This window comes from Streptomyces pseudovenezuelae (assembly GCF_029892565.1).
Classification (GTDB): domain Bacteria; phylum Actinomycetota; class Actinomycetes; order Streptomycetales; family Streptomycetaceae; genus Streptomyces; species Streptomyces pseudovenezuelae_A.
Genome location: NZ_JARXVH010000003.1, coordinates 339,945 through 396,424, shown reverse-complemented (window position 1 = coordinate 396,424; position 56,480 = coordinate 339,945). Strand labels below are relative to the sequence as shown.

Below are 56,480 nucleotides of genomic sequence, written 5' to 3'. Positions count from 1 at the left end.
GGGGCGCTGAGACCAGCGCCGGCCGCACCGCGTGGATGCTGCGCCACACCGCCGACCTCATCACCATGCCGGTCGAGCCGGCGACCCGGGCCGCCGCGTACCGCGTGCTGGCGGAGCTGCCGGGGATCGGTGTCCAGCCCTCCGCCACCGACTCGCTGGGGCGCAAGGGGATGGCCGTCACCCTGCCCGTCGACTCGGCGACCGTGCTGGGCGGGGTCGAGCAGCGCCTGGTGGTGAATCCGTCCACCGGCGCTCTGCTGTCCGAGGAGACCGTGCTGACCGCCCCTTCGGCCATCGCCCGCGAGGCGGGACTGACCGCCGGTACGACGGTGAATTACGAGGCGACCACTCGGATGGGGTGGTCGGAGCAGCAGATCACGGTTCCGAAGAACGCGAAGTACTGAGAGGGATCAGGAGCCGGGGGCGAGGGAGCGGAGTCGGCCGGCCCCGAGGGTCGGGGTCAGCCGGCCCTGCGTCGGGCGGAGCCGTTGCCCCGGCCGTTGTTGCCCCTGCCTGCGCCCGTGCCCCTGCTCGTGACGATCGCGACGGGTACGACAGGTACGTCGAGGTCGTCGTCGAGCAGGGCGGTCTCGTCCTCTCCGAAGTCCGGTGCGAAGTCCGGAGCCTGGAAGGGGTTGGTCGCCGGAGTGGGCGAGCCCGCGACGGCACGGTCGTGCGCCCCTTCAGGGGCGGAGAACAGCGAGGTTTCGATGAGAGTGCTTCCAATCGTTACAGGGAGATGAGCAGGCCGGCCGTGCCCGACCGGGCACGGCGGTCCTACAGCTTGCTCATCTTGGAGTACGGACTGAGGATCCGGTGTTGAACGGATCCGAAGTCCACCAGCGCCGCGATTCCTTCTTCGACGCCGATCACCCGGCCAAGGCCGTACATGTCGTGTGTGACCCGGTCGCCCACGGCGAAATGCTTGGGAGCTGCCGTGACCGGGGCCTTGAAGGGGCTGGTAGGCAAATAGCGCTTCGGTGCAGCTGGCTTTGTCATTGTCACCAGTATGCGCCCGCGGGCACCTCTTCGGTGCGGTCGGCGGACTTCGTTGCGGCGCTGGAATGTATGACGGACCGTGTCCGTGGGAACGCGTGCGCGGTACTCACGGTCATGTCCGTACCGTCCTTCACACCGCTTCCTTACACAGAGTGACGAGAACGTCCAGGGTCGGCTGTGCGGGTTCTGCACTCTTCCTCGCGAACTTCTGTGAACGAGATCACTGCTGTGTGCACGCTGAGTACACTCCGTCACCGTCGGCGGGGCCGCGCAGGGCGGGTGGGGTGGGCGAGGAGTGGGGCAGTGCTGGTGACGCCAGAGGCGGGCGATCGGGTCGCCGGCCGATATCTGTTGCAGGAGTCCGTCGGCAGCGGCGGCATGGGCGTCGTGTGGCGTGCCTGGGACGAGCGGCTGCAGCGCCGGGTCGCGGTCAAGTGCGCCCGCCCGGACGACGACCGGGCCACGCGCCGGCTGATGGGCGAGGCGCGCAACGCCGGCCGCCTGCACCATCCGAACATCGTGGGCGTCTTCGACTTCATAGACGAGGGCGTCACCTGCTGGATCATCATGGAGTACGTCCCCTCCCGCAGCCTCGCCCAGCTCATGGCCGAGCGCGGTCCGCTCACGCCCGAGGAGGCCGGTTCGATCGGCTGCCAGATCGCGGACGCGCTGGTGAAGTCGCACAACGAGGGCGTGGTGCACGGCGATGTCACGCCGGAGAACATCCTCGTCACCGACGAAGGCGTCGCCAGGCTCACGGACTTCGGGATCTCCCGGGCCCTGTGGAGCGACGTCACGCACAGCGGCACGCTCGGCGAGACGGGCAGTGTGCGCGGCAAACCCCGGTATCTGGCACCCGAGTTGGCCAAGGGGCAGCCCGCGGGGGAGAAGGCCGACGTGTTCTCCCTGGGCGCCTCCCTGTTCGCGGCGGTCGAGGGCCGGTCCCCGTACGGGGAGGCCGAGCACCTCATGACGTATCTGGCCCGGGCCGTGGAGGGCCACATCGAACCCGCGCACCGGGCGGGCCCGTTGGCCGAGCCGCTCGCGGCGCTGCTGGAGGTGGACCCCCGCCGCCGCCCCGACGCGGCCACGACCCGCAAGCTCCTGACGCAGGCGGCCCCACCGCCCCCGCACCTCCAGGCACAGCTGCACGCCCACTCCACCCGCACCCTGGACCTCACGTCCCTCACCCTGCGGCTGCCGCGTCTCGTACGCCGTCGGCGGCGCCCCCTGGCGATCAGCGCGGGCGCCCTGGTCACCGCGGGGGCGATCACGGCCGGGCTCGTCCTGTTCGGCCCGTGGGACTCCGACGGCGGGGGCGACCAGGCCGCCGGGGCCGACGCGAAACCCTCGGTATCCTCGGCGACTTCGGCCCCGGGACGCGCGGGCACCCTCGGTGACGACCGTACGGCGGACCCCTGCGCGCTGCTCGACGCGGCCTCGCTGAGCCGGTTCGGCGACACCGAACTCGACCCGGACTACGGCGAGATCGACCGCTGCGACGTCCTGGTGGAGAACAGCAGCGGGGACGACAACGCCGACCTCCAGGTCAACCTCGACACCGACCGCGACGAGTACGACGGTGTCGTGGGCACCCGGGTGATCGACGGCCTCACGATCGTCACCGTCAAGCGGGAAGGGGACGTCTGCGAACGGGCCGTGCAGACGGCCGACGATCAGCAGATCCGGATCATCGGCAAGCGGCTCGCCCCCTCGTCCCCCGACCCGTGCGCCCTCGCCGACGCCGGCACCGACCACGTGGTCGGCATCCTGGCCGACGGCCCGGTGCCCCGCCGCACGTCACCGCCGGCCGCCGACTCCCTGGCCGGGGTGGACGCCTGCTCGCTGCTCGACGCCACCGCGCTCAAGCGTCTCCCCGGCGTCGAGGCGGACAACCAGGACCGCGGCTTCGGCGGTTGGGACTGCGACTGGTCCAGCGACAACGGCGAGCGCGAGGTGCAGATCCAGTACAGCCGCGACAACTCCCTGACGGACGACGGGGATCCGGTGGACGTCGCCGGCACGAAGAGCTACTACGTGGCGGACGAGGCCGAGGACGACAGCTGCACCGTACGGACCCCGCACCGCACGTACCCGAACTCCGTCGGCGACTCCACCATCGAGCTGTTCCAGCTCACCGTGTACGCGCCGGAGCTGAGCGGGCAACTGTGCGACAGGGCCGCGGAGTTCGCTGGCGTGGTCGTGCGGAACCTCGCGAAGCAGCTGTCGGAGCAGTGACCGTAGACGTGACCGGAGACATGCCCGCTCCCGGCGGCCGCCCGCTCCCCGCATCCCACGGCAGCCTCGCCCGGGGCGCGTCCGCGTCGCTGCCGGGTACGGTCTTCGCGCTCGCGCTGACCGGCGGTATGACACTCGGCCCCGGCGATGGACGCGAGGTCCTGTTCGGGCGCAACCGGCCCGAGGTGCACGTCTGTCTCGGGGAGGACGATCCCCAGGTGAGCCGGCACCAGGGCACGCTGACCCATCGGGACGGCCGTTGGTGGGTGAGCAACTCGGGGCGGCTGCCGATCCGGTGTGCCGGGGCCCGGCTGCTGTTCCGGGACGAGGAGCCGCTGCCGCTCGACCTCGGCTACACGCCGCTGTTCGTCGGCGGTTCACGCGGGCGCGAGCATCTGCTGGAGGTCTACGTCACCGGTCCCGAGGGCGAGCGGCCCAAGCCGCGGCACGGCGACGTCACCCGCCCGCCCCGGATCTGGGTGCTCACCGAGCAGGAGAAGCTCGCCCTGGTCGTGCTGGGCCGGCGATATCTCCTGCACGAGCCGCGACCGCAGCCGCTGACGTGGCGTCAGACGGCCGTCGAACTGGCCGAGTTGCAGCCGGGCGCCGGCTGGACGGACAAGCGCGTCGAGCACCTGGTCAACGGCGTACGCACCCGCCTGTCCCGCGACGGGGTGCCCTGGCTGACCCGCGAGGAACTCGGCGAACCCGTCGGCAACGCGCTCAACGACCACCTGATCCGGGCCCTGTTGACGTCGACCACGCTCGTCCCGCTGGACCTGGCACTGATCGACGCGGCCTGACCCCGACCCTTGAACCCGACTCTTGAACCCGGCCCGGGTGTCGATCTTCGGTAACAGATACCGGCGGTTCACCTCGACTGTGCAACAGCGGTGAGCGCCGATGAACCGCCTTGCCACGTACGGCATTTCACAGGGTGAGCTCAACGACGAACCGACGCCGAAAGGGCACCCCGACATGTCTCTCAGCCGCACTCGCACCCGCTCCCGTACCCTCGCCGCCGTCGGCCTGCTGGCCGCCGCCGGTCTGTTCCTCACCGCGTGCGGCACCTCCACCGATGACGCCGGCTCCGGTTCCGCCACCGAGTCCAGTGCCACCTCCGGCTCCTCGTCCACCCCGACCTCGACCTCGACCTCCATCTCCGACCCCACCTCGACCCCTGCCTCCAGCCCCACCTCCGTTCCCACCGACAGCCCCTCCGACGGCCCTTCCCAGGGCACGGACGCCAGTTCCGACAACCGCGCCGACGGCACGGTCACCGGCAGGCTGACCTTCCTGGCGCCGGGGAAGCTGGAGGTGGACGGCCGGCCCTTCTACGTCGCCACGGACACGGAGATCAGGGGCGGCGACATCTGCGGCGACCCCGAGAGCCAGTCGGCGGAGAAGTGCACCGCCGACGAACTGGACGCGGTCGCCAAGGACGGCAACCTGACCGTCGAGGTGTCGATCGAGAAGGGGATCGCCGGGCGGGTCACCCAGGTGTAGCTGACGTACATGCAGGTCAACCGGCTCTCGCCACGCGCCCCAACAGGTCGGCGACGGCCTCCGGTTCGGTGATCATCAGGTCGTGGCCAGTGTCGCCCTCGCCGCCCGCAGCAGCCTGGCCCCGGCCGAGGAGACTCCCCCCGACGGGACTCCGTCCGCCGAGACGCCCCACGACCCGGTCGCCGCCTTCCTCGCGGGCGCCGTCCTGGGCACGGTCATCGACTGGCTGCGGCGGGACTGCCCCGGTACGCCCGAGGAGATCGGCGCCGCGATCTGGGCGTACGCCCTCGCCTGCGCGGAGGTGGGGGAGGGACCGGATCGGCCGTGACCGGTCAGCCGGGGATGTTGGGCTCGTACTCGTTGCGGCCCCATTCGGAGTCACCGAGCGGGTAGTTGTACGCGGGCCGCCCCACGTTTGCGCTCGTGCGGAAGGGGTTGCCCTTGTCGTCGACGCGGACCACGCCGTTCTTGTCGCCGCTGGACCACTCCAGCTCCAGGTACCAGCTCACGTTGTGCGCCTTGGCGTCGGCGAAGACGTAGAAGACCTCGGGGTCCGACTCGCTCACCTTGTACGGGAAGTCGCGCTGCCCGGCCTTGGGCACGACCGAGGGCCGCCCGTTGTCGAGGTCCACCCCGAACGACGCCGTCTGTACGCCGCCACCGCAGCCGACGCCCATCTCGAAGTCGTTCCAGGCGAGCGGGGCGCTCTTGTCCACCACCCGCACATGCAGCGACTCCAGGACGACCGTCGCCTTGCCGGTGCCCTGCACGGTCAGCGCGAGCATCTGCTCCCCGGCGGCGACCCCGCCGAGCGCCTTGACCCACCCGCGCGCGTCCGGTTCGGACGGCGGCGGAGGCACCTCCTCGGGCTTCCGGTCGACCAGGTAGTGCTGGCTGCACGGGTCTTCCCACTTGTACGGATCGACCGCGACGGTCGGCGCGGCGGCCCCGTCCTCGGCACTGTCGCCGCCCACCGCTGCGGCACCCGGAGTTGCGGATGCGGAGGCCGTGGGACCGCCGGTGCGTGAGGCGGACGGCGAGGGCGACTTGCTCTTCGCGCCGGTCGGCTTCGAGGCGGCGGCACTGTCGTTCACGGACTCGGAGGCCGCTGCCCCCACGGACTGCTTCCCGCTCCGGTCGTCCTGCTTGCCGTCGGGCACGAGGTTCACCATGAGCGCGGCCGCGGCGACGGCGGCGACCACGGCGGTACCGGCGAGCACGACGGTACGGCGCCGGCGGGCCGCGGGAGGGGGACCCTCCGGCGATATGCGCTGGACGTCGGGAACGTCTCCGGGACCTTCGTCGGGAACGCCTTCGGTAGGGGCAGAGACGGGGGCAGGGGCAGTGGCCTCGCTCGGTTTCTGCCCGCGCCGGGCATCCGCGAGGATCCACTGCCGGTGCAGCTCCACCAGTTCCTCGGGGGTCGCCCTGCACAGCCGGGCGAGCCGCTCCACGGGTGCGTAGTCGGTCGGTACGGCGTCCCCGTTGACGTACCGATGCAGCGTGGACGCACTCATGTGCAGCCGCTTCCCGAGCACTCCGTAACTGAGCCCGGAACGCTCCTTCAACCGGCCGAGCAGCGCCGAGAAGTCGTCCCCCGTCACCGTTCCTCCCTCTCTTCACGTTCCGGCCCGTCATTCCAGGCGGAGCTTGTTCCCACAGGTCAGAACGTTCCAGGCGTTCCAGCGTTCCGGATGTCCCGGCGGTTGTGGCGGCCGGGACGGAGCACCGCACAAGCTCTGGTCATCCAAGCACGCCGCTCCCGTCACCCGGTCGAGCGGCCGGCACACAGACCCGCACCGCATCAAGGGGATCACATGTCCACTCGTACCAACCGCACCCGCATGATCGCCGCCGCCTCCATCGCGGTCGCCACACTGACACTGACGGCCTGCAACGACGGCACGGGCACCAAGGACGAGGGCGCCGCCAACTCGTCCACGTCCACCTCCTCGCCCAGCGCGACCGACACGTCCGCGGCCAAGAACAGCGGGGGAACGTCCACGGGAACGGGAACGGGGGCGGGCAAGACGGACTCCGCCGGCACGGCCGCGAAGGACTCGACGGGCGGTACGGCGGGTTCGAACGGGAAGCCGGGCGCCTCGGGTTCGTCGGGGACCACCGGCTCCAAGACCTCCTCCGGCGGCTCGAACGACTCGGGCGCCAGGCTCAACCCCTGCTCCCCCTCCGCCACGCGGACGACGGCCACGGCGGTCACCCGCCCGCTGAACCACCTGCTCCTCACCGTCACCAACACCGGTTCGAAGAACTGCGACCTCGTGTACTACCCGGCCGTCCAGTTCCAGGACGCCCAGTCCGTCCCGCCGGTCATCGAGGACTCCCAGCCGCAGGCCGTGGTCACGCTGGCCCCCGGTGAGTCGGGCTACGCGAGCGTCCTGCTGTCGGCGGCGGACGGCAGCGGCTCCAACGGCTACACGGCCAAGTCCCTCGCGGTGTACTTCAACACCGACGCGAGCAGCGCCGCCCACCCGTCGCTGCCCTCGAAGGGCGTGTACCTCGACGACTCGATCAAGGTCACGTACTGGCAGGCGGACATGGCGGACGCGCTGAACTGGTGACGCCGGTGGGCGAAGTCCGCAGGAGGGCCCGGGTCCATGACCCGGGCCCTCCCGGCGTGGGCTTCCCCGGCGCGGCGCGGCTACCAGGTCACCGGCAGTTCGTAGACGCCGTAGACGATGCCGTCGTCCTTGAACGGGACCTTGTCCAGCTCGGTGGCCAGGCGCAGGGTCGGGACGCGGCGGAAGAGCGTGCCGTAGACGATCTGGAGTTCCAGGCGGGCCAGTTGCTGGCCCAGGCACTGGTGGATGCCGAAGCCGAAGGCCATGTGGCGGCGGGCGTCGCGGTGGACGTCGAGGAGTTCGGGGTCGGGGAAGACGTCGGCCTCCCAGTTGCCGGTGGCGCCGGGGATGATGACGCCCTCGCCGGCCCGGACGAGCTGCCCGCCGATCTCCAGGTCCTCCAGGGCGAGGCGGCGCTGCCCGGTGTGGACGACGGTGAGATACCGCAGCATCTCCTCCGCCGCGCTCGCGAGGACCTTCGGGTCGTCGGTGTCGCGGACGACGGCGAGCTGGTCGGGGTGTTCCATGAAGGCGAGGGCGCCCAGGGCGATCATGTTGGCGCTGGTCTCGTGCCCGGCGCCGAGCAGCAGGATGCCGAGCATCGCCGCTTCCATGCGGCTGAGGTCACCGGCCCCCATCCGGGCCGCCAGCTCGGAGAGCATGTCCTCGGCCGGGTCGGCGAGCTTCGCGTCCAACTGCCGGTCCAGGTACTGGAAGAGCGCCCCGAAGGCGGCCCGCACGTCCTCGGCCGGCACGTCCCGGCGCAGTCCCACCCTGCTGTTGCTCTGGAAGAACTCGTGGTCCTCGTACGGCACTCCGAGCAGTTCGCAGATCACCAGCGACGGCAGCGGCAGCGCGAGCGCCTCCACCAGGTCGACCGGCTTCGGACCGGCCAGCATCCGGTCGATCAGGTCGTCGGTCATCCGCTGGATCGCGGGCCGCAGCGCCTCGATGCGCTTGACGGTGAACGGTCCGGTGACCATCCGCCGGATCCGCGCATGATCGGGATCGTCCATGTTGAGAAAGGACGGCGGGGTCTTGGAGGCCGTCTCCCGAAACGCCGCGTTCAGGTAGGGGAAGCCCTCCCGGGTCGTGTCGACGCTGAGCCGCTGGTCACCGTAGAGCGCCCGCTGGTCCTCGTACCGGGTGACGAGCCAGTGCGAACTCCCGTCCCACAACCGGACCTTGGAGACCGGCTTCTCGGCGTGCAGCTTCAGCATCTCCGGCGGCGGCGCGAACGGACATCCGGGCGCCCGCGCCATCGGATAGTCGGGGACGGCCGCGTCCACGGTGCCGCCAAGGACGTCGGTCATGGCACTCCTCATGGTGGGGGGATCGGAGTCCCCGCCATGCAAGCGCACGAACCTGACAAGTCCCGGTCGGGAAGCTGACAGGGGGTGGATTGGCCGGATCGGGGCCTCGAAGGGCGCGCCGGCCTCGTATCGGACTAGGGCCTGTGTGTTGTCGAGATCAGCCGGTTGCCTTCAGCGAGTCGTTGATCGGTCGCCGCCATGTCCTGCGTGCCGATGACGCCGAGCAGCCCGAGCTGGGCGGCGCCCTCGGTGCCGGGCGGGGCCGTGAACCACAGGAGGCGCTGGCGGCCGTCCTCGCTGAACAGGCTGTGGCAGTCCAGCTCGATGACGCCCAGTGTGGGGTGCACGATGCGTTTGTGGTCGGTGCGGCGCAGGCCGACCTTGTGGGTGTCCCACAGGGTGGCGAACTCCGCGCTGCGCCGCCGCAGTGCGGCCGTCATCGCGGCGACCTCGCTGTCGCGGCTGCGGCGGGCGGCGACCGCGTGCAGGTCGGCGACGAAGACCCGTGAGTGGTGCGGATGGTCCTCGGGCGGGTAGACCGCGCGGGCGGCCGGATCGGTGAACCAGCGGTACGCGAACCCGGTGGCGGGGCCGCGCGGCTGCGGGGCCCGGCCGAGCAGTGCCGCGGCCAGCTCGTTCTGGACGAGGGTCTCGTGCAGGTCGGTGATGACCTGGGCCGGGGTGGTGGCCAGCCGGTCCAGCAGCCCGAGCAGGGCGGGCTGGACGAGGCGCGCGCTCACGCCCTGCGCCGACGCGGGCAGGGGCCGGTCGGCGAGATGGAACAGGTGGTCGCGTTGGTCGCCGCCCAGCCGCAGCGCCCGGGCGAGGGCGGCCAGCGTCTGGGACGAGGGCTGGGCGCCGCGTCCGCGCTCCAGCTCGGTGTAGTAGTCGGCGGACAGGCCCGCCAGTTGCGCGACCTCCTCGCGCCGAAGTCCGGGCACCCGGCGCCGGGGCCCGACGGGCAGACCGACGTCGGCCGGCCGGATCAGGTCACGCCGGGACCTGAGGAACGCCGCAAGCTCGGGAAGGTTCACCCCCTCATCGTCGCCTCTCGGGCGGGTCCGAGCCAGGGGCTGATGACCCCTGGGTGGGCTCAGCCCTGGCCGGAGCAGGTGAGGGGGACGGATGGTTGCCCCATCGGGGTCGACCTCCTGCTCGCCGTGAGCAGCTCCGGTGCCCCGCAGGAAGAGAGAGCACCACACCATGCCATTCGCGAACTTCAAGGTCCCCGCCGGCGCCCTCACCGCAGAGCAGAAGGAGCAGATCATCACGCGCACCACCGACCTGTACGCCGAGATCTTCGGCGACGGCGCCCGCGCCACCACCCTCGTCCTGGTCGAAGAGGTCGCCGACGCCGGCTGGGGCATCGGCGGCGGTGTCCTGACGCTCGCCAAGATCCGGCAGACACCGCAGGAGTGACTGCGTCACGCAAGACGGTCTCCCGGTCCGGACCCCACCACGAGGGCGAATCCCGCGGACTGATCACGCCTCGATACGCGGCCTAGGGCCTTACGGGGGCTGGTTCGCCGAGCGGTCGGGTGTCGGTGTGCTCGGCGGCGATGTGCTCCGCGGCCACGCTCTCGGCGGCGATGCGCTCCGCCGTGCGCGCGAAGGCGACGATCTCCGGTCGTGAGGTCCGGGGGAGCCAGCCGAGGGCGAGTGTCGTCGGGGGCAGGTCCGTCACGGGGACGGCGGTCACCTCGCGGGTCAGGCGGTCGGTGGTGCCCGAGCCGGCGACGGTGATGAGGCGGCCGAGTGCGACGCGGTCGAGGATCTCGTCCAGGCCCATCGGCGGGCAGTGCTCCAGATAGGCCGGTTCCTGGCGGAGTTCGGCGGTGGTCACCGTCGTACGGCGCGCGAGAGGGTGGTCGCGTGGCAGGAGCGCGACGGGGCTTTCCTCCGCGACCTCGGTGGTGCGCAGGTCGGTGAGGTCGTCGCTGTCCGTGCACAGGAGGGCGATGTCGGCGGTGCCGTCGCGCAGGGCGGCTGCCCGGTCGTTGGTGAAGACGAGCTCGGGTTCGGGGCCGTCGTGGGAGCGCAGGATCCGCGCGAGCAGGCCGGAGCCGGTGCCGGGGCGGACCGCGAGGACGAGCCGGGAGGGCGTGACCGCCCGCTGAGTGCGCTGCACGGCGGCGTCCAGTGCTCGCAGCAGACGCCGGCATTCGTCGAGGAACACCAGGCCAGCGGCGGTGAGTTCGACGCGGCGGCTGGTGCGTTCCAGGAGACGTACTCCCATGCGGCGCTCCAGCCGTGACACCGCCCGGGACAGCGGTGGCTGTGCGATGCCCAACCGCTCCGCCGCCCGGCTGAAGTGCAGCTCCTCGGCCACGGTGACGAAGTAGACGAGCTCCCGGGTCTCCAGTCGATCCATACCTCCAGGGTATCGCTGTGTACGGAAACGATCATGGCTCCGCGAGCGGTGCCCTGGTCTGCTGGACGCAGCGGCCGATGCGGGGTTCTCGCCCCGCCGCAGGGCGCTACGCCGGGGGTCCGCCGCGGGTCCCGGCTGCGACGAGGAGAGGAAACCGCCTGATGAACGACGAGCGCGAGGTCGCGGAAGTCATGGCCCGCTATGTCCGTGCGACGGACCGGCGCGACGGCAAGGAGCAGGGTGGCCTGTTCACCGACGAGGCGGTCGTGCAGACCTACATCAAGACCGGTCCCGACAGCTACGAGCCGCTCGGTGAGCCCCTGATCGGCGGGGCGGGCGTGGAGTACGGGGTCACGCACCACATGGCCCCGCACCCGGAGGGCGGTTCCAGTCACCACCTCACCACCGACCACCTCATCGACGTCGACGGCGACCACGCCCACCTGAACGCCCACTTCGTCGTCTTCTCGGTGCAGGCCTTCGCGCGTCCCGCCGAGGGCTGGCCGGACGGGGCCTTCGGCGCCCAGGGCACGGTCCGGCCGATCGAGTCCGGGTACTACGACATGGATCTGCGCCGGGTGGACGGCGAGTGGAGGATCGTCAGGCACAGCGTGCTGCTGGACATGCCGTACGCGGTTCCGGGCGCCTGATGAAAGCCATGGTCTACCGCCGCTACGGCGGCCCGGAGGTCCTGGAACCGGCCGAGCTGCCCGAGCCGAAGACCCATGTCGACTCGGTCCTGGTACGGGTCCGCGCCGCCGGGCTGAACCCCGCCGACCTGGCCCTGCAGGCCGGGGCGCTCGACGGCGCCGTCGACACGTACTTCCCGGTCGTCCCCGGCTGGGACATCGCGGGCGTGGTGGAGCGGGCCGGTCCCGCGGCCCCGGAGTTCGCCCCGGGTGACGAGGTCGTCGGGTACCTGCGCGGCGAGGTGCAGCGTGCTCACGGGGGCCTGGCCGAACTGGTCTCCGCCGATGTGCGCACGCTCGTCCGCAAGCCCCGGTCCCTGGGCTTCGCCGAGGCGGCCGCCCTCCCGCTGGCGGGACTGACCGCCTACCAGGCCGTCGTCCACACCCTGGACGTCCAGCCCGGCGAGATCCTGCTCGTGCACGGAGCGGCCGGCGGTGTGGGCTCCCTCGCCGTCCAGATCGCACGATCCCTCGGCGCCCGCGTCATCGGCACCGCCTCCGTGCCCCGTCACGGTTACCTGCGCACGCTGGGCGCCGAACCGGTCTCCTACGGCAGAGGGACCGCCGACCGCGTACGGCAGCTCGTCCCGGACGGCGCGGACGTCGTCCTCGACACCGTCGGGGGTGTGCTCGCCGCGACGGCGGGTGCCGCCCGCCCCGGCGCCCGCGTGGCGTCCGTCGTCGAGACCGGCACACCGGGCGTCACCCCGGTCTTCTGCCGCATGAGCCGCACCGATCTCACCGCGCTGACGGACCTCGCCGGGACCGGGGAACTCACCGTGCGGGTCGGGGCGACCTACTCCCTGGACCACGCGGCCGACGCCCAGCGCGCGTTGGCCGCCGGCGGCATCCCCGGCAAGGTCGTCATCGAGATCACCTGAGCCGACGCACGACCGTGCCCGCCTCCCGTGTGGCTGGAGGCGGGCACGAAGCGGTGTCGGCGGGGTCGGTGGTCTCGTCAGACCTCCGTCGTGTCCTTCACGCCCTTCGTATTCGTCTCGTACGACGTCGTGGTCGGCGCGGGCCCGGCGGCGGGCGCGTGTTCCGGGCCGCCCTCGCTGAGGCCGAAGCGGTTGTGGAACCTGCGGAGGAAGCCGGGGGCGTACCAGGCCGAGCGGCCCAGCAGGCGCATCGCGGCGGGGACGAGGACGCCGCGGACGGCGAGGGCGTCGATGAGGACGGCGAGCCCGCTGCCCAGGCCGAACATCTGCATGAAGCTGATCTTTGCGGTGCCGAAGGCGAAGAAGCTCACCGCGAGGAGGAAGGCCGCCGCGCTGACGATGCGTCCGGTGTGGCCGAGGCCGTCGGCGACGGCGGTCTCGTTGTCGGCGCCCTGGTCGTGGAGTTCCTTGATACGGCTGGTGACGAAGACCTCGTAGTCCATCGAGAGGCCGAAGGCGATGCAGAACATCAGCACCGTCATCGACATCTCCATCGGCTGGGCCGTGAAGCCGAGCAGGGAGGAGAGGCTGCCGTCCTGGAAGATCCAGGTCATGACGCCGAGGGTGGCCGCGAGGCTGACGGCGTTGAGGAGCAGGGCGCGCAGCGGCTGCACGATGCTGCCGGTGAAGAGGAAGAGCAGGACGAAGGTGGTGAGGGCGATCAGGGCGATGGCGATCGGGAGCCGGCCGCCGATGGAGTCCTTGGAGTCGACCAGTACGGCGTCGGTGCCGCCCACCAGGGGGTGGGTGCCGGCGGGCGGGGCGAGGGCCCGCACCTGCTCGACCAGGGTCTGGGCCGCGTCCGACTTCGGGGTGAGGGAGCTGACCACGTTGACGCGCTGCGCGTCGGGCCGGCCGAGCGCGGTGTTGGCGGGACCGGCCGCCGTGTCCGCCCCGTCGGCGTAGGTTCCCGTGCTGGTCTCGACGCGGACGACGCCCTTCAGGCCGGACAGTTCGGTGGCGTACGACTGGAGCGGGGCCTTGCTCACGGGCTGGTCGATGACGATGTTGAGGGCCGAGTCCTCGCTGCCGTCGAAGTTGTCCCGCAGTGCCGTGGAGACTTCGCGGCTGGCGCTGTCCTTGGGCAGGACGCGCTCGTCCGGGGTGCCGAAGGTGATGCCGAGGAGCGGGCTCGCGGCGACCAGCAGGACGGCGAGCACGGGGAGCGCGGTGAGCGCGGGCCGCCGCATGACGGTCCGGGCCAGCCGGCCCCACAGCGGCTCACGGGTGCCGGACCGCCCCGGCTTCGCCCACGGCAGCCGACCGCTGTTGACCCGGTGGCCCAGGACGTAGAGCAGGGCGGGCATCACGAACAGGGTGCTGAGGGCGGCGATGGCGACGACCCCGACCCCGGCGAAGCCGAACGAGCGCAGGAAGTACTGGGGGAAGACCAGCAGCGCTGCCAGCGCCGCGGCCACAGTGGCTGCGGAGAACGCGACGGTACGACCGGCGGTGCTCACCGTGCGCCGTACCGCGTCCTCGACGCTCGCCCCCATCGCGAGCTGCTCGCGGAAGCGGCTGACCATCAGCAGGGCGTAGTCGATACCCAGGCCCAGGCCCAGGGCGGTGGTGAGGTTGGTCGCGGTGTCGGCGACGCTGGTGACGCTGCCGAGCAGGAAGAGCAGGGCGAACGAGCCGACGACGGCGATGACCGCGATGGCCAGCGGCAGCAGCGCGGCGACCACACTGCCGAAGACGAACAGGAGCAGTACGAGGGTCAGCGGGATGGCGATGGACTCGGCCAGGACGAGATCGTCGACCACCTGCTTCGACAGCTCGCTGCCCACGGCGGCGCCGCCTCCGGCCTCGACCGTGAGCGCGCCCCGGTCGGTGTCGCCGGTGTAGGCGTCGAGGATCTCCGTCGCGTTCTCCTTCTGCTCCGTCTCCGTGCCGGTCACATGGGCCAGCACCATGGCCTCGCGGCCGTCCCGGGAGCGGAGGCCGGGGATGTCCGTGTCCCAGTACGAGACGACGTTGGTGAGCGTCTTCTCCTTCTTCAGGTCGGCCACCAGCGCCCGGCCGCTGCGTGCGGCGTCGGGGGCGTCGACGCGGCCGTCGTCGGCCCGGACCAGGAGGACCAGGTTCGTCTCCCCGCCGAACTTGTCGTCGATGACCTTCGCGGCCTTGGTCGACTGCGAGGCGGGATCGTCGAAGCCGCCTCCGAGCAACTTGCCGAACGCGCCGGCTCCCAGCACGCCCATGAGGGCCACGGCCACGACCGCGACGACCAGGACCAGCCGGGACCGACGTATCGCCAGTTCAGCCAAGCGTTCAAACACGGCGTTCTCCCTTAACGATGGTTATCTGCTCTCGGGTTCGTTAGAAGTTGTAACGCATCGAGGAAGGAAGTGTCAATAACCTTAGTGATAGCCTCTAACGAAACGGTGAGGGCGTTGAAGGAGCGAGGGAGGGCAGGTCACATGGCCGGAGCAGGGACGACGACACCGCGCGAGCGCTACCGCGCCCAGGTGCGGGCTGAGGTCAAGGAGCGTGCGTGGGAGCAGATCGCCACGGCGGGCGCCTCCGCGCTCTCCCTCAACGCGATCGCCAAGCACATGGGCATGACCGGACCCGCGCTCTACCGGTACTTCGCCAACCGCGACGAACTGATCACCGAGCTGGTCAGGGACGCGTACCGGAGCCTTGCCGACGGGGTGCGCGAGGCGCGGGCGGCGGGCGCGGACGCGACGGGACTCGCGCATGCGCTGCGGGAGTGGGCGCTGGCCGATCCGCAGCGGTACTTCCTCGTGTACGGGACTCCGGTGCCGGGCTATCACGCGCCGGACGACATCACCGCGATCGCTTCGGAGATCATGGGGTACCTGCTGGATGCGCTCAACGCGCTTGACGTCGGCGGTGATTGGGTCGCCGACTGCCCGACGACCCCGCTCGACGCCCACCTCGCCGACCACCGCGACTGGGCCGGCGACCACCCCGCCCCGCCCGCCGTACTCCACCGGGCCCTGACCTTCTGGACCCGCCTGCACGGCATCCTGTCCCTGGAGCTGGCCGGCCAGTTCCACGGCATGGGCTTCGACCCCGCGCGGTTCTACGAGGCCGAGCTGGCCGACCTGTCGGGGCGGTCCACGTCGACCTGACGCGGTGCTGAAAGGAACCGGCCGCCGCCGGACAGGACGGGTTGTGGAATCCATGACGGAACAGGAAGCGCGCCAACAGCAGCGGGCGCGCTTCGAAAGACTGGCGCACGTGGTGGTGGAACCGCTGCACCGGTATCTGCTGCGCCGGACGAGCGCCGACCTGGTCGAGGACGTCCTCGCGGAGACGATGCTGGTGCTGTGGCGTCGTATCGACGATGTCCCCGGGGTCGTTCCCGGCGTCGGGACGGGTTCGGTGCCCGATCCCGATGACGTGCTGCCGTGGTGCTACGGAGTGGCACGGGGATGTCTGTCGAACGCCCGCCGTGCGGATGGGCGCCGGCTCCGGCTGGTGGAGCGGCTGATCCGGACGCACGAGCAGCGGCCTCCGACCGGGCCGGCCGATCACGGCGACCTGCATGCCGCGCTCGATTCCCTCGGGGCGTTGGACCGCGAGGTGGTGCAACTGTGGGCGTGGGAGGGGCTGGCACCGCGGCAGATCGCGGACGTCACCGGGCTGACCTCGAACGCGGTGAGCATCCGGCTCCACCGGGCGAAGAAGAGACTCGCCGCTCAGCTGGGGCGAAAGGACGCCGAACGGGCCGGACACAAGAGAGATGAAGGAAGGAGCAGTCAGTGAATGACGACGAACTGCTGGCCCGGCTGAAGTCCGCGGACCCGGCGTTGACGCCAGAAGCTCCGCTGCCCGACATCGACCGTCTTGTGGAGGCCACCTTGACCAGCGACACCGCGTTCTCGTCGGCGACGACCCCCGCCGGAGCCACTGCCGGCACCACCCCTCGCCCCGCGAAGACCACCGCGGGACGGGGACGCCGTCAGTTCCTCGGACTCGCGGCCGCCGGCCTGCTCCTGCTCGGCGGCGGCATCGCAGGAGGAATCATGGCGAACAACGGCAGTGGCAACGGCAGCGGCAATGGCAACGGCGTCGGTCACTCGGCCAAGGCCGCCGCCCCTCTGACGCTCACCGCCGAGGCGGGTGGCGCCACCGGCAAGTGCGTGGAACCCACCCCCGATCTGCTGCGCAAGTACCCGACCCTCTTCGGCGGAACGGTCACGTCCGTCAAGGGCTCCGCGGTCACCTTCCGCGTCGACTACTGGTTGAAGGGCGGTGACGCCGGGACGGTCGTACTCGACAGCGGCTCGGACGACGTGGAGCGGCTGACGTTCTCGGTCGGTGAGTCCTACATCGTGGCCGCAAAGGACGGCGTGGTCCCGATGTGCGGCGCGAACTCGGCCTCGCCCGAAACCATCGCCGAGTTCCGCCAGGCGTTCGGGAAGTAGCAGCGGCTCAGGCCGTCGGACGGGGTGTCGGGGGGCCGTCGGTGGCGTCTTCGCCGGCACCCCCGCGGCTGTCCTTGCCGACGAAGAAGCTCACCGCGGCCGTGAGGGTCGAGGTGAGGGCGAGCCGCACGGCCCATTCGCCGACGGTGCTGTGCCCGACGCCGGTGACGAAGGCGGGTGCCTTGAGCAGGGCGGCGCTCGGGAGCCAGGAGCCCACGCAGGTCAGCGCATAGACCCACAGCGGCGGCTCGTTGGCGACGATGAGAACCGAGGCCGTGACGACGACGATCACGCTGAGGACGACGGTGAGCGAGGTGATGTCCATGCCCATCAGCATTCCGTCGGCCGATGAACGAATCATCGACGCGACGGAGGAACGCGGCCTCTACCTCAGGATAGAGACGCCCCACGCCCATGCCCTAGGCGTCGGGCAGTGACGCCGCGAGATGTTCCCACGCCGCGTGCACGTCCTTTCCGACCATCCCGAACTGCGTGATGACCGCGACGCAACGCCCGTCCTCGTCGTCGAGTTCGAGCGCTGAGGTCGGCCCGTGTGCGGCCTGGAACGGACGAGGTGGCACGCCCCTCCGGCTGGGGGCCCCTCCCAGGCCCGTAAGGCACTGGGTGAGGACGGCCAGGCTGCGTCGGTGAAGCGCTCGCCGCGGGCGGACCGGTGGGACGGCCGGGGCCCTGAGTGGTCTGACGGCAGCCGACCTGCGTGTTCAGGTCGGCTGCTGTCAGGACGTGGGAACGCCTGCCTGTGCGGCGAGGCGGTCCGGGTTGGTGGTGAGTCCGTCGTAGCTGATGCCGTTCCAGAACGAACACTGGTGTCGGTTCGCGTACACCGCGGACTTCAGGGCCCGGCTGTCGTCGCCGGGCAGCAGGGACATGTACCTGCCGCTGTTGTAGGACGGCCAGGCAGCCAGTCCCGCGGTCGTCGGGCTCGCGTGCTTCACGAACGAACCCCAGTAGCGCACCATCGCCGTGGAGAGCCGCTGTTGCCCGGGAGTCAGCGACTTCGAGGTGTCCAGGGGCCGCAAGTAGCCGAGTTCGTCGGCATGCGGGGCGCCGGAGTCGAAGCCGGCCGGGGTCGTCGCGAGGGTCGGCGGGTGCGGGTCGTCGAACTCGTAGAAGTACGTGCGCGGTTGACGGGCCGCGAACCGGGCCGTGAGGTTCTGGTACTGGCAGCCGCCCAGTCCGTAGAAGACGCTGCTGTCCCACAACGCGCTGATGGCGTACGCCGCCGCGTACGGACTGTCGTAGGCGCTGTAGGGGTAGTGCGCGAGGACGGCGTCGGCCTGTGCGCCGAACTCCAGCCCCACCGCCCGTTCGTACTGTTCCTTCGTCGCGTTCGCGAACGGAAGTGCCCATTGGCGCACCTCGTCGCGGGTGCTGCCGATGAGGAGGGGGACGTGGTGGATCCGGCCGGTGCGTACGGCGACGCCCGGCGCGAGGGGCAGTTCGGGAACGCCGGACACGGGAAGGGGTCCGGACCGGATGCCGCCGGTGAAACCGCCGCCGGCTGCCATCAGTTGGTCCGTCGGCTCGGCCCGCAGACAGGACACGCTGGTCGCCGGGACGGAACAGCCGGCGGCCGCGGCGTAGTCCTCGCCCTTGGCGGTGGCCTGCGCGACCGTGAGGCTCGGGCACCCGCCGCTCTGGATGATCGCACCGGCGAACAGGCCGCGCGCCGGCGGTGAGGACAGCAGGGCGCAGACGGAGTGGCCGCCCGCCGACTCACCCGCGATGGTCACCCGGCCCGAGTCCCCGCCGAAGGCGCCTATGTTGCGCTGGGTCCAGCGCAGCGCGGCCTCCTGGTCGAGCAGGTCGTAGTTGCCCGCGCCCTGCCTGCTCAGCCCGGGCACGTCGAGGAAACCGAACACGCCCAGCCGGTAGTTGACCGTGACGACCACGACGTTGTCGGTCTTCGCGATCCGCGAGCCGTCGTAGAGGTCACCCGCACCGCCGGAGAAGCCCCCGCCGTGGATCCAGAACAGCACCGGCAGCGGGCGGTCCGTTCGCCGTTCGGACGTGTAGACGTTGAGATACAGGCAGTCCTCGCTCATGCCCGGTCCGGTGCCGGTGGACGCCTGCGGGCAGCGCGAACCGTAGGAGGTCGCCGACCGCGCGCCCGACCAGGCCGAGGCGGGCGGCTGCCAGCGTCCGGCACCGACCGGTGGCGCCGCGTACGGCATGCCGAGGAACCGATCGACCCCGCCCGCCGTGGCTCCGGCGACCGCGCCCTTGTCGGTGGCGACGGTCAAGGAGCGAGGGGCCGCGGACGAAGGGACGGCCGACACAAGGGTCAGCAGGGCGAGCAGACTCACCAGAGCCGCGAGTTCTCGTCGGACGACGGAGCGCACTGAACCTCCCGAGGGGCGGGAACGACCGGGAAGACCACATGCTCCGGTCCGGCGAACGGCCGCACAACGCCGTCAGTCCGCTCAGCGGACCCGCCGCCCTGTGCGTCCGCGGATGTGCCCCGCAAACCCCCGGCGTAGTGTGTTCGAGGTACATCCGGACCGCGCCTCAAGGCGTGAATTCGTCGGTCACGCGTGCCCCGCGCACCCCCGAGCAGCCCGGGGCACGCCCGGGCGAGCGGAGGATCAGCGATGGGTACAGTCACCACCGACGACGGCACCACCATCTTCTACAAGGACTGGGGTCCACGGGATGGCCGGCCCGTCGTCTTTCATCACGGATGGCCACTGAGCGCCGACGACTGGGACAACCAGATGTTGTTCTTCTCGGCGCACGGTTACCGGGTGATCGCGCACGACCGCCGGGGACACGGCCGCTCCACCCAGACCGCCGCCGGCCACGACATGGACACCTACGCCGCCGACGTGATCGCCCTCGCGGCCGCGCTCGACCTGCGGGGCGCGTGTCACATCGGCCACTCCACCGGCGGCGGCGAGGTCGCGCGCTACGTGGCCCGTGCCGAGCCCGGCCGGGTCGGGAAGGCGGTGCTGGTGGGCGCCGTACCGCCCGTCATGCTCAAGTCGCCCGCCAATCCCGGCGGCCTGCCCATCGAGGTCTTCGACGGCTTCCGCGAGGGGGTCGCCGGCAATCGCGCGCAGTTCTTCGTCGACGTACCCTCGGGGCCGTTCTACGGCTTCAACCGGCCCGGCGCGAACGTGTCGCAGGGGCTGATCGACAACTGGTGGCGGCAGGGCATGATGGGCGCCGCCAACGCCCACTACGAATGCGTCAAGGCGTTCTCCGAGACCGACTTCACCGAGGACCTCCGGCAGATCGACGTCCCGGTCCTCGTCGCCCACGGAACCGACGACCAGGTCGTCCCGTACGAGGACTCGGCACCGCTGACGGTCGCGCTCCTGAAGAACGGCACGCTCAAGAGTTACGAGGGGTACCCGCACGGGATGCTGTCGACCCACCCGGAGGTACTGAACCCCGACATCCTCGCGTTCATCGAGTCCTGACCGAGTCTCCGTGGTTCCGACGGCGCCCCCTCCGTGGGGTGGAGGGGGCGCCGTCGGTGCTCCTGGTGCTCGCGCCGCTTCCGCCGATGCCGGGCTTCCGCTCGGTCCTCTTGCCCCTCAAGGCCGTTCTCGGCTTTCCTGCGGGCCGGGGAGGATACGGCTGCCCGAGGAACGCAGAGGGAACGCACGAGGAGCGCCTCATCGAGCCACAGGACGACACCACCGAGCACGAACACGCCGACGCGCGGGTTCCGTTGAGGATGCGCCGGCGTCCGCCGCACCCCCGAGCCACCGTCCTCGTACTGCACGGCGGCCAGGAGACGAGCGAACGCCCCGCCCGGCCCTGGCAGTTGGCCGCGCTGCGCATGAACCCCGTCGTGCGCGCGGTGATCGCCGAACTGCCCCACCAGGACGTCCTGGTCGCCCAGGTCCGTTACCGCCTCCGCGGCTGGAACGGCGACCGGGCCGACCCGGTCCGTGACACCCTGCGCGCGCTGGACGCCCTGGCCGAACTCACCGGCCCCGTACCGACCGTGCTGCTCGGCCACTCCATGGGCGGCCGTGCGGCCCTGCGCGCAGCCGGTCACCCGCTGGTGACGGGCGTGGTCGCCCTCGCGCCGTGGTGGCCGCCGGCCGAACCGGTCGAGCAGACGGCGGGCCGCCGCCTCGTCGCCCTGCACGGCGAACGCGACCACGTCACCTCACCCACGGAGACGGCGGACTGCGTGCGCCGGGCCCGGGACGAAGGGGCAACTCGGGCCGGCCTGGCGGTCATCGCCGACGGCGACCACGGGATGCTGCGCCGCCACCGCTTCTGGCACGACACGGCCGCGGCCCTCGTCGCCCACGTACTCGCCCCGACCACCGCCCCCGACCCGCTGCCCGAGGAGTGCTACGGGGCCGGCGCCTCCCCGGTGCTGCTCTGACCGGCGTCGCCCGCGCGGACATCCGCACCCTTCGCGAGCTCCGCCGCGAACTGCGCCCCGCTCAGCAGCGCGAGGTTGGACAGCCACAGCCAGATGAGGAAGACGACGCTGCCGGAGAGCGAGCCGTACAGCCTGCTGTAGGCGCCGAGTGTCGAGGCGTACGTCGAGAAGCCCGCGGAGACGGTCAGCCACAGCGCGGCGGCCAGCGCGCCGCCGGGCAGGGTGTGCCCGCGTCGGCGTGCCCCGATCGGGCCGGTGTGGAAGACGACCACGACCAGGAGGGCGACCAGGCACAGCAGGACCGGCCAGCGCAGCAGGTCCCACGCCCAGGCGGCGGTCTCGTCCACGCCGGCCATCCGGCCCACCGCCTTGGCGAGCGGGCCGGTCAGCAGCAGGGTGAGCGAGCCGACGAGGAGCAGACCGAGCAGCGCGAGCGCGGTCAGCACGATGCGCGGCGCCTTGCGCCAGGGCGAACGCCGGTCGTGGGTGCGGTGCATGCGGTGCAGGGCCCGGCGGAACACGGCGAGATAACTGGTCGCCGACCACAGCGCGCTGACCCCACCGGCCACCAGCAGGGGCCACGCCGTCCGGTCGGTGCGCAGCACATGGGTCAGGGCGGTGTGCAGTTCCGTACCGGAGTCGGCCGGGGCGTACGCGGTGACCTGGGTGACGAACTCCTCGGCCGTCTCCGGGCTGATCATGCCGAACGCGATGACGGTGGCCAGCATCGCCGGCAGCACCGCGAGGATCGCGTAGTACGTCAGCGCCGCCGCGTAGTCCGAGATGTCGTCGTTCCACAGCGACGCCGGTGTGCGTCGCAGCGCCGGCCACCAGGCCGCCGGTGGCCGGACCCCGGCGATGCGGCGGACCCGGCCGACGTACGACTCAGCGGACATGGGGCATGCGGTGCGAGGCGGCGCTCAGCCGGAGCCTGGTGTGCACGGTGTAAGGGGCAGCCGCCGCGTCGGCCTCCGCGGTCACCGCGCGCAGGGCGGGCAGGACGGCGTCCGGGGACGTGTCCGGTGCCAGCCGGACCCGCAGCTCCACCTCCAGCCGCCGCCCGCGCCGGGGCAGCACCCGGGCACGCCCGCGGGCCACCCCGGGAACAGCCGTCGCGCGGGCCGCCAGCGCCTCGGCCAGCACCCGCGGACGCACCGTGCAGCCGGGGGAGGGCAGCGCGAGCCGCCGGGCCGGACCCGGACGCAGTTGCCCGAGAGTCCAGAGCGCCAACAGCACGGTCAGCCCGATCGACGCGGCCATCACCGTGGGCGTCCACCAGCCCTCGCCCCGCAACCGCGCCAGCCGGCCGGGGTCCAGCAGCACGGCACCCGTGCCTGCGGTGGGCCACCAGGACGGCAACCGGTGGGCGAGGGCGCGGTCCGAGGCGGCGAGCCACGATCCGGTGAGGAGGAGCACGAGTCCGGTGGCGCCGAGGACGGTCCGGTCGACGGCGGTGCGAGCGGTGCGCGTCACTGGGCAACTCCCTTGGTCGCTACGGCCGTTGCGGGCACCGGTGCCGGTACCGGCGGCTGCCACAACGGCTCCGGGACGACGACGGCCCGTACCCGGGGCTCGCGGCGCAGTCGGCAGGAGGATACGGCGGCGCGGGCCGCGGCCGTGACCGCGGCGGACGTCTGTGCCCGGTCGCCGAAGGCCAGTCGCGCCCGTACGGTGACCCGTCGGCGGCGTACCCGAACCCGTACCGCCGTGATGCCGGCCACGCCCCCTACCGCGTCGCGGACCAGGCTCTCGACCGCTGAGCGGTCCACCGCCGCGTCGACCCGTTCGGCCGCCGTGTGCACGGTGGATTGGCGACGCCGGCCGGGCGTGACGGCGAGGACGACCATCCAGATGCCGACCAGGGCCGTCAGCGCGCCCGCGATCACGACGCCCGGGTCGCCCGGCCCGTGCCCCGACAGCCAGTGCACGGCCGAGACGCGCCAGGCCGCTGCCGCCCGGTGCGCGGTGTGCACCTGGATCAGGTCGAGGGCGAGCGCACCGCAGCCCAGGGCGGCCACCGAGGTCAGCACGGTGAGCGGGATCCGGCGTCGGGACCACCAACGCGCAGGGGCTCTCGGTGAGTTGGTCCCAGGTGAGTCGGTCTCCGCAGTCGGGGACATCGGAGCGCGGGAGTGCCTCGGCGCCGCGAGCGAGGTGACGCTGACGCGCGCGGTCGGCAGGTCCAGCCCCGTCAACTCCCGGGTGCGCTCCACCACATGGCGCTGGACGTCGTGTACGCCGTCGGCCAGCGGGGCCGGATAGGGGAGCGTCACGCCGAGGGACAGCTCCGCCCTCCTGCCCCGTACGGTCGCCGTCGCCTTGGCCGTGCGGCCGGGCAGCGCCTCGGTGGTCGCCCGCTCGGCGATCCTGCGCACCGCCCGCTCCGAGACGGTGGTGGTGCCGCGCCGCGCGGCGGCCGTCATCGACGGCTCCGCTCGAACGCGTCCCGTACGTCCTGGACGCTGCCGCCGCGCTCGAACCACCGGCCCACCGCCCAGCCCAGGCCGCCGAGAGCGGCCACGAGCAGGAAGGCGCCGAACCCGCCGAACCAGCCCGCGAACGCCAGGGCCATGCCCGCGATCATCCCCACGAACGGTGTGCTCATGCCCGTACACCTCTCACCCGATCCACTCCTGCCCGTGCCCCTGACCGGCCGACCTACTCCACGCGGGCCTCGCCGGTGTGCGCGGGCTCGTCGTCGTCGGGCAGGTGGACGTCGTTGACGGTGACGTTCACCTCGACGACCTCAAGGCCGGTGACGCGCTCCACGGCGGAGACGACGTTCTCGCGCACGTCCTGGGCCACGTCCATCACGGACACCCCGTACTCGACGACCAGGTCCAGGTCGATGGCCGTCTGCCGCTCGCCCACCTCGACCTTCACGCCGCGCCCCACGTTGGGCCGGCCGCCGGGCACGCGGTCGCGCACGGCGCCGATGGTGCGGGAGAGGCCGCCGCCCATGTCGTACACGCCGGGGATCTCCCGGGCGGCGATGCCCGCCACCTTCACGACGACGACATCGGCGATCGACGTACGACCGCGGTCGGCGGCGGGCTGGTCGGCGCCGGTGGCGCCGCCGGAGACGTCGGTGGTGGCCAGGTCCTTGGTGGGCCGGACCTGGGTGGCGACCGGTGCTGTCTGCGTGGTCATGGCATGCCCTCTCTTCGCTGCTTCTGCTGTCTCGTTCGCTGCCTCACGGCCGATGTGCTCTCACTTCTTCAGACACGTGCCCACCGGGTCTGTGACGCGGCGGGCACGGGAAATACTTCGGGGCGTCAGCCGACCGGCGTCAACCGACCGGCATCAGGCGGTCGGCTACGGCACAGGCGGGGGAGCCCGGCGCCGGGACCGCAGCGCGACAATTCCAAGGGCCCGTGCGAAAAGCGCCAGTACCGCGAGAATTCCCAGCTGGAGAAAGGGTTTGTCGTCGGTGCCGAAATGGCGGATCGCCCAGTCCTGCACCGCGGCGAAACCCGCCAGCGCGCCGCTGAGCGCGGCGAGCGGCAGCAGTGCTTTGGTGGGTTTCTTCTCGTTCTCGGTCACGGGGGGAATCCGGCCCCGAAAGCCGCGCGGATTGGTCGGCCGCTCGACCGGATGAATTTCCCTTTCCGGTCGATCCGCGGCCGCTTCGGCTCCGGAAGAAAATCAGGAGGGTGCACTCGCGTCACAGACGCCGCGCGGCCGTGTCCAACCTTCAGAACACCGGACGAGAGGAGCCGCCCAGTGGCGGGGCCCCGCACACAGAGCGCACCACCGGACAGCCGGGCCGACACGGACGACGCCCTGCTGGCGGTCCGGGCCGCGGAGGGGGACGAGGACGCCTTCGCCGTGCTCGTGCAACGGCACGCGCCGGCGCTGATCCGGCTCGCCACCAGTCTGCTCGGCACCGGGACCGAGGCGGAGGACGCCGTCCAGGACGCCTTTCTCAGCGCCTGGCGCAGGCTCCCGGAGTTCCAGGGACGCTCCGCCTTCGGCACCTGGATCTACCGGATCGTCACCAACCGCTGTCTGAACGTGCTGCGTTCCCGCAGACCGGTGGCCTCGCTGGAGGCGGCCGGTGACGTCGCCGCGGCCGAGCACACCACCTCACCGGCCCGGATCACCGAGGGCCGTGACGCGGTACGCGAACTGCGCGAGGCCCTCGACCTGCTGTCGGCCGAACAGCGCGCCTGCTGGGTGCTGCGCGAACTGGACGGCCGTTCCTACGAGTTCATCGCGGACGCGGTCGGCATCAGCCAGGAGGCCGTCCGCGCCCGCGTCTTCCGCGCCCGCCGATCTCTGACCCAAGCACTGGGGGCCTGGCGATGACCGACCGCACCGACCCGCCGAACACCCCGTCCGCCCAGGGCGACGACGAACTCCTGCCGTGCGGACGGCTGTTGTCGCGGACCTGGGACGACTGGGAGCAGCAGACCGACGATCCCCACCTCCGGTCCTGCCCGCACTGCCGGCAGGCCGTGCACGGGCTCGACGATCTGGAGTCCGTGGTGCGCGGCCTGCAGCAGGAGACGGACACCACCGCCGCCGCCTACGACACCGAGCCGCTGACCCGGCGGATCATGGACGTCGTACGCCTCGAACTGCGTCCGGGCCGCCCGCTGCCCCTGGGTGAACCCGCCGAGGACCTCTGGATCATGGAGGCGGTCGCGGCCCGCGCGCTGCGCGCGGCGGCCGAGACGGTCCCGGGCGTCCGGGCCGGTTCCTGCCGTCTCCTCGACGGCGGTGGCGACGGCGGTGACGACGGCACGGTCGAGGTCCGTCTCGACATCCACGCCCCGGCCGACGCCCCGCTGCCCGAGCTCGCCGCCCGGGTGCGCGAACAGGTGTGGGAGGCCGCTGACCGCGAACTGGGCATGGTCATAGCGGCCGTCGACATCCGTGTCACGGACCTCGTGCCCACCTCGATGGCCGACGACCAGGAAGGCGGTTCGGCATGACCGCGCCGTACGAGACCCCCGCGCACGCGACGCTCGCCGCGGAAGTCGCCAGGGTCGTCGAGAGCGTCTCGGGGGTCGCCTTTCTCAGGCCGGGGTTGACCGACCGGCTGCGTTCGGTGGTGTCGCGGCCCGGGGTGGCGCCCGCCGGGGTGCGGATGACCCGTCCGGACGGTGACGGACCCTGGCAGGTCGAGATCCATGTCGTCGTGCTGCGGCGGGCCAGGACCGTGGACGTGGCGCGGGGTGTCCGGGACACCGTCGAACGGCACCTGGACACGCTGGCGCCGGCGCGGTCCGCCCCGCAGGTCACCGTGAAGGTCACGGGGCTCGTCTGACGGGCCCGCCTCGGCTCGGGAAGGTCATCAGGGCGAGGGGGCGGAGGTGGGGTGCGGGGAGCTGCCGGCGGTTCGACGGTGATGCCCATGACCGAGGCCCCCTCGACCGTGCCCCGCAGCAGGACGGCCCGGTCGCTGCGGCCGGGGTTCATCAGGCCTGCCGACCGCACGGTCCCGTCGTCGTCGAACCACAGCTGGTGGACCTTGCCGCCCGGCGGCCGGGCCACCCCGGAGACGACGCACACGGCCCGGTCCCGGTCGTGCGAGACGACGACGGTCCCGGTGGCGCCCCCGGCCAGTGCGGCGGCCCGGGTCCTGGCGTCCGGTGCGGCCAGTACGGCGGCGATCTCGTCCGCCGCCCGCGTGGCGTGACGCGCCTGGTCGCGGGCGCCCTCGGCCCGCTGGTGCTGCCAGACGGCCGTCCCGCCGAGCGCCGCGGCCGCCGCGAGACAGGCGGCGAGAGCCCAGCGGGACAGCGCCGGGGCCCGTAGAGCGGCCCGCGCGGTGAGGGGCTGGTCCCGCCGGCCGGGGGTCTCCTGGCGGACGGTGGTGATCCTGCGCAGCACCTGCTCGCGCAGCACCTGCTCGCGCGGTCCCGCGGGCGGTGTCGAGGTGACGGCGAGGCCAAGGCGGGCGGCGGTCGCGGTCAGCTCGTCGGTCTCCTGCGCGCACGGTTCACAGCGGAAGCGCCAGCGCCTCAGCCACCTCGCGATACGTCAGGCCCCGGTAGAACGCCAACGTCACGGACCGGCGCTGGAGGCGGTCAGCGTGCGCAGGCAGCGCCGTACCGGTTCCCGCTCCAGCCGTGCCTCGACCCGTTCGGCCACCTCGTCGTACTCGGGGAGCCGCGCCAGCAGCGCGGCCTTGTGGGCCCGGGCGGCTTGGATTGGTCCCTCAGTCCTCCGGCTCCGACGCCCGTTGCAGGTCCGCCCGTCCCTCCGCCGCGCGGATGAAGCGGGTCATGCCGAACTGGCTTGTGCCGGGGGCGTCTTGGGGGGTGCCGGTGGCGGACTCGGGGGAGCGGGGTTCGGCCGGCAGGACGTAGGGGTGGCGGAGCACCTCGTCGAGGATGATCACCGTCTCGGTCGCGCGGACCGCGGGAATGGTGGAGAGGCGGTCGGTGACCAGGCGGTGGACGGCGGAGACGTCGGCCACCCGGATCTGGATCATGGCGTCGTGCTGGCCGGTGGTGACGGCGCAGTACTCCACCTCCGGCATCTGGGCGAGCGCGGTGCGGAACTGCTTCCACAGCTCCTGGCGGACCGTGACGAAGATCAGCGCGCAGATCTCCAGACCGACCCGGGTGTGGTCGACACGGGCGCTGAAGCCGTTGATCACGCCGTCGGCGCGGAGGGCTTCGAGGCGGGTGTACGCGTTCGCGCGGGAGACGCCGACGCGGTCCGCGAGGGCGGCGACGGAGATCCGGCCCTGGGTACGCAGGACGTCGAGGATCTTGAAATGCACCGAATCCAGGGCAAGACCGATGCCGATCCGTCCAGAGCGGCGTTCGCCCGGGGTCTCCGGGGTCGACAGATCTTCCATGTTCGCGCCTCTCCGTCGCATTTCGTCTCGCGCTGGTCCCGTCCGCCGAGAGTCCTGGTTATTTTCGGCCCACACTATCGGCGAAACGTCCAGGTCCCCTCCCGGCGTCCGTCCGTACCCGCCCGGCCTTCTTCCGCTCGACCCCTCGCTCGACCCTCGCTCCGCCCTGCTCACGGAGGCACGCATGCCCAGATTCAGTGCCGGGTCGTACCCGGCGGCCCTCTCCCTCGTCGCGGTCGCGGCGCTCGCTCTGAGCGCCTGTTCCGGCGGTACGAGCGCCTCCGGTTCCGCGGCCGGCAAGACCCTGGTCGTCGACACGTCGTTCAACCTGAAGACCGCCGACCCGGGCCGTGAGTTCGAGCCGACCGGGCAGATCGTGGACAAGGCGCTCTACGAGACGCTGCTGACCTTCAAGGGCGGCGACGTCACCAAGCCGGTGCCGGGCCTCGCCTCCTCGTACGAGCAGTCCAAGGACGGCAGGACGCTCACCCTGCACCTGCGGACGGGCGCGAAGTTCGCGGACGGCAGCGCGGTCACCGCCGACGACGTGGTGTTCTCGCTGCAGCGGGTGGTCGCGCTCAAGGGCAACCCGTCGTTCCTGCTCGACGGCGTCACGGTCACCAAGACGGACGCCTCCACCGTCACCCTGGTGTCGAAGAAGGCGAACCCGGCGCTGCCCTTCATCCTCCCCAACCCCGCGCTCGGCATCCTCAGCGCGAAGACGGTCCAGGCCCACGGCGGTACGGCGACCTCGGCGGACGCGGCGGAGAAGTACCTCAACACCAAGTCGGCCGGCTCCGGCCCGTACACACTCACCTCGTTCAACACCAACACCCAGGTCGTCCTGGCGAAGAACCCCAAGTACACGGGCTCGGACAAGCCGACCTACGACAAGATCGTCATCCGCAACGTCCAGGCGCCCACCCAGAAGCTGAACGTGCAGCGCGGCGACAGCCAGATCGCCCTCGACCTCACCTCCGACCAGGTCGGCGGGCTCAGCGGCGGACTCAAGGTGGACAGCGGCGCGTCCTCGGACGTGATCTTCCTGCTGCTCAACCAGAACACCAAGGTCAGCGGTACGACGGCCAACGCGAAGTTCGCGGAGGCGGTGCGCAAGGGCATCGACTACAAGAGCCTGCTGTCGCTCGCCGGCACCGGTTCCGTCCAGTCCGCCGGGATCATCCCGTCGACCTTCCTCGGCGCGCTGCCCGCCTCGCAGGCCACCGCCCGGGACCTCGCCGGCGCGAAGGCGGCCCTGAAGGCGAGCGGGATCGCCAAGCCGTCCGTGACCCTCGGCTACGCCAGTGACCTGACCGTCGACGGACTCTCCCTGCAGACCCTCGCCGAACGGGTCCAGGCCCAGCTGAAGGAGGTCGGCATCACCGTCACGCTCGCCCCCGCGCCGACCACCACGGAACTCGACAACTACCGCAACGCCAAGGAGCAGTTGGGCCTGTGGTACTGGGGCCCGGACTACCCGGACCCCAGCGACTACCTCGCCTTCCTGCCCGGCAACCTGGTCGGCCTGCGCGCCGGTTGGCAGGCCGGCGCCGACCCCGCCCTCACCGCGCTCGGCGACAAGGCCGCCACCACGATCGGCGACGACGCCCGCAAGGCGCTGTACGAGCAGATCCAGACCCGCCTGAACGCCTCCGGCCCCTTCATCCCGCTGATGCAGCCGAGCCGGAACACGGTCTCCGCCGCGTCCGTCACCGGCGTCGCCTACAACCCCGTATGGACGATCGATGTCGCCGCGCTGGGTGCCAAGTAAGGGAGCGGGCGGGAAGAGCACGGGTGTCGAGGGCGCGGGCGGCGGTGACGGCGACCGCCTCCCCGCCCGCCGCCCGACGGGCCGCCGCCTCCCCGGCCGCCGTCTCCTCGCCCGCCACCCCCTCGCCCGTTTCCTCCTCCGCCGTACCGCCACCGCCGTGCTGCTCGCCCTCGGCGTGACCCTGGTGACGTTCATCCTGACCAACCTGGTCCCCGGCGACCCGGCGGCGGCCAACCTGGGTCAGCGGGCGATCGGCGACCCGGCGATCGTCGCCCAGTTCCGCCACCACTACGGCCTCGACAAGCCGTTGCCGGTCCAGTACGTCACCTACCTCGGCAACCTCCTCCACGGTGACCTCGGCGAATCCCAGCAGAGCCACCAGCCGGTCAGCACCGACCTGTCGACGGCCGTCCCCGCCACCCTCGAACTCGCCGGGGCCGCGATCGTGGTCTCCCTGATCGTGGGCGTGGCCTTCGGCGTGGTCGCGGCGCTGCGCCGGGACCGCTTCACCGACCAACTCCTGCGCGTGGTCAGCCTGTTGGGAGTGTCGGTGCCGACCTTCTGGCTGGCGCTGCTCGCCTTCTACGTCTTCTTCTACCGCCTCGGCTGGGCTCCTGGCAGCGGTCGCCTCGACCCCGGCATGACGGCACCCCCGGACGTCACGGGCCTGTACACGGTCGACGCGGCACTGGCCGGTCAGTGGCCGGTGTTCTGGAGCGCGGCGGGCCATCTCGCCCTCCCCGCACTGGTGTTGACCGCGTACACCGTCGGCCTCCTCACCCGCTTCACCCGCTCCGCCGTCCTGGAGGTGCTGAACCAGGACTACGTCCGCGCGGCCCGCGCCAAGGGCCTGCCCGGCCGGACGGTCCTCTTCCAATACGTGCTCCGGGCGGCCCTCGTCCCCGTCATCACGGTCGCCGGACTGGCCTTCGGCGCCCTGCTGTCGGGCACCGTCCTGGTGGAGTCGATCTTCGCCTGGCCGGGCCTCGGCGCCTACGCCTACCGCAGCGCGACCACCCTCGACCTGCCCGCCGTGATGGGCGTCGGACTGGTCGTCGGCCTGGTGTACCTGACCGTCAACCTCGCCGTGGACGTGCTGTACGGCGTGATCGACCCGAGGGTGAGGGTGCAGTGAAACGCAGTCTTGAGGGGGCGGCGAAAGAGAGCCCTGAGGGTGTGGTGAAACGCGGTCTGCTCCGATGGCTGCCGCCCGCCTGGCGCCGGCCGCTCGCCGTCACCGGCGGTCTGGTCGCGGTGTTCTGGCTGGTGATCGTGGTCGCCGCCCCGTTGCTCGCCCCGCACGACCCCCTCGCGCAGAACCTGCCCCGGCTGGCGTCCCCCGGCGCCGGACACTGGTTCGGCACGGACGAGTTGGGCCGGGACGTACTGAGCCGGGTGCTGTACGGCGCCCGCGTCTCCATCCCGCTCGCCCTGCTGCTGGTGGCCATGTCGCTGCTGGTCGGCGGGGTGCTCGGGGCCTGCGCCGGGTTCTTCGGGCGGTGGGTGGACGAGACCGTGATGCGGATCGCGGACCTGGTGTTCGCCTTCCCCACCGTCATCCTCGCGATGGTGGTCGCCGCCGCGCTCGGCGCCAGCCTCCAGAACGCGGTGCTGGCCGTCCTGGTCGTGTCCTGGCCGTCGTACGCACGCGTCACCCGAGGTCTGGTCATGGGCCTGCGGAACCGTGAATTCGTGCTCAGCGGACGGCTGTTGGGCTTCTCCGCCTGGCGGTCCCTGCGCGTCGACATCCTGCCCAACGTGCTCGGGCCGCTGCTCGTCCTGGCCACCCTCGACATCGGCACCGCGACGCTGTTGCTGTCCGGGCTGTCCTTCCTCGGGCTCGGCGCGAAACCGCCGACGGCCGAGTGGGGCGCGATGGTGGCGGACGGCACCCAGCAGTTCGACAAGTGGTGGATCGGGGTCTTCCCGGGCCTGGCCATCCTCACCGTCGTCCTCGCCTTCAACTTCCTCGGCGACACGCTCCGGGACGCCCTCGACCCCGGCACCGCGCGCACGATCGGCGCGGAGAAGGAGCGTGTGGCATGACCGACGGCGACTCCGTGGACGTACTGAGGATCAGCGGTCTCACCCTCGACCTGGGCGGCCGTCGCATCCTCGGCGGCGTCGACCTCGCGCTGCGGCCGGGCCAGGTGCACGGGCTCGCGGGGGAGAGCGGCTCGGGCAAGACCATGACCGGGCTGGCGGCGCTCGGACTGCTGCCGCCGGGCGCGCGCACCGGCGGGCGGATCGAGCTGGAGGGTACGGACCTGCTGACCCTGCCGGCCCGCCAACTGGCCGCGCTGCGCGGGCGGTCGGTGAGCATGGTGTTCCAGGACCCGTCCACCAGCCTGCACCCCATGCTCAGCATCGGACACCAGCTCACCGACCACCTGCGCCACCACCTGAAGCTGGACCGGAAGGCGGCGAAGGAGCGGGCCGCCGAACTGCTGACGCAGGTCCGCATCCCCAACCCCCGTGAGGCGCTGGGGCGTTACCCGCACCAGTTCTCCGGCGGGATGCGCCAGCGCATCGCGATCGCCATCGCGTTGGCCTGCGAGCCGAAGGTGCTGATCGCCGACGAGCCGACCACCGCCCTCGACGTGACCGTGCAGGCCGGTGTGCTGCGGCTGCTGCGCGGCCTCTGCGACGACCTGGGCCTCGCCGTCCTGCTGGTCACCCACGACCTGGGCGTGATGTCCGCGATCGCCGACGAGGTGAGCGTGATGCGCCACGGCCTGGTCGTCGAGACGGGTCCGCGCGGCCGGGTCCTCACCGAGCCGCAGCACGCCTACACCCGTCAGCTCCTGGACGCGCTCCCCGGAAGGAGCACCGTATGACGACCCGTACGACCCCCCACCCGACGGCCCCCCTCCTCTCGGTCGACGACCTCGTCGTCCAGTACCACCGGCCGGGCGCACCGCCCACCCGCGCCGTCGCCGGGGGCAGCCTCCAGGTGCGGGCCGGCGAAGTCGTCGGCCTGGTGGGCGAGTCGGGCTGCGGCAAGTCGACGCTGGCCCGCGCGGTCTGCGGCCTCGTCCCACCGGCGGAAGGACGGATCGTCTACGACGGCACGCCGGTACGCCCGTTGCGGGTGCGGCGGCGCGAACCGGCCCTGACCGGCATCCAGATGGTCTTCCAGGATCCGTACGGGTCCCTCAACCCCCGGCGCCGGGTGGGCGCGCAGATCGCCGACGGCATCCGGACGGTGGCCGGCCGTGGTGAGGCGCCCTCGGACGCCACCCCGGCGGACCTGCTGACCCGGGTCGGCCTGTCGGAGGACGCCGCCGAGGGCTATCCGCAGGAGTTCTCCGGCGGTCAACGCCAGCGCATCGCCATCGCCCGCGCACTCGCCGCCCGCCCCCGGCTGCTCGTCGGCGACGAACCGATCTCCGCGCTCGACGCCTCCGCCCAGCTCCAAGTGGCCACGCTGATGCGGTCGCTGGCCGTCGAGTCGGGCGCCGGGCTGCTGTTCATCAGCCACGACCTGTCCGTCGTACGGCTGATCGCCGACCGGATCGCGGTGATGTACCTCGGCCGGATCGTGGAGACCGGCCCCACCGCCGAGGTCTGGGCCGACCCACGGCACCCCTACACCCGGGCCCTGTTGGCCGCCGTACCGAAGCCGGACGGGGCGGGCGTGCTGCCCGCCGAACTCCCCGGCGACGTACCCGACCCGGCAGACCCGCCGAGCGGCTGCCGCTTCCACCCCCGCTGCCCAAAGGTCTTCGACGGCTGCGACCGCGAGGAACCGCAGCTGATCGCCGGGGGCGTGGCGTGCCGGCTGTACGCGGCCTGACCCGAGCCGGGCCGAACGGTCCGGCCTCACCGACATCTCCCACGATCGCTCACGGAGAACCGATGCCCGACGACGACCACTCCGCCGAACCGCTCGCACCCTTGTACTCGCCCGACCGCCTCCACCGCGCCCGGGAGGCCACGGCCCGAGCCGGTCTGGACGCCCTGCTGATCTCGCCCGGCGCCGACCTGCGCTACCTCACCGGCTACGACGCCCTGCCGCTGGAGCGGCTGACCTGCCTGGTCCTGCCGGCCGACGGCGACCCCTTCCTCCTCGTACCGGCCCTGGAGGAACCCGCCGCGCAGGCATCCCCGGCCGGTGACCTGGGCATCGAGATCACCGGCTGGAACGAGACCGACGACCCCTACGCCCTCGTAGCGGCCCGGCTGTCCGCCCGGACGGCCCGCGTCGGCGTCGACAACCACATGTGGGCGGAGAAGACCATCGCCTTCCGCGCCGTACTGCCGGGTGCCGAACAGGAGTTGGCGGGAGGTGTGCTCAACGAGCTGCGGATGCACAAGACTTCGCAGGAGGCGGCCGCCCTGCGCCGGGCCGGAGCCGCCATCGACCGGGTGCACTCCCGCATGGATGAGTGGCTGCGGGCCGGACGCACCGAACGCGAGGTCGGCCGGGACATCGCTGACGCGATGCTCGCCGAGGGGCACGTCCGGGTCGACTTCGTCATCGTCGGCTCGGGCCCGAACAGCGCCAGCCCGCACCACGAACTCTCCGACCGCGTGATCCGGACCGGCGACCCGGTGGTGGTCGACATCGGCGGTACGACCAGGGACGGTTACTGCTCCGACTCCACCCGGGTGTACGCGGTGGGCGAGCCACCCGAGGACTTCCGCCGGCTCCACGAGGTTCTGCTGCGCGCTCAACAAGCCCAGACCGACGCCGTGCGGCCGGGTATGACGTCCGGCCAACTCGACGCCGTGGGACGGGACATCATCACCGACGCCGGATACGGGCCGCACTTCATCCACCGCACCGGACACGGCATCGGCCTGGACACCCACGAGGAGCCCTACATCGTGGCCGGCAACCCGCTCCCGCTGGCACCGGGCATGGCCTTCTCCGTAGAACCCGGCATCTACCTGGCCGGCCGCTACGGAGCACGGATCGAGGACATCGTGCTGTGCACGGAGGAGGGCGGCGAGCGCCTCAACCGCACCCCTCGGGACCTGGTCGTCCTCCGCTGACCCGAGCCACCCCCGAGCCGCACCCGCGCCCTCCACCCACCGCACTCATCCAGTCGAGGACCCCGCCATGCCCGCTTCACCGTCCCGTTCCGCCGCTTCCGCACCCGGCGGCGGTGCCCGCCCGGGTGGCGCGCCCGTCGATCTGGCCGAGGTGTGGGCGGTGATCACGGGCATGTACGAGGGCTACACCGCGGGCGACCGCGAGCGCATCGACGCCTTCCTCGACCCCGAGGCCACCGTCTGGGACTCGGCGACCCCCGAACTGCTCTGCGGCAAGGGCGAGTTGGACCGGGTCCGGGACGGCCGCCCCACGGCCGACGGCGCCCCTGCCGAGACCGGCCTCACGGCGTACGGCCAAGTCGTCGACGTCTTCGGCGACTTGGCCGTGGCCCGCTACTGGCTGCGGGTCCACTACCGCGCGGCCCCACCGGACCTGGCCCGCAACACCGCGATACTGCGCCGCGCCGACGCTGACGGGCAGTGGCTCGTCGTGCATCTTCACGAGGACATCCAGCCGCACGAGGACATCCAGCCGAGCGAGGACATCCAGAGCGTGCCCTAGTCCCGCTACTTCTTTGTGGCGCCGCACAGTTCCGTGTCGATCAGGGCGTTCTGGGCCAGCTCCGTGGACAGGTCGGGTGCGCCGTCGCCGGTCGCCTCCAGGACGACGGTGTGGCGGCCGTCGGCGGTGACTCCGTCGCGGGTGGTGTAGCCCATGAGGTCGCCGGCGTGGCTGTAGTAGACGCCGCCGCAGGTCAGCGGGATCTCCATCAGGCCCAGGCCGTAGCGGGCGCCGGGCCAGACGGGGTCCAGGGACTCGGCCCGTACGGTCGTCTTCATCTCGGCGAGCTGGGCCGGGCGCAGCAGCTTGCCGCCCAGGAGGGCGGAGAAGAAGCGGGTCAGGTCGCCGGTCGTGCTGATCATGGCGCCGGCCGAACCGGCGGCCGTCGGGTTGAGGTCGGTGACGTCGATGGTCGGGCCGCTGTCGCCGAAGTCCGAGTAGCCGTGCAGGTGTTGGCCGGGGATGCGGGCGGAGGTGTCGGGGGCGGAGGTGTCGTGCAGGCCCAGCGGGCGGATGACGCGCCGGGTGACCTCCTGCTGCCAGGTGTGGCCGGTGGCCTTCTTGATGATCATCCCGGCGAGGATGTAGTTGGTGTTGGAGTACTCCCACTGGGTGCCGGGCGCGAAGTCCGGCTGGTGCCGCATCGCGATCCCCACGAGCTGCTCCGGGGACCACGTGGTGTACCGGTCGGCCTCGAAACCGTCCACCGTGGCGATCGCCGGGAAGTCGGCGGTGTAGTTGAACAGCCCGCTGGTGTGGTTCAGCAACTGCCGTACGGTGATGGCGTCTCCGTCGTTGCCGTTGCCGTCCACCATCCCGGGCAGCCAGTGTTCGACGGTGTCGTCGAGCGATACCCGTCCCTCGCCGACCAGTTGCAGCATCACCGTGGAGACGAAGGTCTTGGTGCTGCTGGCGATCCGGAACCGGTCGGTGGCGCGTGCCGCCCGCCCCGTCGAGGTGTCGGACACCCCGGCGGTGGCGTACCGCCGTCCGTCCGGACCCGTCGACTGGGCCACGACGGCGACGGTTCCCGTCTTCTGGATGGCGTCCACGCTCTTCTGGAGCGTGGAGCGGCGGGACTCCGTGGGAGTGGGACGGGCCTTCGTGGCGCTCGCGACGGGCGTCGCGAGACCGAGGCCTAGGGCGGCCAGCGCGGCTACGGCGGTGAGGTGACGGATCGTCATCATGGGCTGTCTCCTGGGGAGTTGGGGTTCATCCCACCGGGCCTCCGGTGTGCTCACCAACCTAGGAAGAAGCCGCACGGTGATCGATCCAGCCCGCGGGCCGGTCCGCGGTACAGCCTGCTGTACCGCAGTACCGCCGCCGCTGCACGCGGGCCGGCCCCCGCAGGTCCTCCTGACGGCTGGATCAAACCTCGGGCCCGCGTGGTACGCCCGAACGCCGGTCCGATCGAGTGGACTCGAAGGGGCGCGCAGGGCGGGAGAACCTCCCGCAGGACTCCGGATGGTGGCGTGGCCCCCTCAGCCCCGAACCGGAAGAAGCATCCCCACATGCGACGTACTCCGTCCCGACGCCTGTTCGCAGCCGTGCTGCTGGTGGCGTCCGTACTGACCCCGACGATGGCGACGTCCGCCACCGCCGCCACTGACGCCGCCACCCCCGCCACCGCGGTCCACCTCCAGGGCGCCGACCGGCACGACCACGACGACTGCCCGTCGGGCGGCCTCGGCCGCGGTCTGAACGCCCGCCTGGACAAGGCCGTCGCGGACGTCCGCCGGGAGGCAGGTATCCCCGGTGTCGCCGTCGGACTGTGGATGCCGGGGAAGGGGTGCTACGTCCGAGCGACCGGAGTCGCCGACAAGGCCACGCGGCAGCCGATGAGCACCGACTTCTACTCGCGGATCGGCAGCGAGACCAAGACCTTCACGGTCACCGCGCTGCTCAAGCTCGTGGACGACGGGCGGATCCGCCTCGACGACCCGATCTCGCGCTACGTCCACGGTGTGCCGAACGGCCGCCGCATCACCCTGCGCCACCTGGCCGAGATGCGCAGCGGCCTGTTCCCGTACAGCTCCGACCCCGACTTCGTGCACGACCTGCTGAGCGAGCCGACCCGCACGTTCACCCCGCCGGAGCTGCTGGCGTACGGCTTCAAGCACCGCAACACCTCCGCACCGGGCAAGGTGTTCGTGTACAACAACAGCAACCTGGTGCTGCTCGGCCTGGTGATCGAGAAGGTCACCGGCCACCACGTCGCCGACGTCATCGACCGGCGGGTGCTGCGCCCGGCCCACCTCGACCACACGCTGTTCCCCGACGGCCCCAGCGTCCGCGAGTTCCCCGAGCCGCACGCGCGCGGTTACACCAACCAGACGCTGAGCGGCGCGGTCGAGGACTCCACGGACTGGAACCCGAGTTGGGGCTGGTCGGCCGGCGCGATGATCTCGAACATGCACGACCTGCACCGCTGGGCGAAGATCGTCGCCACCGGCACCCTGCTCAGCCCGGAGACCCAGAAGCAGCGCCTGAAGACGCTGCCGACCGGATTCCCCGGCCTCGGCTACGGCCTCGGCATCTTCGAGAGCGGCGGCTGGATCGGGCACAACGGTTCCATCCCGGGCTACGAGTCCGTGACGGTCTACCTCCCCGCGCAGAAGGCGACCCTGGTCGTCCTGCTCAACACCGACATCACCTCCGCCGGCCAGGAGCCGTCCTCCCTGGTCGCCCGGGCGATCACCGAGATCGTCACCCCCGACAACGTCTACGACCGCCCGGTCCCGTTGCGCTAGCGGCCCCGGCATCGAACGCCCGCTGACCGGGACCGATGCGGGGTGGGATCGAGGGGGCGGGACCGCCTACCGCCTCGGTCCCGCGACGGCGTACGCCGCGGTGCCGGTGATCAGGAGGAGCAGGGCCGTCCAGGTGGCCGCCGGGGTGCCGGGCGGCAGCAGCAGCCAGGACGCCACCCGTGTCGACGTACTCGTGGCGGGCGGGGCGAAGAACGAGAGCGAGAGCCAGGCGAACGGCGGCGTCCACGCGTACCGACCGCCCGAGAGCGCCGCGCCCAGAGCGGCAAGTCCCGTCAGACCCGCGCTGTCCCGGACGACGAACCCGGTGGTCGTCATGGGCGGGCCCATCGCCTGGACGGCCAGCAGCACCGCGCCGACGACCGTGCCGGCGAGCAGCACGTGCGCCGCTCGGCGGGGCACCCAGCGGATCGCGGCCGTCCGGTCCAGCGCGAGATCCTGCCCGCCGAACCCGATCGAGACCGCCATCACCCCCGTGGCGAGGACGAGCACGGGCAGCCGCGGATCACCGGGCCCCGGGCCGCCGTCCCGGGCGAGTGCCCACACCGCCACCGTGCCGATCACCACCGCGGCGAGGGAGGCGGGTACCTGACGTGAGCGCGCGTACAGCGTCAGCCATCGCACCGGCACCCGTCTCACCGGCACCCACCTCACAGGCACCCCTGACACCGATGCCCATCTCACCGGGCCGCCTTGCCGGACAGCACGTCGAACGGGTCGCCCTTGCAGGAGAGCGCGGCGGCGCGCATCGCGTTGATCCGCGAGAGCTGCTCGGACCACGGAAGTGCCTTGAGTTCCTTCCACACCGGGCGGGTCTGGGCGACGATCTCGCCGCGCATGCTCGCCGGTGTGCCGGGCAGCGGCTTCAGGTCCCCGAGGACCCAGCCCACCGCGACGGCCTGCGCGTACTCGTCCCCGCCGAAGCCGCTCCACCCGACGGGGGTGCAGCCCGGTACCAGGCCCTTGGCGAGCAGCGCCCAGGTCAGCTGCTCCTCGCCCTTCGCGTCGGCGACGACGGCGTCGTCGAAGCCGAAGAGCACGGTCGTACGGGACCACTTCGGGGTGGAGCCGTCCGCCTGTACGGCGGTGTTCTCCCGGACGGAGACCGGCGCCCGGTCGCCGCCCAGCGCGCCGTGCAGCAGGCTCAGCGCTTTCTTGCCGGGACCGGCCAGTTCGGCGAGCCGGTCCTGGTGCGCTGTCGCCACGCACACGGGGCCGTCGCACACCGACTTGGCGGCGGCCTCGTCGACGACGTACATCCGGCGTGGGTCGGAGGGCAGGACGAGCAGGGCGAGTGCCGCGCCCGCCAGGACGGGTGTCAGGGCGATCAGCCGGGTGCGCGCGGTCGCGGCGACCAGCAGCGCGAAGCCGGTCGCGGCCATGCCGAGGACCCAGATCGTCTGCCCGATGTGCACGGGGGCGGAGAGCGTGACGAGCACGTTGCGCACCTCCTCCACCCCGGGGGAGAGCAGGGAGAGGCGGTTCGGCTCGCTGCTGCCGATGCTCGTCGCCGGGTCGATCGCCGTCGTCCGGCCCAGCGACATGTGCATGAGGGCGGTGAAGACGAAAGCGCCCATGGCCAGCAGGGGAGGGGTGAGCGCGGAGGGCAGGGCCCGCCCGGCGCCCATGCCCAGTACTGCGCCCGCGACGAGGAAGAGCGCCCCCACGAGGGAGATCGGCAGCCAACTGAGGTGCGTGTACTCGGTGTTGGCCGGCACCTGGACTCCGCCCACGGCGACGATGAGCGCGTAGGCCGAGGCCAGCGTGATCGCCGTCGCGCCCGCCGGGACGGCCGCGCGGTGCCGGGCGGGACGCGGCGTGCTCGTCAGCAGCTCGACCATCTTCGAGCGATGGTCGCGCAGCCCCTGCAACGCCCCGAACCCCACGGCGAGCGGCCACAGGTAGAACAGCAGGCTGCGGGTCCACATGGCCAGGGAGGTCCACTGGGCCGTCCACGCCGTGGTGCCGTTCCACCAACTGCCGTGCAGCACGTACAGGAACGCCAGCGCGCTCGTCAGGATCACACCGCCGGCCCAGAGGGCGACGGAGCGTCTCAACTCGATACGCAGAACACGGAAGTTGAAGTCGATGCGCGGGACATGGGCGTTGAAGTCGATGCGCGGGACACGGGCGTTCACCAGGAGCCCCCTGTCCGGTCGGGGGTGAGGAGCAGTGCCGAGTAGCCGCGCTCCAGGGGGCTGTCGCCCACGTGCTCGGGACCGCCGGCGGCGGCGAGTTCGTCCGGGGTGCCCTGGAAGACCAGCCGACCCTCGGCGAAGAGCACCACGTCGGTGCAGGCGGCGGCGACGTCCTCGACCAGGTGGGTCGAGACGACCACACAGGTGTCCGCGCCCAACTCCTGCAACAGCTCGCGGAAACGCAGCCGTTGCGCCGGGTCGAGCCCGGCCGTCGGTTCGTCGAGGAGCAGGACCGCCGGATCGTTGACGATGGCCTGGGCGATGCCGACCCTGCGCACCATGCCGCCGGAGAGGGCCTTCATCCGCTCGTCGGCGCGGTCGGCAAGACCCACCCGCTCCACGGCGCGCTGCACCGCCCCGGGGATGTCCGCCTTCGGCACCTCCTTCAACCAGGCCATGTACTCGACGAATTCACGCACGGTGAACCGCTTGTAGTAACCGAACTCCTGCGGCAGATAACCGATCCGCCGCCGCAACGCCCGATGTTCACCCATCCCGCCCACGGACTCCCCGAGCAGCTCCAGCGTGCCCTCGGCGGGCCGCAGCACGGTGGCCAACGCCCGGATGAGGGTGGTCTTCCCGGCCCCGTTGGGACCGAGGACGCCGTGCACGCCGGTGCCCAACGACAGGTCGAGCCCGTCGACGGCCATCCGCTTCCTGCCGACCCTGACCTTCAGCCCGGTGGCCCGGATCTCCCAGGCGTAGGGCGTCGGCGCGATGTCGGCCGCGCTCACCGCGGGCATCATGTGGTGGTCCTTTCCGAGGGGTTCTGGTTCTGCAGTCGGTGTTCCGGTGGTCACCGATGGGCTCCCAGCACGGAGTACGCGCCCCTGCGGGCGATCACGACACCGACGCCGAGCGTGAGGACCAGCCCCCACACCGGCAGACCGCCCGTCTGCAGGGCGAAGGTCGCACGGTTGGCGGCCAGGGTCGGTGTCACCACCACGGCGGCCCATACGGCCACCACCGCGACGGCGGCACGGGTCACCCCGACGACACCGCCGAGCGCCAGGGTCGTAGAGGTGAAGGCCAGACAGGGCAGCAGCCACTGCGCGGCCGTCACGCCCGGCACCCCCGTCGCCCAGCCGGCCACCAGCAGCGCGGGCACGACCAAGGCGAGCACGGACGCCGTGCGCCGCAGCACCAGATGGAGGCCGGCCCTGGGCACCGACGCCGTCAACTCGTAGGCCGGATCCAGCCCTTGCGACCACGACGCCGCGACGCCGAGCACCGGCAGAACCGGGGCGAACAGCAGCACCAGCGACACACCGCCGGAACCGCTGCTGCCGAAGCCGAAACCGTTGCCGACCAGGTCGAGCAGCAGCGCGAGCAGAGTGACGCTGACGACCATGGCCAGCCACGGCACCATCGTGGGCGTCAGCCAACTCGACAGCCGTACCGACCGATGCCGTCGGCGCGATACGGGTGCGGTGGCGGCGAGCCGGGGTTCGAGGCCGGACCAGACGGTGCCGACGAGCGTCGCCACGGCCGGGGCATGCGTGGTGACGGCGGCCGAGAGCCGGTCCCGGCAGACCCGGCACGCTTCCAAATGGGCCTCCAGGGCCCACACTTGATCGGCGGCGAGGCCGGTGCCGCTGCCGCGCGCGTAGTCGTCGATGACTCGCACAGAAGCGTGTTCCACGCCCCTGCCGGCCTTCCTGTCCGCCTTCATGCCAGCGCCCTCCGCATCGCGATCCGGGCCCGGCGCGCACGGGTCTTGACCGTGCCTTCGGGCAGCCCGAGCAGGACGGAGGTCTCCCGGACGGACAGCCCGTCGAGCACCAAGGCCTGCAACACCTGCCGGAGTTCCGGCGCGAGACACCGCAGCGCGTCACCGACGTCCCCGCCGACGGTGGCCGCGAGCACCTCTTCCTCGGCGCCGGGCGCCGCGTCGGCGGGAGCGGCGGCGGGCGGCGGCTCGGCATGGTGGGCCCGGCGCCGGAACGCGTCGACGAGACGGCGCGCCGCGATCGTCCACAGCCACCCGACGGCCGACCCGCCCACCGAGGCCCCCGCGAACGCGCCCGCCGCGCGCCACACCGCGAGATACGTCTCCTGCATCACCTCGGCGACGATCTGCTCGTCGGCACAGCGACCGCGCAGCCTCACGGCCATCCACGGCGCGGTACGCCGATACAGCTCCTCGAACGCCGCACGGTCACCCTTGGCGACCAGCCGGACGAGACGTTCCTCGTCCAACTCGCCGGGTGCCTTCCTGACTGATCTCACACGAACTAGACGCGGGGAGGGGACGGCGGGTTTTCTTTTTGGCGTGACTCACGTCACACCGGAAGGGTCGAGGCTCAGCGCACCGGAAAGCCGAAGGAGTAACCCTGCTCCTTGAGTTCGGGGAGGATCCGGCGCAGCGCCTCGACGGTCTGGGAGCGATCGCCGCCGGCGTCGTGGAAGAGCAGCGTCGGCCCATTGGGCAGTTCCCGCTCCACGGTGGCGACGATGGCGTCCGTACCCGGCCGCTCGAAGTCCTTGGTGTCCACGTTCCAGCCCAGCGGACGCATACCGCGGGAGGCGGCGAGCGTGCGGCTGTAGGGGGTGAATGCCCCGCCGGGCGCCCGGTAGTACATCGGCCGTACGCCCCCGGACGCCTCGGTGATCATGCGCTCGGCGTCGAGGATCTGCTGCGACTGGTAGGCCTGGGACTTCTTGTCCATGGTGGTGTCGTGCGACACCGAGTGATCGCACAACCGGTGCCCGGCGGCGACCACCTGCTTCACGAGCTCCGGGTGGGCCTGCGCCTGCGTCCCCACCATGCAGAACGTCGCCTTCACCCCGAACTCCCGCAGCACGTCGAGCACTTGGGGGGTCCACTCGGGGTCGGGCCCGTCGTCGATGGTGATATTCACACCACGCGCCCCCTTGTCCGAGGCATGCACGATGCTCACGGCGACGCGCTGCACATCCCCACTCGGCGCGCCCGAAACGGCGGCCTTCGGCGACGACGCACCCACGGCATCGGCCTGCGCACTCCACACCGACCCACCGGCAGCCAACAAGGTCACCCCGAGCGCCGCCCCGAGCACCTTGCCGTACCACCCCTGCCCGCCGCCGTGCCGCGCCATGTCCGCCCCGCTTTCCCGCAGTTCCTCGCCGATGCCCTGGTCAACCCACGACCAACTGGTTGGACGAGGAATCGGGGGTGGAGGATGCGTCCGTTACGGATCAAGGACAAATCCCGGGTGGTTTGTGTACAACGGGGCGCTGTTTAGGGGGATGCACGGCGGGCCTTGGCGCCCTCATCCCGGAGTAGGGGTTTCAGACCGCGGGTACAGGGCGTCATATGGGGGAGTTCGCAAAGGGGTTGGAGTCCGCACGGGTCGCCGAGGTGCTGGTGGGACGGACGGGTTCGCTGCCCGGACGGCGCGGCTCCGGCTACCGGGTGGCAGACGCGTACGTACTGACGGCGGCTCATGTCGTCGCGGGCTCAGCCGCTTCGTTACGGGCGAGGTTCGGCGCCGGCCTGCCGGGAGAGTGGAGTTCGCCCGCCCGCACCGTGTTGCTGGCTGAGCGCGCCGACGTGGCGCTTCTTGAGCTGACCGATGTTCCCGACACCCATCGCCCCGTCCTCCCGGCCCGGTACGCCACTGTCCCCGACATCCCCGTCACGCTCTCCTTCACGGCGGTCGGCTTCCCCCGCTTCAAGCTGCGCAGAGATGCCTCGGCCGCTCTCGACGACGGCTCACCGAGCCAGTACCGCGACACCTGCCATGTCTCCGGCACCGTTTCCGTCCTCTCCAACCGCCGCGAGGGCACCCTCGAACTCGCCGTTCTCGCCCCGTCCGCCGCACCGGAACCGGGCCGCTCCCCCTGGGAGGGCATGTCGGGTGCCGCGGTGTGGTGCGACGGCGCGTTGATCGGGATGGTGAGCGCCCACCATCTGGCGGACGGGCTGGGGCGGCTGGCGGCGGTGCGGGTGGAGCGGTGGTACGCGGCGCTCTCCCCGGCCGAGCTGGCCTTGTTCGCCCGGCACGCGGGGCTGCCGCCCCTGGACGAACTGGGTTCGGCCGACGGCCACATCGGCCCCGGCTCCATCCCCCTGCTGTCCCGCTTGCCTTCCGATGTACCGCTGCGCGACCTGGCGGAACTGGTCGACGCGCTGTCCGAACTGCCCACCCTGCGCAGCCCCGGAGGCATGGCTCTCGTTCTGGAGAGCATCAGCTCGCAGATCGCGGCCAACAGTCCACGTGATCCCCGACTGCGGATGGACATCTTCGGCATCGTCCGCACCTGCCTCCGCTATCCGGGCACTCTCGACCAACTTCTGGAGGCGGTGCTCCTGCTTGAGGGACCGTCGAGCACACGGGAGCGCGTGGACCGTGCGGCGGAGAGACTGGCCGGGGGCCGCTGTTGACCAACGGGCGGTAGGTCTGACTCGATCTCGTGTCACGGCCGACATGCGGGGTTTCCCCCATTGGCCCACTGGGTCATGATGGTTGAAGGACTGAGAGCGCCGACTCGTGGACATGGGAGGGGACTTGGCAGCCGTGGAGGAAACGATGCCTGCCGTCGAGTCCGGTCTCGTCGATCTCTCGGGAGTCTCTCTTGAGGCGTTGCGCTCCATGAATGACACGGCCGTTGCCGAGTCGCTGGACGACCTGCTGCACCACATCGACGGCCCACAGGCCATCACGGTGTCGTACAACCCGTCCCGCTTCGACTGACTCGACCGAGGGGACCGGCAGGGTGTTGTGGAGGACCCGTGGCCGCTGACGCCACGACAGCAAGCAACCGTCTGCCCTTCCATCGGCTTTCGGCTGTCGGAGCCCTGGCACTCGCGCGTGGCGAGGGCGACGCCGCGGCGGTCGGCGAACTGCTCGGCGCGGAGCGCAGCCGCCGTCTCCTGCTGCTGCGTGCGCTGGATGCCGGACTCGCCCGGGGCGATCTCCCGGAAGAGGGCACGACGATGCCCTACGCGGAAGCGTGGGAGCTGCTCGAACGCGTCCAGCGGCAGGCGCCCGAGGTGTTCGAGAGCGTTCTGATGGCTCCGACCACCGGCATGTGGGTGTCCCTCACCTTGCGCCGGATCAGAGGCCGCTCCTACGAGGACGCCCCGCTGTGGGTGGTCGCCGGACATCTGACGGCACTCGCCGCCGCCGCCGGTATTCGGGCCGGCCTGGACTTCGAAATCACCGTTCCTGTACGGCGCGGCCTGGTGCCGTTGCCGACGCTCGGGTGCGCCCGACTCCCGGTGTCGGAGCCTTGGAGCAGGGCGCGGGTCGTGGCCGACGCGGGCCGGGTGCGCATCCAGAGCACGAATGGCGAGGTCGAGATCGATCCCGTACGGGACGGGCGTGGGCCGGCGTGGGTCCCGGTGCGTCGGCTGAGACTCGGAACCGGCCCGTCCGCGAAGGAACTCGTGCTGGACGAACTCGATCCCTACCGAACCTTCCCGCGGCCGAGTGAACCCCGGCTGTTGTCCGCGGCGGAGGCAGTGGAGTGGGAGTCGCTGCTCGCGGGTGCCTGGGAGATATTGCTGCGCGACGAGCCGGTGAGCGCCGAGGCCATGCGGCTGGGGCTGATGGTGGTCGCACCGACCCCGACCAGAGAAAGGTTTCGGCCGTATAGCGGGACGGCCGGAGACGCCTTCGGCGGAGTCACCGCGTCCCGTCCGGACGATCCCGCGCAACTCGCCGCCACTCTGATGCACGAGTTCCAGCACACGAAGCTGGGCGGACTGATGCATTTGGGAACACTGAGCGAACCCGTCACGGAGGGCCGGCTGTTCTACGCGCCCTGGCGTGACGACCCCCGCCCGTTGGGCGGCCTGATGCAGGGCATCTACGCCTTCCACGGCGTGACCCGCTTCTGGCGCACGCACCGCCATGCCGCCGACGCCTTCTACGCCCCGCTGGCCCACTTCGAGTTCGCGCTGTGGCGTACCCAGGTCTGGGCGACGTTGAGCGAGGTGCGTGACTGCGAGGGGCTGACCCCCCTCGGCCGGCGTGTCCTGGAGCACCTGGGCGAGTGCCTGGAGGGATGGCTGGCCGACGAGGTGCCGGCGACCGAGCTGCGGCTGGCCGAGGAAGCCGCCGCGGATCACCGTGCTCGCTGGCGCGCCCATCATCTGCGGCCGCCCGCCCACGCGGTGGAGCAGGCCGCACAGGCCTGGCACCGTGGTGACAACCGTCCTCCGGCCGAACTTCAGGACGCATCGCCCTCTGTCGTCCCCGACACCGAGGTACGGCTCCTGGACGGTGCGGCCGTCCTGGCCAGATACGTCCTCACCGATCCGGACGGCGACTGGCGGCACTTCGCCGGCGCGGGCGGTGTGGAGGGCGCCGACGACGCCGACGTGCTGCTCGCCTGTGGCGATCGCGCCGCGGCCTACGCCGCCTTCACCGCCCGCCTGTCCGCCAAGGGTGCCCCGGTCGCAGCCTGGGTGGGCCTGGGCCGTTCCCTGCCGCCGGACCAGGCTCCCGCTGCCCGGCTCCTGCTCCGTTTCCCGGAGCGGGCCCGCGCTGTCCAGGACGCGGTGCAAGCGATGACGGGCCGCGGAGCCGACCCGGTGCGGCTGGCGGCCTGGCTCGCTGAGGGAGACAGGACGCGGCGCCGCTCAGTGTGACCGGCGGGGTTCTTCGAGCGACGGGACTGTCCCGTGACCCCGAGTGAGCGAGAGCCGGTCGGGGAGTTTCGTGCGTGGCCTCCTCACAGCGGCAGTGGGTCGATGTCGCAGTTGGCCCGCTCACCTGCCCTGAACTGCACGGTGGCCGGGTGCGGCGTGCCCGAGGCGCGCTGCAGACGGGGCTCGTCGAGGACGCGTTCCATACGCGCCAGGGTGTCCTCGCGCAGCATGTGGCCCTGTTCCCCGGCATCGGTCGCGATGAGATCGAGGGCCAGGTTCCCGGCACAGGCCAGCGTGGTGGGGTGGTCCTCGCCGAAGGTGATCCGGCACAGTTCGAGCGTGGCCTCGCCGCCGAGCCGGGCATCCTCGTGCCGGCCGAGCGCGGCCAGGTCGCTGGCCAGGTTGACGGCACAGACCAGCGCCAGCGGATGGCCCTCGCCGAGCCGCTCGGTGAGCGAGACCAGCGCCGCCTCGTCCAGGCGGTGTGCCTCCTCGGCCCTGCCGAGCAGCCGGAGTGTGACGGCGAGGTCGACGTCCGCGGACAGGACGTGCGGGTGGCGGGCGTCGTAGACCTTCCGGTACCTGTCGCGGGCATTGACGCCACGGGTCCGGGCCGCCTCCAGGTCACCGTTCTGACGCAGCGCCACCGAGAGGGTCAGGGCGGCGGCCAGTGAACGGGGGTGCGCCTCGGGGTAGCGGCGCCCGAGCTGTGTGTGGGCGTCGGTTGCCAGTTCGAGCGACCGCACATGGTCGCCCTCTTTGCGGCAGGACTCGCTGAGCTGGCGCACCGCCTCGATCGTGGAGGGATTGTCGAGCCCGAAGGCCTCCCGGTACGCCTCTTGCACGGACTCGTGCAGCTCGCGCGCGCCGACGTAGTCGCCCGTCTCGCGCACATCGACGGCCAGGTTGTACTCGGTGATCAGGATCCGCCGGTCGCCGTCGCTGAACAGACGGCGTTTCAGATCCAGCGTGCGGCGGTCCAGCTCCAGGGCCTCACGGAACTCACCGGTGAGGCGCAGACTCACCCCGACGTTGTGGGCGATGTTGAGCGTGGTCGGGTCGTCCTCACCGAAGGCCCGGCGGGCCCGTTCGTAGGCGAACTGGTCCAGTTCGGCGGCTTCCGCGAACCTGCCCTCGGCGCGGCGTACGGCGGCTTCGAACTGAAGCGCGTCGAGTGCGTCCTCGCGGGTGTCGTCGCCAGCGGCGGGAGCAGTACGTTCGTAGACGCCCTTGAGATGCTCCGCCAGCCGGGCGGCTTCGTCGAACCTGCCCACCGCCCAGTTCACGAAGCCCAGCCACTGCCCCATCAACAGCGCCTGCTGGTCCTCCTCGCCGAAGATGTCGCGCCATACCTCCCAGGCCTGCTTGGAGAACTCGAGCGACAGCTCGTGGTCGCCCCAGTAGTAGAGGTACTCGGCGATGTTTCTTACCAGTTGGCGTACCCAGGCCTGGTCGGACTTGATGGCCTCGGAGGCGATGACATGGCTGTAGAGCTCCGCGTACCGGGGCCAGCTCGTCGGGTCGGCGGGATCTTTCGGGTCGTAGGCGACCATCAAGGTGTGGGCGCCTTGGCGCATGCGGGAGCGCTCCTCTGGGGACATGCGGGTCTGCAGGACGAGCTGCACCAGGCGGTGCATTTCAAGGGAGTTCGTGCGGTGGTCTATGCGTGCGAGCGAGTAACGGTTCACTTCCCTTATCGCGCGCGACAGCCTCATCGGGTCGTTCAGTGCCGCGTCCAGCTCGGGCGAGATCTGGCTGTTGCCCAGGCCGGAGAAGATCGACCGGGAGATGGGGTCCGGGGCGAAGTAGGAGCACATCTGCAGGAGTTGCAGCGCGGCCGGGCTGCGGGTCTCCAGGTGGTCCAGGGACACGTTCCACGCGGCCGCGACGGGCAACTGGTAGTCCGGCGGCGGTGCGACCTCGAGCAGCTCCACCCGCTTGCTCTCGAACAGGCGCAGGTACTCGGAGGCGGACATACCCGTCTCCGCCCGCCAGGCGGCTGCCTGTTCCAGGGCCAACGGGAGGTCGCCCAGTGCCTCGGCGAGGGCGTCGGCCTCGCCGTCCTCCAGCGGCGGACCGGAGCGGCGCAGGAGTTCCTTGCTCTCCTCGCGCGAGAAGACGTCCACTTCGAGCGCGCGGCCGACCTGGCCCCAGCGCCGGTTGCGGGAGGTGACCAGGATGGTGCCGTCCCCGCCCGGCGGAAAGTAGTGGCGGACCTGCTCCGGACTGTCGGCATTGTCGAAGATCAACAGCCAGCGGTCGTACGGCCGCCCCTCGCGCAGCGCCTCCCGGACCGCGGGGATCGCGATGTTGGCCTCGGTCGAGGTGCCCAGCCCGAGCCGCTGGGCCAACTCCACCAGGGCCTGTGCGATCTGGCCGGGCCGCTCGGAGGGAATCCACCAGACGATGTCGTACTCGTTCTGATGGCGGTACGCGTACTCGATCGCCAGCTGGGTCTTTCCGACGCCGCCCATGCCGTGCAGTGCCTCGGGCAGCACGGCCGTCGTGCCCTCTCGCAGACGCTGGTCAAGCAGCTCCAACAGGTCCGCACGGCCGGTGAAGTTGAAGTTGCGCGGCGGCAGATTTCCCCAGATGCGTGGCTGTGCCTGGCGCTGCCCCTCCACGCCCTGGGGTGTCGTCGGCATACGGGACGCTCCTTCTGATGTGGTCGAGGGAGAGGGCGCGGTGCCGCGCCCGATCTCGGTCGGGGGTGTGACGGACGGCGTGCTCGGGGTCCGCTTCTGTGGACTTTCGTCCAGATTGGCGGCACGGCGTCGATCGTGCTCGCTCAGTGCCTCCTCAAGCAGGGCCGCGCGCTGTTTGTACCGGCCCGACAAGGCGTGCAGAGCGGTCAGCTCCACGCGCAGGAAAGCCACGTTGCGGTGGGTGACGCCGGGCCTTTCCTCGCTGTCCAGAGGTGCTGCCGGGGACGGAAGAAGATCGCTGGTGGCGGGGTCCCCTGCAAACAACGCGCGAATCTCGCGCAGGATGCGGGCGGTGTCGCTGCGTCGGCCCAGCGCGAGCAGCTCCTCGCGGATGCCGGAAGCGAAGGTGTAGATCAGGTCCGCCGCACCCTCGCCGTCCGTTCGGGTGAGCCGGACCAGACCGCTCATCAGCAGCTCGGAGACATGCACCGGGCCCGCGTCCGGGGTGGTGGCGACGACCGAGCGGATGGCGGGCAGGCTCAACGGGGCCGCGGCCAGGCGGGTCGCCAGGGTGAACGCGGTGGGGCTGGCGGCGGCGCGGAAGTCGGAGACGCGCGCGGTGGCCGGCATCGTACTGTGCGGGTCGGGCGTGCCCTCGGCCCACGGCAGCGCGCGTGCCGCGTCCGGCCGGCGCTTCCACTCCCGCGCCTGGACCGCGCACAGATCCAGCCACTCGGGTTGTGGTCCCGCGATCAGACGGAGCAGTGCCTTGGCCCAGCGGTCGTTGAAGGCGAGTACCGGTACGAGCACCGGGGCGCCCTCGGACCCGCCGGACTCGTCGGACTCCTCCGAGACGGCCCGGGCGTCACGCTCCAGCCACGTCCAGTCCTTGTTGGGCGCCCATGCGTGGGGAGCGTGGATCCGGACACGGCTGACGTCGAGGCCGGTGCGGTACCACAAATGCTGGGGGAGCAGATGCACCAGGGCGACCGGGCACGATGCGCCCCACTCGCGCAGCAGCGGCTCCAGGGTCCGCAGCCGCCAGCCGGCGGCCAGCCCGTCGGTGAGAACCAGCACCACCTGGCGTGCGTTCAGCGGGACGGCCGAGAGTGGATTCCTCTTCGTCACCCGCGCCGGGTCCGTCTCGTCGGTTCCCCGCAGGGGCACCACACGCACCCGGACGAAATCACCGGCCCGTCGTAATTCCTCCGCCAGATCTTCGACGACCTCGGTCCACACCCTCATGGAGGGATACGAGTCGACGACGAGGACCGCCTCGGCGGGTTCCGAGTCGTCCGGTTGCCCCAGCCGGCTCAGGACATGCGCCGCCTCACGCCGAGCCCGTGCTGCCTGTGCCGGTCGCTGACCGTCGTCATCGTGCATGGGGGCTCTCAATCCGTCGGCGAGACGGCGTGAGGGGAGCGGAGTCGCGCAGACCCCGGGTATGCGTGACATCCACGAGCAAAGCCTTGCAGTCCATCTGGTCGCTGAACAAGCACGGCGAGTTCGCGTACGGGTTCATGCGACGCGCGTGCAAGAGCACCCTAGTGGCGGAAGGATCCGCGTGGAACCGGTTCGGGGCGAGGGGCGCGCACTGGTTCATGTCGACGGCGCGCGGGTTCGTCCCGGGGGCGCGTCGGCACCCTCCGGATGCGCGAGGACTCATCTTTCGTCGCACCCCCTTTCGCCGGTGACCTGCGCGAGCGCCGGGTTTACTGCTGTACCGATGCGTGGTCGGGCCCCGGTGGCCCAGGCCTGCGTTCCGGATCGTCGTACAGGATCGCCAGATGGCGTCCCACGTGGTTGTCCCACCCCTCCGGCCCCTTGGCCAGGGCCGCGCTGCGCCATCTTTCGAACCACTCCTCCAGGCCGCCCAGGGCCCGTTCCTGGAGGATCTCGGAGACCGCTTCCCTGAAGGCGGGGTCGGAACAGTCACCGCGGTGCCAGATCATCGCGGGTATGCCGGCCCGCAGGCCGGCCATGAACTCCTGCCGGCTGCTGGCGGAATCACCGCCCGGGGGTTCGCTGAGCACCAGACAGACCGTGCTCCTGTCCGCCTTCAGCAGCCGCTCCAGATGGAACTGCGAGTCACCCGGGCGGCCTTCGTGCACCTTGCTCTCCGCCGGCTTCTCGTTCAGCTGGTCCCACTTGTGGTGCCAGGGCCGGTGCCAGGCCGCCCTGCGCAGCCGCTCGAAGCTGCGCAGCACCACCTTGTAGTCCATCACCAGCGGCGTGGGGGAGTCGGAGCTGGACTCCTTCTGCCACCACTCGACCGGTTCGTCGAGCAGCTCCCACGGCAGGATGAACTCGAGGACGATCGACTGCCGCAGGTCCGACCAGCGTTCCTCGGTCTGCTCGATGAGGTTCTCGACCTCCCCGGGCAGTTCGGCGCGGCGCAGATGCAGGGTCTCGCCCGGGACGGGATGCCAGCCCTCCGTGTCCGACTGCCACCAGTGCGAGAGGTAGTACGCGCCGGGGTCGACGCCGTCCGGCTCCAGCTGGATCATGAGATACGCGTCCGACACCACCGAGAGCGGCTCCCTGACCTGCCACTCGGCCATCAGGTCTTCCGTCTTCGACATGCGTGCCAGCACGCGGATCCAGCGGCGTACGTGCTCGGCGGCCTCCGGCTTGCCCTCGTCCATGAGCCTGCGTGCGGCCAGGGCCAGGAACGCCAGGCTCACCGGCGGCTCATTGGTCGCCGAGTTGTTGCCCGCCAGATGCAGGAACACGGCCCAGCCGGTGTCGCACCACGGAGGCAGTTTCTGAATGCGCGAACTGCTGGCCTGGCGCGCGAGCCCCGCCATCTCGGACGACGACCGCATCTCCTGCAGGAGGGGTCGTAAGGGATGCATGTCGGCCCACTCGAAGAAGTTCGCGGCTTCCCACTCGTCCACCAGCCGGCCCAGGGCGTTGACCGAGGTGGTCCGCTGCTCCACGTACTGAAGACACCGCAGCAGACAGGGCATGCCGTCCGGGAAGTCGGCGCAGAAGTTGGCGAGTTGGAGCAGCCAAGGGCGGAGTACCTCGCCCCGCGTGAAGTCCACCGGGGAGCCGAGTTCCTGACCGAGCATGGTCACGAGCAGGTCGATGCTGGTCGGATGCCGCATGGTGTCCGACTCCTGCAGCACGGTGACGACGTCGGCCTTCAACTCGTTCATGACCCGCGCTGCGTTGCGCCCCTCCACCCCCGTGACCTCCCGATCCCCGTCTGCTGTCATCGAGCTCGATCTGACGGTGCCGCCCCAGGGTACGGCGCCGTGTACTGCCACGTCAGGATGTTGATGAGCTGGATACCGGTCCATTGGCGCCCCCGTCCTCAGCGCTCGCCCTCCTCTTCGTCCCCCACGATGCGCACTGTCTGCTGACTGCCGTCCGGAGCGATCAGCTTGGGGTGCAGGGTGAGATGGACGCGATGGGTCTGCGAGGTCTCCTGTTGCCCGTCGACCCCGGCTTCGACGACCCAGAACCGAACTTTCCCGCCTGCCCCGCCGCGGCGACCGACGGCGACGGTCGCCTCGATCTCCACGGGGCCGAGTTCGAACCGCACCGGCCCCGGCGCTCCGTCCGCCAGCGCGGCGTTGAGCTCTTGGCGCAACTCCCTTACCAATTCTGCAAGTTCAATCACAGCGCCCTCCCAAGGGGAAACTACCCGGCTCCGAGGACGGCCATCCGTGGCGGAGGCCCGCCGCAGATCACCCAATCCATGAAGTAGGCGCAGGCGCCGACATGCGGGACCGTCCCGCCTATCCCGCCCCCGCCGTAGCCAGCCCCCAGATCCGCCCCGCAGTCTCCTCCGCCGACCCGGTCGGATCCGGGTCGTTCGGCAGTTGAGCCGGCACGGTCGTGTTCTTCCTCTCGCCGGGTCGGTCGGCGAAGAGGGCGACTGTGAGGGCGAGTTGGGGGTCCAGGCCGGTGGACCAGACGGTCCGGCGGGTGATTCCGCCGCCGGCCCCGGCGGTGAAGAAGGCCGGCGGAGTCTGCTGGGCGGCGGAGGTCGAAGGGACCGCTTCCTTGTACGGAGGGACGGTGTACGGAGGGACGGTGTCCGGAAGGACGGTTCCCTTGTAGGAGGGGCCCGCCTCCTCGTACGTCCTGGACACCTGCTCGCCCACGAAGTACGCCTCCTTCTCGTCCAGCGCCTGCCGTGTCTCGGGGCGCGTCGTGTAGACCGTCCGCCCGTCCCGGGTGATCTTCATGACCGTGTACGGGGTCGCGTACACCCCGTTCGCCGCCACGGTCGCGTACGCCGAGGCCAGTTGGAGTGGGGTGGGTGCGGCGGTCTTCGGCAGGTCGGTGAGCGGGGCGCCGAGTCGGACCTTGCCGAAGGGGTCCAGGGCCGTGTCCGCTTCCACCGCGCCGCCGACCGCGTCGTTGAAGGGCTGCCGGGCGTAGTCGGAACCCCCGTACAGCAGCCGCACCGCCCCGTCGCCGGGCTTGATCGCCACGACGGCGGTGTGCAGCGTGCTGCTCTTACTACCCGTGCCGTCCTTACCGCCCTCGCCGCCCTGACTCCCCTTGCTGCCCTTGCTGCCCTTGAGGTCCTTCACCGCCTCGGTGGTCGCGTCCTGGAGCGCCAGGTCGAACGTGGTGTGCACGGTGTAGCCGCCGCGCGCCAACTGGTCCTCGGTGATGCCGAGTCGGTCGGCCGCCTCCTTCGCCGCCACGTCGATCATGTACTGCCGCTGCCCCTCGGTCGTCCCCGGCGGATAGAAGCGGAAGGCCGGGAAGGCGGCCTCGGCGCGCTGCTTCGCCGTGATGCCGCCGCTCGCCGCCATCGCGTCGAGCACCCACTCCCAGCGGGCCTTGAGTGTCGCGGTCACCTTCGGATCGGAGCCCGCCTTCTCGTAATACGAGGGGATGTTGACGATCGATGCCAGCGCGGCGCCCTGGGAGACGGTCAGGTTGTGGGTGTCCACGCCGAAGTAGTTGCGCGAGGCCGCTTGGATGCCGGCCGAACCCCGGCCGAAATAAACGGTGTTGAGATAGCCCGCCAGGATGTCGTCCTTGGAGCGGGTGCGATCCAGCTTGATCGCGATCAGCGCCTCGCGTGCCTTGCGCGTCAGCGACTGTTCCGGGCTCAACAGCGCGTTCTTCACGTACTGCTGGGTGATGGTGGAGCCGCCCTGCCGTTCGCCGCCGGTCAACGAGGCCAGCACCGCGCGGGCGATGGCTCGCGGCGAGACCCCGTCGTCCGTACGGAAGGAGCGGTTCTCGGCCGCGATCACGGCGTCCTGGACGTACCGAGGGACCTGCGACAGCGGCACCTCCTGGCGGTCGACGGGACCACGGCGGCCCAGGTAGGAGCCCTTCTCGTCGACGAAGACCGTGCTCTGCGTGACGGTCTCCGGGTGCGGCTCGGGGATGCCCGTCAGCCGGTACGCGACGACCGCGGCCGTGCACAGCGCGGCGATCAACACCAGGAAGGCGGCGGCCAGCCGACGCAGCAGGCGACCCCGGTTACGGCGGAGCCGCAGACGGAGCGGGACGCGCAGGTGACGCTTCACCGATCGCCCCCGCCCCGCGCGACGACCTTGCCGGCCGCGTCGTACACCGTGACGGTCGGACCGCCCTCGACGAACGTCGACTTCATCTTCGCCATCGACATGGGTGCCCGTGCGTACCAGACGCCCCAGCCCGGACTGCCGGCCAGCGTGAGGACGGTGCCGGTGATCTTGCCTTCGGCGACGCCGACTTCGACGCGTGCCGGGTCGGCGGACAGACCGCGGTACAGGCCCGACAGGAAGTACGAGCTGTGCAGCGGCTCGGGCTGCACGGACACGGCCGACTTCTCGCTCTCGTAGCCGTCGTCGTCGGTCAGGCCGAGGAACTGGTTGGGCCGATCCGGCGTCGACCAGTGCTTGCCGCCGCTGGTCAGCCAGACCTGCACCTCCGGCAGGGCGTCCACCCGTTCGCCGGGCGCGACGATCCGCACCGGACTCTGCGCCACATCGGCCGCCCCGCCGCCCGACCCGTCCGTGGAGTCGCCACCCATGAACCGGCCCGCGACGAACACGCCCGTCGGCACGAGCAGCAGCGCACAGACGGTCACGCCCACGCCTCTACGACGGCGCCGCAGCGCTCGCCCCCGCTGCTCGACGGCATCGAGCGGAACGTCGAACTGGACGGCCCTGGCGGCAGGTTCGACAGCCCCGGCACCCCCCGCGGCCTCGGCGAACAGCCCACGCAGCCGCTCGACATCGCCCCCGCAGACCGCCAGCCCACGCTGGGCACGGCTCCTGACCGCACCGCCCGACCAACCGAGCAACTGGGCGATCTCCGCCTCCCGCAGCCCCTCCCGGTGCAGCATCACGAGCACGGCCCACTGCCGCGCGGACGGAGCCCCCAACACACCGTGAGGCAGGGCCCTTTGATGCCGAGCCCGGCGCAGATACTCCTTGACCAGGGTCCGCCGTACATAGAAGTCCACGTCGTCCCGCGGTATCCGCCGCCACCGCGCGCACACCCGCACCAGCGTTCTCCGCACCAACTCGGTCGCCTCGCGGGGGTCGCCGGTGAGCAGGCGGGCGGTGGTGACCAGCTGGGGCAGACCCGCGTGTGCGTACGCGGCGAAGTCATCGTGGGGGTGCGGCACTTCGGTGGTCCTCCGGTACTGCTGTGGGGGGAGTGGATCCTGAGACGCCTGTTTCTCGTCTTTCCTGTGGGTCGGGTTTCGACGGACGCGGCCTTCGGGACCTGTACGCACCGTGAGGGCGGTCAGGTTGCACGGGAATTCCAAGACTCC

55 protein-coding genes and 2 pseudogenes (1 of these 57 only partly in view) are annotated in these 56,480 nt (G+C 71.4%); 27 read left to right on the top strand and 30 right to left on the bottom strand.

Going from position 1 to position 56,480, the window contains the following annotated elements; genetic code table 11:
* Positions 1–404: the final stretch of a CU044_5270 family protein gene (locus tag M2283_RS10785; protein WP_280875914.1), read on the top strand. 799 nt of this gene lie to the left of the window's left edge; only the last 404 of its 1,203 coding nucleotides appear in the window; the start codon falls outside the window, past its left edge; it ends in the stop codon at positions 402–404.
* Positions 405–777: 373 nt separating this feature from the next.
* On the opposite strand, the gene M2283_RS10780 is transcribed toward M2283_RS10785, so the two are convergent.
* Entirely contained in the window at positions 778–999 is a 222-nt protein-coding gene (locus M2283_RS10780; RefSeq protein ID WP_280875913.1) for a hypothetical protein, read from the bottom strand.
* A gap of 303 nt (positions 1,000–1,302) precedes the next feature.
* Here M2283_RS10780 and M2283_RS10775 point away from each other — a divergent pair, with 303 nt between their 5' ends.
* From M2283_RS10775 to M2283_RS10760, 4 genes are all read left to right on the top strand, one after another.
* Positions 1,303–3,237, top strand: coding sequence for a serine/threonine-protein kinase (locus M2283_RS10775; protein ID WP_280875912.1), 1,935 nt, complete (start codon positions 1,303–1,305; stop codon positions 3,235–3,237).
* A complete protein-coding gene (locus tag M2283_RS10770; protein WP_280875911.1) occupies positions 3,234–4,040 on the top strand; it encodes an FHA domain-containing protein in 807 nt (268 codons plus the stop codon). Before M2283_RS10775 ends, M2283_RS10770 begins: the two co-directional genes overlap by 4 nt.
* A 175-nt stretch (positions 4,041–4,215) precedes the next feature.
* Positions 4,216–4,743, top strand: coding sequence for a hypothetical protein (locus tag M2283_RS10765; RefSeq protein ID WP_280875910.1), 528 nt, complete (start codon positions 4,216–4,218; stop codon positions 4,741–4,743).
* 82 nt (positions 4,744–4,825) lie between these two features.
* Positions 4,826–5,071 (top strand): TetR-like C-terminal domain-containing protein, encoded by a 246-nt coding sequence (locus tag M2283_RS10760; RefSeq protein ID WP_280875909.1) that lies wholly within the window; start codon positions 4,826–4,828, stop codon positions 5,069–5,071.
* A 4-nt stretch (positions 5,072–5,075) separates the two neighbouring features.
* On the opposite strand, the gene M2283_RS10755 is transcribed toward M2283_RS10760, so the two are convergent.
* A complete protein-coding gene (locus M2283_RS10755; protein WP_280875908.1) occupies positions 5,076–6,347 on the bottom strand; it encodes a helix-turn-helix domain-containing protein in 1,272 nt (423 codons plus the stop codon).
* Between the two features lie 213 nt (positions 6,348–6,560).
* Between M2283_RS10755 and M2283_RS10750 the strand changes: the two genes are divergently transcribed.
* Positions 6,561–7,322, top strand: coding sequence for a DUF4232 domain-containing protein (locus tag M2283_RS10750; protein WP_280875907.1), 762 nt, complete (start codon positions 6,561–6,563; stop codon positions 7,320–7,322).
* Positions 7,323–7,402: 80 nt separating this feature from the next.
* On the opposite strand, the gene M2283_RS10745 is transcribed toward M2283_RS10750, so the two are convergent.
* Positions 7,403–8,635, bottom strand: coding sequence for a cytochrome P450 (locus M2283_RS10745; protein ID WP_280875906.1), 1,233 nt, complete (start codon positions 8,633–8,635; stop codon positions 7,403–7,405).
* A 134-nt stretch (positions 8,636–8,769) separates the two neighbouring features.
* The gene (locus M2283_RS10740) at positions 8,770–9,669 is read right to left on the bottom strand and encodes a helix-turn-helix transcriptional regulator (RefSeq protein WP_280875905.1); all 900 of its coding nucleotides are present in this window, start codon (positions 9,667–9,669) and stop codon (positions 8,770–8,772) included.
* 169 nt (positions 9,670–9,838) lie between these two features.
* Here M2283_RS10740 and M2283_RS10735 point away from each other — a divergent pair, with 169 nt between their 5' ends.
* The gene (locus M2283_RS10735; protein ID WP_054238373.1) at positions 9,839–10,054 is read left to right on the top strand and encodes a tautomerase family protein; all 216 of its coding nucleotides are present in this window, start codon (positions 9,839–9,841) and stop codon (positions 10,052–10,054) included.
* A gap of 82 nt (positions 10,055–10,136) precedes the next feature.
* On the opposite strand, the gene M2283_RS10730 is transcribed toward M2283_RS10735, so the two are convergent.
* Positions 10,137–11,006, bottom strand: a complete 870-nt coding sequence (locus M2283_RS10730; RefSeq protein ID WP_280875904.1) for a LysR family transcriptional regulator — start codon at positions 11,004–11,006, stop codon at positions 10,137–10,139.
* Between the two features lie 161 nt (positions 11,007–11,167).
* Here M2283_RS10730 and M2283_RS10725 point away from each other — a divergent pair, with 161 nt between their 5' ends.
* Positions 11,168–11,656: a nuclear transport factor 2 family protein gene (locus tag M2283_RS10725; RefSeq protein ID WP_280875903.1), complete on the top strand. Its 489-nt coding sequence runs from the start codon at positions 11,168–11,170 to the stop codon at positions 11,654–11,656.
* A complete protein-coding gene (locus M2283_RS10720) occupies positions 11,656–12,576 on the top strand; it encodes an NADP-dependent oxidoreductase (protein ID WP_280875902.1) in 921 nt (306 codons plus the stop codon). The genes M2283_RS10725 and M2283_RS10720 overlap by 1 nt, the downstream gene beginning before the upstream one ends.
* Positions 12,577–12,653: 77 nt before the next feature.
* Here the strand turns inward: M2283_RS10720 and M2283_RS10715 are convergent, their stop codons facing one another.
* Entirely contained in the window at positions 12,654–14,915 is a 2,262-nt protein-coding gene (locus M2283_RS10715; RefSeq protein ID WP_280875901.1) for an MMPL family transporter, read from the bottom strand.
* Between the two features lie 141 nt (positions 14,916–15,056).
* On the opposite strand from M2283_RS10715, the gene M2283_RS10710 reads away from it, so the two are divergent.
* From M2283_RS10710 to M2283_RS10700, 3 genes are read left to right on the top strand one after another with little or no spacing between them, the layout of a single operon-like run.
* On the top strand, positions 15,057–15,734 hold the full coding sequence (locus tag M2283_RS10710; protein ID WP_280875900.1) for a TetR/AcrR family transcriptional regulator: 678 nt from the start codon (positions 15,057–15,059) through the stop codon (positions 15,732–15,734).
* A 52-nt stretch (positions 15,735–15,786) separates the two neighbouring features.
* Positions 15,787–16,371 carry an RNA polymerase sigma factor gene (locus tag M2283_RS10705; protein ID WP_280875899.1) on the top strand — a complete coding sequence of 195 codons (585 nt, stop codon included), beginning with the start codon at positions 15,787–15,789 and terminating at the stop codon, positions 16,369–16,371.
* A complete protein-coding gene (locus M2283_RS10700; protein WP_280875898.1) occupies positions 16,368–17,033 on the top strand; it encodes a hypothetical protein in 666 nt (221 codons plus the stop codon). The genes M2283_RS10705 and M2283_RS10700 overlap by 4 nt, the downstream gene beginning before the upstream one ends.
* Positions 17,034–17,040: 7 nt before the next feature.
* Here the strand turns inward: M2283_RS10700 and M2283_RS10695 are convergent, their stop codons facing one another.
* The 3 genes from M2283_RS10695 to M2283_RS10685 form a co-directional block, all read right to left on the bottom strand.
* Positions 17,041–17,394, bottom strand: a complete 354-nt coding sequence (locus M2283_RS10695) for a hypothetical protein (protein ID WP_280875897.1) — start codon at positions 17,392–17,394, stop codon at positions 17,041–17,043.
* Between the two features lie 58 nt (positions 17,395–17,452).
* Complete coding sequence (locus M2283_RS10690) at positions 17,453–17,614, bottom strand: hypothetical protein (RefSeq protein ID WP_280875896.1); 162 nt, start codon at positions 17,612–17,614, stop codon at positions 17,453–17,455.
* Positions 17,615–17,770: 156 nt separating this feature from the next.
* A complete protein-coding gene (locus M2283_RS10685; protein ID WP_280875895.1) occupies positions 17,771–19,396 on the bottom strand; it encodes a carboxylesterase/lipase family protein in 1,626 nt (541 codons plus the stop codon).
* A gap of 249 nt (positions 19,397–19,645) precedes the next feature.
* Here M2283_RS10685 and M2283_RS10680 point away from each other — a divergent pair, with 249 nt between their 5' ends.
* Positions 19,646–20,476, top strand: a complete 831-nt coding sequence (locus M2283_RS10680; protein ID WP_280875894.1) for an alpha/beta fold hydrolase — start codon at positions 19,646–19,648, stop codon at positions 20,474–20,476.
* 260 nt (positions 20,477–20,736) lie between these two features.
* A complete protein-coding gene (locus M2283_RS10675; RefSeq protein WP_280876253.1) occupies positions 20,737–21,402 on the top strand; it encodes an alpha/beta fold hydrolase in 666 nt (221 codons plus the stop codon).
* Here the strand turns inward: M2283_RS10675 and M2283_RS10670 are convergent.
* The 6 genes and pseudogenes from M2283_RS10670 to M2283_RS10645 all read right to left on the bottom strand — a co-directional run.
* Positions 21,369–22,298, bottom strand: coding sequence for a YihY/virulence factor BrkB family protein (locus M2283_RS10670; RefSeq protein ID WP_280875893.1), 930 nt, complete (start codon positions 22,296–22,298; stop codon positions 21,369–21,371). The genes M2283_RS10675 and M2283_RS10670 overlap by 34 nt on opposite strands.
* Positions 22,288–22,875, bottom strand: coding sequence for a hypothetical protein (locus M2283_RS10665; protein WP_280875892.1), 588 nt, complete (start codon positions 22,873–22,875; stop codon positions 22,288–22,290). Before M2283_RS10665 ends, M2283_RS10670 begins: the two co-directional genes overlap by 11 nt.
* Positions 22,872–23,825 (bottom strand): DUF6286 domain-containing protein, encoded by a 954-nt coding sequence (locus tag M2283_RS10660; RefSeq protein WP_280875891.1) that lies wholly within the window; start codon positions 23,823–23,825, stop codon positions 22,872–22,874. The genes M2283_RS10665 and M2283_RS10660 overlap by 4 nt, the downstream gene beginning before the upstream one ends.
* Positions 23,822–24,007 (bottom strand): hypothetical protein, encoded by a 186-nt coding sequence (locus tag M2283_RS10655; protein WP_280875890.1) that lies wholly within the window; start codon positions 24,005–24,007, stop codon positions 23,822–23,824. The genes M2283_RS10660 and M2283_RS10655 overlap by 4 nt, the downstream gene beginning before the upstream one ends.
* A 53-nt stretch (positions 24,008–24,060) precedes the next feature.
* Entirely contained in the window at positions 24,061–24,552 is a 492-nt protein-coding gene (locus M2283_RS10650; protein ID WP_280875889.1) for an Asp23/Gls24 family envelope stress response protein, read from the bottom strand.
* A gap of 189 nt (positions 24,553–24,741) precedes the next feature.
* A pseudogene (locus M2283_RS10645) lies at positions 24,742–24,912 on the bottom strand (molybdopterin-binding oxidoreductase); the annotation flags it as partial.
* 213 nt (positions 24,913–25,125) lie between these two features.
* On the opposite strand from M2283_RS10645, the gene M2283_RS10640 reads away from it, so the two are divergent.
* Together M2283_RS10640 and M2283_RS10635 are read left to right on the top strand one after the other, a co-directional pair.
* Positions 25,126–25,710: an RNA polymerase sigma factor gene (locus M2283_RS10640; protein ID WP_280875888.1), complete on the top strand. Its 585-nt coding sequence runs from the start codon at positions 25,126–25,128 to the stop codon at positions 25,708–25,710.
* Positions 25,707–26,339, top strand: a complete 633-nt coding sequence (locus M2283_RS10635; RefSeq protein ID WP_280875887.1) for an Asp23/Gls24 family envelope stress response protein — start codon at positions 25,707–25,709, stop codon at positions 26,337–26,339. The genes M2283_RS10640 and M2283_RS10635 overlap by 4 nt, the downstream gene beginning before the upstream one ends.
* Here the strand turns inward: M2283_RS10635 and M2283_RS51625 are convergent.
* The 3 genes and pseudogenes from M2283_RS51625 to M2283_RS10615 all read right to left on the bottom strand — a co-directional run bounded on the left by M2283_RS51625 (position 26,284) and on the right by M2283_RS10615 (position 28,216).
* Entirely contained in the window at positions 26,284–27,255 is a 972-nt protein-coding gene (locus M2283_RS51625) for an anti-sigma factor (protein ID WP_348538903.1), read from the bottom strand. The genes M2283_RS10635 and M2283_RS51625 overlap by 56 nt on opposite strands.
* Before the next feature lie 97 nt (positions 27,256–27,352).
* Positions 27,353–27,555: pseudogene (locus M2283_RS10620) on the bottom strand (sigma factor-like helix-turn-helix DNA-binding protein); the annotation flags it as partial.
* A 13-nt stretch (positions 27,556–27,568) separates the two neighbouring features.
* On the bottom strand, positions 27,569–28,216 hold the full coding sequence (locus M2283_RS10615; RefSeq protein WP_280875885.1) for an Lrp/AsnC family transcriptional regulator: 648 nt from the start codon (positions 28,214–28,216) through the stop codon (positions 27,569–27,571).
* 184 nt (positions 28,217–28,400) lie between these two features.
* On the opposite strand from M2283_RS10615, the gene M2283_RS10610 reads away from it, so the two are divergent.
* The 7 genes from M2283_RS10610 (at position 28,401) to M2283_RS10580 (ending at position 35,547) form a co-directional block, all read left to right on the top strand.
* Positions 28,401–29,987: an ABC transporter substrate-binding protein gene (locus tag M2283_RS10610; protein ID WP_280875884.1), complete on the top strand. Its 1,587-nt coding sequence runs from the start codon at positions 28,401–28,403 to the stop codon at positions 29,985–29,987.
* A complete protein-coding gene (locus tag M2283_RS10605) occupies positions 29,977–31,122 on the top strand; it encodes an ABC transporter permease (protein ID WP_280875883.1) in 1,146 nt (381 codons plus the stop codon). Before M2283_RS10610 ends, M2283_RS10605 begins: the two co-directional genes overlap by 11 nt.
* The gene (locus tag M2283_RS10600) at positions 31,119–32,033 is read left to right on the top strand and encodes an ABC transporter permease (RefSeq protein ID WP_280875882.1); all 915 of its coding nucleotides are present in this window, start codon (positions 31,119–31,121) and stop codon (positions 32,031–32,033) included. Before M2283_RS10605 ends, M2283_RS10600 begins: the two co-directional genes overlap by 4 nt.
* Positions 32,030–32,824: an ABC transporter ATP-binding protein gene (locus tag M2283_RS10595; RefSeq protein ID WP_280875881.1), complete on the top strand. Its 795-nt coding sequence runs from the start codon at positions 32,030–32,032 to the stop codon at positions 32,822–32,824. The genes M2283_RS10600 and M2283_RS10595 overlap by 4 nt, the downstream gene beginning before the upstream one ends.
* Entirely contained in the window at positions 32,821–33,783 is a 963-nt protein-coding gene (locus M2283_RS10590) for an ABC transporter ATP-binding protein (RefSeq protein ID WP_280875880.1), read from the top strand. The genes M2283_RS10595 and M2283_RS10590 overlap by 4 nt, the downstream gene beginning before the upstream one ends.
* A gap of 62 nt (positions 33,784–33,845) precedes the next feature.
* Positions 33,846–34,985, top strand: a complete 1,140-nt coding sequence (locus tag M2283_RS10585; protein WP_280875879.1) for a M24 family metallopeptidase — start codon at positions 33,846–33,848, stop codon at positions 34,983–34,985.
* A 67-nt stretch (positions 34,986–35,052) separates the two neighbouring features.
* A complete protein-coding gene (locus M2283_RS10580) occupies positions 35,053–35,547 on the top strand; it encodes a DUF4440 domain-containing protein (RefSeq protein WP_280875878.1) in 495 nt (164 codons plus the stop codon).
* A 5-nt stretch (positions 35,548–35,552) separates the two neighbouring features.
* Here M2283_RS10580 and M2283_RS10575 read toward each other — a convergent pair whose 3' ends face one another.
* Positions 35,553–36,734, bottom strand: a complete 1,182-nt coding sequence (locus M2283_RS10575; RefSeq protein WP_280875877.1) for a serine hydrolase domain-containing protein — start codon at positions 36,732–36,734, stop codon at positions 35,553–35,555.
* Between the two features lie 324 nt (positions 36,735–37,058).
* Between M2283_RS10575 and M2283_RS10570 the strand changes: the two genes are divergently transcribed.
* On the top strand, positions 37,059–38,297 hold the full coding sequence (locus M2283_RS10570) for a serine hydrolase domain-containing protein (protein ID WP_280875876.1): 1,239 nt from the start codon (positions 37,059–37,061) through the stop codon (positions 38,295–38,297).
* Between the two features lie 66 nt (positions 38,298–38,363).
* On the opposite strand, the gene M2283_RS10565 is transcribed toward M2283_RS10570, so the two are convergent.
* The 6 genes from M2283_RS10565 to M2283_RS10540 all read right to left on the bottom strand — a co-directional run bounded on the left by M2283_RS10565 (position 38,364) and on the right by M2283_RS10540 (position 43,590).
* The gene (locus M2283_RS10565) at positions 38,364–38,939 is read right to left on the bottom strand and encodes a hypothetical protein (protein WP_280876252.1); all 576 of its coding nucleotides are present in this window, start codon (positions 38,937–38,939) and stop codon (positions 38,364–38,366) included.
* A 56-nt stretch (positions 38,940–38,995) separates the two neighbouring features.
* Complete coding sequence (locus tag M2283_RS10560) at positions 38,996–40,453, bottom strand: hypothetical protein (protein WP_432423048.1); 1,458 nt, start codon at positions 40,451–40,453, stop codon at positions 38,996–38,998.
* A complete protein-coding gene (locus M2283_RS10555) occupies positions 40,450–41,259 on the bottom strand; it encodes an ABC transporter ATP-binding protein (RefSeq protein ID WP_280875875.1) in 810 nt (269 codons plus the stop codon). Before M2283_RS10555 ends, M2283_RS10560 begins: the two co-directional genes overlap by 4 nt.
* 50 nt (positions 41,260–41,309) lie before the next feature.
* A complete protein-coding gene (locus M2283_RS10550; protein ID WP_280875874.1) occupies positions 41,310–42,185 on the bottom strand; it encodes a zf-HC2 domain-containing protein in 876 nt (291 codons plus the stop codon).
* On the bottom strand, positions 42,182–42,742 hold the full coding sequence (locus tag M2283_RS10545; protein WP_280875873.1) for an RNA polymerase sigma factor: 561 nt from the start codon (positions 42,740–42,742) through the stop codon (positions 42,182–42,184). Before M2283_RS10545 ends, M2283_RS10550 begins: the two co-directional genes overlap by 4 nt.
* A gap of 74 nt (positions 42,743–42,816) precedes the next feature.
* Positions 42,817–43,590: a polysaccharide deacetylase family protein gene (locus M2283_RS10540; protein WP_280875872.1), complete on the bottom strand. Its 774-nt coding sequence runs from the start codon at positions 43,588–43,590 to the stop codon at positions 42,817–42,819.
* Positions 43,591–43,808: 218 nt separating this feature from the next.
* On the opposite strand from M2283_RS10540, the gene M2283_RS10535 reads away from it, so the two are divergent.
* The 3 genes from M2283_RS10535 to M2283_RS10525 all read left to right on the top strand — a co-directional run bounded on the left by M2283_RS10535 (position 43,809) and on the right by M2283_RS10525 (position 47,090).
* Positions 43,809–44,879, top strand: a complete 1,071-nt coding sequence (locus tag M2283_RS10535) for an effector-associated domain 2-containing protein (RefSeq protein ID WP_280875871.1) — start codon at positions 43,809–43,811, stop codon at positions 44,877–44,879.
* 145 nt (positions 44,880–45,024) lie between these two features.
* Complete coding sequence (locus M2283_RS10530) at positions 45,025–45,189, top strand: hypothetical protein (RefSeq protein WP_280875870.1); 165 nt, start codon at positions 45,025–45,027, stop codon at positions 45,187–45,189.
* A gap of 38 nt (positions 45,190–45,227) precedes the next feature.
* Positions 45,228–47,090, top strand: a complete 1,863-nt coding sequence (locus M2283_RS10525; RefSeq protein WP_280875869.1) for an HEXXH motif domain-containing protein — start codon at positions 45,228–45,230, stop codon at positions 47,088–47,090.
* 83 nt (positions 47,091–47,173) lie between these two features.
* Here the strand turns inward: M2283_RS10525 and fxsT are convergent, their stop codons facing one another.
* From fxsT to M2283_RS10500, 5 genes are all read right to left on the bottom strand, one after another.
* Positions 47,174–51,118, bottom strand: a complete 3,945-nt coding sequence (fxsT, locus tag M2283_RS10520) for an FxSxx-COOH system tetratricopeptide repeat protein (protein ID WP_280875868.1) — start codon at positions 51,116–51,118, stop codon at positions 47,174–47,176.
* Between the two features lie 329 nt (positions 51,119–51,447).
* Positions 51,448–52,896, bottom strand: coding sequence for an effector-associated domain 2-containing protein (locus tag M2283_RS10515; protein ID WP_280875867.1), 1,449 nt, complete (start codon positions 52,894–52,896; stop codon positions 51,448–51,450).
* Between the two features lie 158 nt (positions 52,897–53,054).
* On the bottom strand, positions 53,055–53,363 hold the full coding sequence (locus M2283_RS10510; RefSeq protein ID WP_280875866.1) for a trypco2 family protein: 309 nt from the start codon (positions 53,361–53,363) through the stop codon (positions 53,055–53,057).
* Positions 53,364–53,481: 118 nt separating this feature from the next.
* Positions 53,482–55,242 (bottom strand): transglycosylase domain-containing protein, encoded by a 1,761-nt coding sequence (locus M2283_RS10505; RefSeq protein ID WP_280875865.1) that lies wholly within the window; start codon positions 55,240–55,242, stop codon positions 53,482–53,484.
* Positions 55,239–56,330, bottom strand: a complete 1,092-nt coding sequence (locus M2283_RS10500; RefSeq protein WP_280875864.1) for a sigma factor-like helix-turn-helix DNA-binding protein — start codon at positions 56,328–56,330, stop codon at positions 55,239–55,241. Before M2283_RS10500 ends, M2283_RS10505 begins: the two co-directional genes overlap by 4 nt.
* Between the last annotated feature and the right edge of the window lie 150 nt (positions 56,331–56,480).

Coding starts and splice junctions, on each gene's coding strand:
- M2283_RS10680 (WP_280875894.1), top strand. CDS start 19,646: ATGGGTACAGTCACCACCGACGACGGCACCACCATCTTCTACAAGGAC.
- M2283_RS10570 (WP_280875876.1), top strand. CDS start 37,059: ATGCGACGTACTCCGTCCCGACGCCTGTTCGCAGCCGTGCTGCTGGTG.
- M2283_RS10735 (WP_054238373.1), top strand. CDS start 9,839: ATGCCATTCGCGAACTTCAAGGTCCCCGCCGGCGCCCTCACCGCAGAG.
- fxsT (WP_280875868.1), bottom strand. CDS start 51,118: ATGCACGATGACGACGGTCAGCGACCGGCACAGGCAGCACGGGCTCGG.
- M2283_RS10615 (WP_280875885.1), bottom strand. CDS start 28,216: ATGGAAGATCTGTCGACCCCGGAGACCCCGGGCGAACGCCGCTCTGGA.
- M2283_RS10635 (WP_280875887.1), top strand. CDS start 25,707: ATGACCGACCGCACCGACCCGCCGAACACCCCGTCCGCCCAGGGCGAC.
- M2283_RS10595 (WP_280875881.1), top strand. CDS start 32,030: ATGACCGACGGCGACTCCGTGGACGTACTGAGGATCAGCGGTCTCACC.
- M2283_RS10535 (WP_280875871.1), top strand. CDS start 43,809: ATGGGGGAGTTCGCAAAGGGGTTGGAGTCCGCACGGGTCGCCGAGGTG.
- M2283_RS10610 (WP_280875884.1), top strand. CDS start 28,401: ATGCCCAGATTCAGTGCCGGGTCGTACCCGGCGGCCCTCTCCCTCGTC.
- M2283_RS10765 (WP_280875910.1), top strand. CDS start 4,216: ATGTCTCTCAGCCGCACTCGCACCCGCTCCCGTACCCTCGCCGCCGTC.
- M2283_RS10655 (WP_280875890.1), bottom strand. CDS start 24,007: ATGAGCACACCGTTCGTGGGGATGATCGCGGGCATGGCCCTGGCGTTC.
- M2283_RS10720 (WP_280875902.1), top strand. CDS start 11,656: ATGAAAGCCATGGTCTACCGCCGCTACGGCGGCCCGGAGGTCCTGGAA.
- M2283_RS10585 (WP_280875879.1), top strand. CDS start 33,846: ATGCCCGACGACGACCACTCCGCCGAACCGCTCGCACCCTTGTACTCG.
- M2283_RS10675 (WP_280876253.1), top strand. CDS start 20,737: ATGCGCCGGCGTCCGCCGCACCCCCGAGCCACCGTCCTCGTACTGCAC.
- M2283_RS10670 (WP_280875893.1), bottom strand. CDS start 22,298: ATGTCCGCTGAGTCGTACGTCGGCCGGGTCCGCCGCATCGCCGGGGTC.
- M2283_RS10745 (WP_280875906.1), bottom strand. CDS start 8,635: ATGACCGACGTCCTTGGCGGCACCGTGGACGCGGCCGTCCCCGACTAT.
- M2283_RS10705 (WP_280875899.1), top strand. CDS start 15,787: ATGACGGAACAGGAAGCGCGCCAACAGCAGCGGGCGCGCTTCGAAAGA.
- M2283_RS10695 (WP_280875897.1), bottom strand. CDS start 17,394: ATGATTCGTTCATCGGCCGACGGAATGCTGATGGGCATGGACATCACC.
- M2283_RS10710 (WP_280875900.1), top strand. CDS start 15,057: ATGGCCGGAGCAGGGACGACGACACCGCGCGAGCGCTACCGCGCCCAG.
- M2283_RS10530 (WP_280875870.1), top strand. CDS start 45,025: ATGCCTGCCGTCGAGTCCGGTCTCGTCGATCTCTCGGGAGTCTCTCTT.
- M2283_RS10515 (WP_280875867.1), bottom strand. CDS start 52,896: ATGAACGAGTTGAAGGCCGACGTCGTCACCGTGCTGCAGGAGTCGGAC.
- M2283_RS10650 (WP_280875889.1), bottom strand. CDS start 24,552: ATGACCACGCAGACAGCACCGGTCGCCACCCAGGTCCGGCCCACCAAG.
- M2283_RS10575 (WP_280875877.1), bottom strand. CDS start 36,734: ATGATGACGATCCGTCACCTCACCGCCGTAGCCGCGCTGGCCGCCCTA.
- M2283_RS10660 (WP_280875891.1), bottom strand. CDS start 23,825: ATGACGGCCGCCGCGCGGCGCGGCACCACCACCGTCTCGGAGCGGGCG.
- M2283_RS10780 (WP_280875913.1), bottom strand. CDS start 999: ATGACAAAGCCAGCTGCACCGAAGCGCTATTTGCCTACCAGCCCCTTC.
- M2283_RS10730 (WP_280875904.1), bottom strand. CDS start 11,006: ATGGATCGACTGGAGACCCGGGAGCTCGTCTACTTCGTCACCGTGGCC.
- M2283_RS10550 (WP_280875874.1), bottom strand. CDS start 42,185: ATGAAGGCGGACAGGAAGGCCGGCAGGGGCGTGGAACACGCTTCTGTG.
- M2283_RS10540 (WP_280875872.1), bottom strand. CDS start 43,590: ATGGCGCGGCACGGCGGCGGGCAGGGGTGGTACGGCAAGGTGCTCGGG.
- M2283_RS10750 (WP_280875907.1), top strand. CDS start 6,561: ATGTCCACTCGTACCAACCGCACCCGCATGATCGCCGCCGCCTCCATC.
- M2283_RS10725 (WP_280875903.1), top strand. CDS start 11,168: ATGAACGACGAGCGCGAGGTCGCGGAAGTCATGGCCCGCTATGTCCGT.
- M2283_RS10580 (WP_280875878.1), top strand. CDS start 35,053: ATGCCCGCTTCACCGTCCCGTTCCGCCGCTTCCGCACCCGGCGGCGGT.
- M2283_RS10555 (WP_280875875.1), bottom strand. CDS start 41,259: ATGATGCCCGCGGTGAGCGCGGCCGACATCGCGCCGACGCCCTACGCC.
- M2283_RS10590 (WP_280875880.1), top strand. CDS start 32,821: ATGACGACCCGTACGACCCCCCACCCGACGGCCCCCCTCCTCTCGGTC.